This is a genomic window from Paenarthrobacter sp. NCHU4564, from assembly GCF_052156435.1.
In the GTDB taxonomy this organism is placed as follows: domain Bacteria; phylum Actinomycetota; class Actinomycetes; order Actinomycetales; family Micrococcaceae; genus Arthrobacter.
Genome location: NZ_JBQLIS010000007.1, coordinates 1 through 56,594, shown reverse-complemented (window position 1 = coordinate 56,594; position 56,594 = coordinate 1). Strand labels below are relative to the sequence as shown.

The 56,594-nt window shown below is 63.2% G+C and carries 52 protein-coding genes, 5 tRNA genes, 1 other RNA gene and 1 pseudogene (1 of these 59 running past the window's edge); 22 read left to right on the top strand and 37 right to left on the bottom strand.

The genetic code is table 11. The features are described 5' to 3' along the window. The 3 genes in view from ACSVIE_RS09360 to ileS are tightly spaced (at most 3 nt apart) and all read right to left on the bottom strand, a layout consistent with a single transcriptional unit that may run on beyond the window. Positions 1-325, bottom strand: the 5' portion of a protein-coding gene (locus ACSVIE_RS09360) for a DUF4233 domain-containing protein (RefSeq protein ID WP_442423641.1). The gene continues 128 nt to the left of window position 1, outside the view; only the first 325 of its 453 coding nucleotides appear in the window; its start codon is at positions 323-325; its stop codon lies beyond the left edge, outside the window. A 2-nt stretch (positions 326-327) separates the two neighbouring features. After that, a complete protein-coding gene (locus ACSVIE_RS09355) occupies positions 328-1,689 on the bottom strand; it encodes a bifunctional folylpolyglutamate synthase/dihydrofolate synthase (protein ID WP_442423640.1) in 1,362 nt (453 codons plus the stop codon). Between the two features lie 3 nt (positions 1,690-1,692). Beyond that, positions 1,693-4,980 (bottom strand): isoleucine--tRNA ligase, encoded by a 3,288-nt coding sequence (ileS, locus tag ACSVIE_RS09350; RefSeq protein WP_442423639.1) that lies wholly within the window; start codon positions 4,978-4,980, stop codon positions 1,693-1,695. 324 nt (positions 4,981-5,304) lie between these two features. Here ileS and ACSVIE_RS09345 point away from each other — a divergent pair, with 324 nt between their 5' ends. Beyond that, positions 5,305-6,351: an endonuclease/exonuclease/phosphatase family protein gene (locus tag ACSVIE_RS09345; protein WP_442423638.1), complete on the top strand. Its 1,047-nt coding sequence runs from the start codon at positions 5,305-5,307 to the stop codon at positions 6,349-6,351. Between the two features lie 25 nt (positions 6,352-6,376). On the opposite strand, the gene ACSVIE_RS09340 is transcribed toward ACSVIE_RS09345, so the two are convergent. After that, positions 6,377-7,144 carry an SDR family oxidoreductase gene (locus ACSVIE_RS09340; protein WP_426002943.1) on the bottom strand — a complete coding sequence of 256 codons (768 nt, stop codon included), beginning with the start codon at positions 7,142-7,144 and terminating at the stop codon, positions 6,377-6,379. 73 nt (positions 7,145-7,217) lie between these two features. Between ACSVIE_RS09340 and valS the strand changes: the two genes are divergently transcribed. Next, positions 7,218-9,839 carry a valine--tRNA ligase gene (gene valS, locus ACSVIE_RS09335; protein WP_426002945.1) on the top strand — a complete coding sequence of 874 codons (2,622 nt, stop codon included), beginning with the start codon at positions 7,218-7,220 and terminating at the stop codon, positions 9,837-9,839. 331 nt (positions 9,840-10,170) lie between these two features. Next, positions 10,171-11,046, top strand: a complete 876-nt coding sequence (locus ACSVIE_RS09330; protein WP_426002946.1) for an Fpg/Nei family DNA glycosylase — start codon at positions 10,171-10,173, stop codon at positions 11,044-11,046. A gap of 3 nt (positions 11,047-11,049) precedes the next feature. On the opposite strand, the gene ACSVIE_RS09325 is transcribed toward ACSVIE_RS09330, so the two are convergent. From ACSVIE_RS09325 to ACSVIE_RS09300, 6 genes are all read right to left on the bottom strand, one after another. After that, positions 11,050-11,679, bottom strand: a complete 630-nt coding sequence (locus tag ACSVIE_RS09325) for a mycothiol-dependent nitroreductase Rv2466c family protein (RefSeq protein WP_426002948.1) — start codon at positions 11,677-11,679, stop codon at positions 11,050-11,052. Between the two features lie 81 nt (positions 11,680-11,760). After that, entirely contained in the window at positions 11,761-13,050 is a 1,290-nt protein-coding gene (clpX, locus tag ACSVIE_RS09320; RefSeq protein WP_426002949.1) for an ATP-dependent Clp protease ATP-binding subunit ClpX, read from the bottom strand. A 182-nt stretch (positions 13,051-13,232) separates the two neighbouring features. Next, positions 13,233-13,892, bottom strand: coding sequence for an ATP-dependent Clp protease proteolytic subunit (locus ACSVIE_RS09315; protein ID WP_426002951.1), 660 nt, complete (start codon positions 13,890-13,892; stop codon positions 13,233-13,235). A gap of 38 nt (positions 13,893-13,930) precedes the next feature. Beyond that, complete coding sequence (locus tag ACSVIE_RS09310) at positions 13,931-14,545, bottom strand: ATP-dependent Clp protease proteolytic subunit (protein WP_426007548.1); 615 nt, start codon at positions 14,543-14,545, stop codon at positions 13,931-13,933. 246 nt (positions 14,546-14,791) lie between these two features. After that, positions 14,792-16,171, bottom strand: coding sequence for a trigger factor (gene tig / locus ACSVIE_RS09305; RefSeq protein ID WP_426002953.1), 1,380 nt, complete (start codon positions 16,169-16,171; stop codon positions 14,792-14,794). Positions 16,172-16,241: 70 nt separating this feature from the next. Next, a tRNA-Pro gene (locus ACSVIE_RS09300) sits at positions 16,242-16,316 on the bottom strand. Between the two features lie 127 nt (positions 16,317-16,443). Between ACSVIE_RS09300 and ACSVIE_RS09295 the strand changes: the two genes are divergently transcribed. Further along, positions 16,444-16,517 (top strand) — tRNA-Gly (locus ACSVIE_RS09295). Between the two features lie 66 nt (positions 16,518-16,583). Here the strand turns inward: ACSVIE_RS09295 and ACSVIE_RS09290 are convergent. From ACSVIE_RS09290 to ACSVIE_RS09280, 3 genes are all read right to left on the bottom strand, one after another. Further along, entirely contained in the window at positions 16,584-17,471 is an 888-nt protein-coding gene (locus tag ACSVIE_RS09290; RefSeq protein ID WP_442423637.1) for an Fpg/Nei family DNA glycosylase, read from the bottom strand. Further along, complete coding sequence (locus ACSVIE_RS09285) at positions 17,471-17,953, bottom strand: ribose-5-phosphate isomerase (protein ID WP_442423636.1); 483 nt, start codon at positions 17,951-17,953, stop codon at positions 17,471-17,473. The genes ACSVIE_RS09290 and ACSVIE_RS09285 overlap by 1 nt, the downstream gene beginning before the upstream one ends. Positions 17,954-18,028: 75 nt before the next feature. After that, positions 18,029-19,039 carry a hypothetical protein gene (locus tag ACSVIE_RS09280; RefSeq protein WP_442423635.1) on the bottom strand — a complete coding sequence of 337 codons (1,011 nt, stop codon included), beginning with the start codon at positions 19,037-19,039 and terminating at the stop codon, positions 18,029-18,031. Between the two features lie 130 nt (positions 19,040-19,169). Between ACSVIE_RS09280 and pepN the strand changes: the two genes are divergently transcribed. Together pepN and ACSVIE_RS09270 are read left to right on the top strand one after the other, a co-directional pair. Next, positions 19,170-21,731, top strand: coding sequence for an aminopeptidase N (gene pepN, locus ACSVIE_RS09275; RefSeq protein WP_442423634.1), 2,562 nt, complete (start codon positions 19,170-19,172; stop codon positions 21,729-21,731). 48 nt (positions 21,732-21,779) lie between these two features. Next, entirely contained in the window at positions 21,780-22,259 is a 480-nt protein-coding gene (locus ACSVIE_RS09270; RefSeq protein WP_442423633.1) for an OsmC family protein, read from the top strand. Positions 22,260-22,264: 5 nt separating this feature from the next. Here ACSVIE_RS09270 and ACSVIE_RS09265 read toward each other — a convergent pair whose 3' ends face one another. Further along, the gene (locus tag ACSVIE_RS09265; RefSeq protein ID WP_442423632.1) at positions 22,265-23,257 is read right to left on the bottom strand and encodes an epimerase; all 993 of its coding nucleotides are present in this window, start codon (positions 23,255-23,257) and stop codon (positions 22,265-22,267) included. 105 nt (positions 23,258-23,362) lie between these two features. Between ACSVIE_RS09265 and ACSVIE_RS09260 the strand changes: the two genes are divergently transcribed. After that, positions 23,363-24,049, top strand: a complete 687-nt coding sequence (locus ACSVIE_RS09260; RefSeq protein ID WP_442423710.1) for a mechanosensitive ion channel family protein — start codon at positions 23,363-23,365, stop codon at positions 24,047-24,049. A gap of 1 nt (position 24,050) precedes the next feature. After that, entirely contained in the window at positions 24,051-24,524 is a 474-nt protein-coding gene (locus ACSVIE_RS09255) for a globin (RefSeq protein WP_426007551.1), read from the top strand. Here the strand turns inward: ACSVIE_RS09255 and ACSVIE_RS09250 are convergent. After that, a complete protein-coding gene (locus ACSVIE_RS09250; RefSeq protein WP_442423631.1) occupies positions 24,513-25,199 on the bottom strand; it encodes a hypothetical protein in 687 nt (228 codons plus the stop codon). The two genes, ACSVIE_RS09255 and ACSVIE_RS09250, sit on opposite strands and share 12 nt — an antisense overlap. A gap of 63 nt (positions 25,200-25,262) precedes the next feature. Between ACSVIE_RS09250 and ACSVIE_RS09245 the strand changes: the two genes are divergently transcribed. After that, positions 25,263-26,168, top strand: coding sequence for an acyl-CoA thioesterase (locus tag ACSVIE_RS09245; protein WP_426002962.1), 906 nt, complete (start codon positions 25,263-25,265; stop codon positions 26,166-26,168). Positions 26,169-26,235: 67 nt separating this feature from the next. On the opposite strand, the gene ettA is transcribed toward ACSVIE_RS09245, so the two are convergent. The 3 genes from ettA to ACSVIE_RS09230 form a co-directional block, all read right to left on the bottom strand. Continuing rightward, a complete protein-coding gene (gene ettA, locus ACSVIE_RS09240; protein WP_426002964.1) occupies positions 26,236-27,918 on the bottom strand; it encodes an energy-dependent translational throttle protein EttA in 1,683 nt (560 codons plus the stop codon). An 86-nt stretch (positions 27,919-28,004) separates the two neighbouring features. Continuing rightward, positions 28,005-28,469: a DUF6993 domain-containing protein gene (locus ACSVIE_RS09235; RefSeq protein WP_426002966.1), complete on the bottom strand. Its 465-nt coding sequence runs from the start codon at positions 28,467-28,469 to the stop codon at positions 28,005-28,007. A 121-nt stretch (positions 28,470-28,590) separates the two neighbouring features. Then, positions 28,591-28,663: transfer RNA gene (locus tag ACSVIE_RS09230), tRNA-Arg, on the bottom strand. Between the two features lie 196 nt (positions 28,664-28,859). Between ACSVIE_RS09230 and ssb the strand changes: the two genes are divergently transcribed. After that, positions 28,860-29,459, top strand: a complete 600-nt coding sequence (ssb, locus tag ACSVIE_RS09225; protein ID WP_442423630.1) for a single-stranded DNA-binding protein — start codon at positions 28,860-28,862, stop codon at positions 29,457-29,459. 57 nt (positions 29,460-29,516) lie between these two features. Beyond that, positions 29,517-30,230: a DNA alkylation repair protein gene (locus ACSVIE_RS09220; RefSeq protein WP_442423629.1), complete on the top strand. Its 714-nt coding sequence runs from the start codon at positions 29,517-29,519 to the stop codon at positions 30,228-30,230. Here the strand turns inward: ACSVIE_RS09220 and mptB are convergent. Then, a complete protein-coding gene (mptB, locus tag ACSVIE_RS09215) occupies positions 30,223-31,779 on the bottom strand; it encodes a polyprenol phosphomannose-dependent alpha 1,6 mannosyltransferase MptB (RefSeq protein WP_426002970.1) in 1,557 nt (518 codons plus the stop codon). The two genes, ACSVIE_RS09220 and mptB, sit on opposite strands and share 8 nt — an antisense overlap. 148 nt (positions 31,780-31,927) lie before the next feature. On the opposite strand from mptB, the gene orn reads away from it, so the two are divergent. The 4 genes from orn (at position 31,928) to ACSVIE_RS09195 (ending at position 34,304) form a co-directional block, all read left to right on the top strand. Continuing rightward, positions 31,928-32,563 (top strand): oligoribonuclease, encoded by a 636-nt coding sequence (orn, locus tag ACSVIE_RS09210; RefSeq protein ID WP_442423628.1) that lies wholly within the window; start codon positions 31,928-31,930, stop codon positions 32,561-32,563. A gap of 132 nt (positions 32,564-32,695) precedes the next feature. After that, positions 32,696-32,771, top strand: a tRNA-His gene (locus ACSVIE_RS09205). Between the two features lie 103 nt (positions 32,772-32,874). Then, positions 32,875-33,447: a peptide deformylase gene (gene def, locus ACSVIE_RS09200; protein WP_426002972.1), complete on the top strand. Its 573-nt coding sequence runs from the start codon at positions 32,875-32,877 to the stop codon at positions 33,445-33,447. A gap of 35 nt (positions 33,448-33,482) precedes the next feature. After that, entirely contained in the window at positions 33,483-34,304 is an 822-nt protein-coding gene (locus ACSVIE_RS09195; RefSeq protein WP_442423627.1) for an acyltransferase domain-containing protein, read from the top strand. Here the strand turns inward: ACSVIE_RS09195 and ACSVIE_RS09190 are convergent. The 4 genes from ACSVIE_RS09190 to rnpB form a co-directional block, all read right to left on the bottom strand. Further along, positions 34,289-35,089, bottom strand: coding sequence for an HNH endonuclease family protein (locus tag ACSVIE_RS09190; RefSeq protein WP_426002975.1), 801 nt, complete (start codon positions 35,087-35,089; stop codon positions 34,289-34,291). The two genes, ACSVIE_RS09195 and ACSVIE_RS09190, sit on opposite strands and share 16 nt — an antisense overlap. A 119-nt stretch (positions 35,090-35,208) precedes the next feature. Beyond that, the gene (locus ACSVIE_RS09185) at positions 35,209-35,418 is read right to left on the bottom strand and encodes a hypothetical protein (RefSeq protein ID WP_426002977.1); all 210 of its coding nucleotides are present in this window, start codon (positions 35,416-35,418) and stop codon (positions 35,209-35,211) included. A gap of 72 nt (positions 35,419-35,490) precedes the next feature. Next, on the bottom strand, positions 35,491-36,978 hold the full coding sequence (locus ACSVIE_RS09180) for a glyceraldehyde-3-phosphate dehydrogenase (protein WP_442423626.1): 1,488 nt from the start codon (positions 36,976-36,978) through the stop codon (positions 35,491-35,493). Positions 36,979-37,680: 702 nt separating this feature from the next. After that, an RNA gene (gene rnpB / locus ACSVIE_RS09175) (RNase P RNA component class A) lies at positions 37,681-38,070 on the bottom strand. 57 nt (positions 38,071-38,127) lie between these two features. Between rnpB and ACSVIE_RS09170 the strand changes: the two genes are divergently transcribed. After that, a complete protein-coding gene (locus tag ACSVIE_RS09170; protein ID WP_442423625.1) occupies positions 38,128-38,892 on the top strand; it encodes a YaaA family protein in 765 nt (254 codons plus the stop codon). On the opposite strand, the gene ACSVIE_RS09165 is transcribed toward ACSVIE_RS09170, so the two are convergent. Beyond that, entirely contained in the window at positions 38,889-39,626 is a 738-nt protein-coding gene (locus ACSVIE_RS09165; protein WP_426002980.1) for a zinc ribbon domain-containing protein, read from the bottom strand. The genes ACSVIE_RS09170 and ACSVIE_RS09165 overlap by 4 nt on opposite strands. A 72-nt stretch (positions 39,627-39,698) precedes the next feature. Next, a complete protein-coding gene (locus ACSVIE_RS09160) occupies positions 39,699-40,610 on the bottom strand; it encodes a Nif3-like dinuclear metal center hexameric protein (protein WP_426002982.1) in 912 nt (303 codons plus the stop codon). A 135-nt stretch (positions 40,611-40,745) separates the two neighbouring features. On the opposite strand from ACSVIE_RS09160, the gene msrA reads away from it, so the two are divergent. From msrA to epsC, 3 genes are all read left to right on the top strand, one after another. Further along, positions 40,746-41,270 carry a peptide-methionine (S)-S-oxide reductase MsrA gene (gene msrA / locus ACSVIE_RS09155; protein ID WP_442423624.1) on the top strand — a complete coding sequence of 175 codons (525 nt, stop codon included), beginning with the start codon at positions 40,746-40,748 and terminating at the stop codon, positions 41,268-41,270. 65 nt (positions 41,271-41,335) lie between these two features. Further along, positions 41,336-42,271 (top strand): cysteine synthase A, encoded by a 936-nt coding sequence (gene cysK / locus ACSVIE_RS09150; protein ID WP_442423623.1) that lies wholly within the window; start codon positions 41,336-41,338, stop codon positions 42,269-42,271. 41 nt (positions 42,272-42,312) lie between these two features. Further along, a complete protein-coding gene (epsC, locus tag ACSVIE_RS09145) occupies positions 42,313-42,897 on the top strand; it encodes a serine O-acetyltransferase EpsC (protein WP_426002986.1) in 585 nt (194 codons plus the stop codon). On the opposite strand, the gene ACSVIE_RS09140 is transcribed toward epsC, so the two are convergent. Together ACSVIE_RS09140 and gndA are read right to left on the bottom strand one after the other, a co-directional pair. Continuing rightward, complete coding sequence (locus ACSVIE_RS09140; protein ID WP_442423622.1) at positions 42,894-43,727, bottom strand: oxidoreductase; 834 nt, start codon at positions 43,725-43,727, stop codon at positions 42,894-42,896. The two genes, epsC and ACSVIE_RS09140, sit on opposite strands and share 4 nt — an antisense overlap. Positions 43,728-43,803: 76 nt before the next feature. Further along, positions 43,804-45,240 (bottom strand): NADP-dependent phosphogluconate dehydrogenase, encoded by a 1,437-nt coding sequence (gene gndA, locus ACSVIE_RS09135; protein ID WP_442423621.1) that lies wholly within the window; start codon positions 45,238-45,240, stop codon positions 43,804-43,806. 228 nt (positions 45,241-45,468) lie between these two features. Between gndA and ACSVIE_RS09130 the strand changes: the two genes are divergently transcribed. Further along, on the top strand, positions 45,469-46,197 hold the full coding sequence (locus ACSVIE_RS09130) for a FadR/GntR family transcriptional regulator (protein ID WP_442423620.1): 729 nt from the start codon (positions 45,469-45,471) through the stop codon (positions 46,195-46,197). Here the strand turns inward: ACSVIE_RS09130 and ACSVIE_RS09125 are convergent. The 3 genes from ACSVIE_RS09125 to ACSVIE_RS09115 are packed head-to-tail and all read right to left on the bottom strand — an operon-like array spanning position 46,194 to position 48,958. Next, positions 46,194-47,243: an L-idonate 5-dehydrogenase gene (locus ACSVIE_RS09125; RefSeq protein ID WP_442423619.1), complete on the bottom strand. Its 1,050-nt coding sequence runs from the start codon at positions 47,241-47,243 to the stop codon at positions 46,194-46,196. The two genes, ACSVIE_RS09130 and ACSVIE_RS09125, sit on opposite strands and share 4 nt — an antisense overlap. After that, positions 47,243-48,013 carry an SDR family oxidoreductase gene (locus ACSVIE_RS09120; protein ID WP_426002993.1) on the bottom strand — a complete coding sequence of 257 codons (771 nt, stop codon included), beginning with the start codon at positions 48,011-48,013 and terminating at the stop codon, positions 47,243-47,245. The genes ACSVIE_RS09125 and ACSVIE_RS09120 overlap by 1 nt, the downstream gene beginning before the upstream one ends. A 39-nt stretch (positions 48,014-48,052) precedes the next feature. Beyond that, positions 48,053-48,958 carry an NAD(P)-dependent oxidoreductase gene (locus tag ACSVIE_RS09115; RefSeq protein ID WP_442423618.1) on the bottom strand — a complete coding sequence of 302 codons (906 nt, stop codon included), beginning with the start codon at positions 48,956-48,958 and terminating at the stop codon, positions 48,053-48,055. A 70-nt stretch (positions 48,959-49,028) separates the two neighbouring features. On the opposite strand from ACSVIE_RS09115, the gene ACSVIE_RS09110 reads away from it, so the two are divergent. After that, positions 49,029-50,096, top strand: coding sequence for a D-2-hydroxyacid dehydrogenase (locus ACSVIE_RS09110; protein WP_426002995.1), 1,068 nt, complete (start codon positions 49,029-49,031; stop codon positions 50,094-50,096). A gap of 71 nt (positions 50,097-50,167) precedes the next feature. Here the strand turns inward: ACSVIE_RS09110 and ACSVIE_RS09105 are convergent, their stop codons facing one another. From ACSVIE_RS09105 to ACSVIE_RS09075, 7 genes are all read right to left on the bottom strand, one after another. Beyond that, on the bottom strand, positions 50,168-51,526 hold the full coding sequence (locus ACSVIE_RS09105) for an MFS transporter (protein ID WP_426002997.1): 1,359 nt from the start codon (positions 51,524-51,526) through the stop codon (positions 50,168-50,170). 136 nt (positions 51,527-51,662) lie between these two features. Next, positions 51,663-52,457, bottom strand: coding sequence for an IclR family transcriptional regulator (locus ACSVIE_RS09100; protein WP_426002998.1), 795 nt, complete (start codon positions 52,455-52,457; stop codon positions 51,663-51,665). A gap of 245 nt (positions 52,458-52,702) precedes the next feature. Then, positions 52,703-52,993, bottom strand: coding sequence for a hypothetical protein (locus ACSVIE_RS09095; protein WP_426002999.1), 291 nt, complete (start codon positions 52,991-52,993; stop codon positions 52,703-52,705). Positions 52,994-53,106: 113 nt separating this feature from the next. After that, positions 53,107-53,182: transfer RNA gene (locus ACSVIE_RS09090), tRNA-Val, on the bottom strand. Between the two features lie 77 nt (positions 53,183-53,259). After that, entirely contained in the window at positions 53,260-54,222 is a 963-nt protein-coding gene (locus tag ACSVIE_RS09085; RefSeq protein WP_442423617.1) for an NAD-dependent protein deacetylase, read from the bottom strand. Beyond that, a complete protein-coding gene (locus ACSVIE_RS09080; protein WP_426003001.1) occupies positions 54,219-54,722 on the bottom strand; it encodes a peroxiredoxin in 504 nt (167 codons plus the stop codon). Before ACSVIE_RS09080 ends, ACSVIE_RS09085 begins: the two co-directional genes overlap by 4 nt. After that, complete coding sequence (locus tag ACSVIE_RS09075) at positions 54,719-55,138, bottom strand: DUF3052 domain-containing protein (protein WP_364157971.1); 420 nt, start codon at positions 55,136-55,138, stop codon at positions 54,719-54,721. The genes ACSVIE_RS09080 and ACSVIE_RS09075 overlap by 4 nt, the downstream gene beginning before the upstream one ends. A 380-nt stretch (positions 55,139-55,518) precedes the next feature. Between ACSVIE_RS09075 and ACSVIE_RS09070 the strand changes: the two are divergent. Continuing rightward, positions 55,519-56,594, top strand: a pseudogene (locus ACSVIE_RS09070) (pyruvate dehydrogenase (acetyl-transferring), homodimeric type); the annotation flags it as partial.

Genomic DNA, 56,594 nt, shown 5'->3' with positions numbered 1-56,594 from the left:
ACAGGATGCCGACAATGAACATGGTGGGCTCTGCCAGGCCGGTAAGGATCAGCACTACCTGGAGCGCCCAGCCAAGCCCGATGCCCCACGGTTTGGAGAGCACTGCGCAGGTCAGGACCAGCACAATGCTCAGGGCGATCCCAACACTAAGGATGATGGCTGGCGGAACCTCTCCCCGCTTCAGGCCGAAGACCACCAGCGTGCCGAAGAAGGCCACAAATGCCTCCAACAGGAGGACGGTGGATCCAAACATCACTTTGGTGGACCGACGCTTTTTTGGCATCCCTGGACGCCACTCGCGCTGGGCCTTGGTGAGTCTTGCCATGCTCAGGCACCGGCCTTTCCAAGGAGGATGCGGGCCTCTGCCACCAAGGTGATGGAACCCGTCACGAGGACGCCGCCAGCGAGGTCGTCATTGGATTCGGACCTCTCCACGGCCCATTCGAGGGCGTCGTCGAGCTTCTCGGCAATGTGGACGTTCTCCTCGCCAAAACCCAGATCGACCGCGAGTTCGGCCAGTTCCGCCGCAGGAATGGCACGGGGAGAGTTGGACTGGGTGAAGCAGAACTCCTCGGCAAGGTCCCCAAGCTGTTCCTTGAGGGTCTTGAGGATCTCTTCGGCGTCCTTCTCCTGCAGGACTCCAACCACCACCACCAGCTTGCTGAAGCTGAAGGCCTCGTGGATCGCTTCCGCGGAGACCCGGATACCGTCCGGGTTGTGCGCGGCGTCCACCACAATGGTGGGGGCTGTACGAACTACCTCCAAGCGGCCCGGGGAGGTGACGTTGCCGAATGCCTCCCGCAGCACGTCAACATCCAGCTCCTTCTCTCCCCCGCCGAAGAACGCTTCCAGCGCTGCAACGGCCACGGACGCGTTCTCGGCCTGGTGGGCACCATGCAAGGGCAGCAGGAGGTCTTCGTAGCGTCCGGCCAGTCCCTGGATGGTCACCACCTGTCCCCCCACGGCGACGCTTCGCGACTCAACGCCGAACTCCACGCCCTCGAAGCGGAACGGGACATCCACCTCGCGGGCTTTGTCCAACAGGACCTGTGCCGCATCCACGGGCTGGGCGGCGCTGACCAGGAATCCGCCGGGCTTGATGATGCCGGCTTTCTCGTAGGCGATGTCCTCGGTGGTGTCGCCCAGGAGGTCCGTGTGGTCCAAGGAGATCGGGGTGATCACCGATACTTGGCCATCGCCCACGTTGGTGGCGTCGGTAATGCCGCCAAGACCCACCTCGAATACTGCAACATCAACCGGCTCATCGGCGAAGATCGCGAAGCCGAGGATGGTGACGCACTCAAAGTAGGTCAGGCGCGGCTGGCCATCGGCGACGAGTTCGTTGTCCACGATCTCCAGGTAGGGCCGGATCTCGTCCCAAATCCGGACGAAGGTCTCATCCGATACGGGTTCGCCGTTGATGCTGATCCGTTCGGTGACCTTGGACAGGTGCGGGCTGGTGTAGCGGCCAGTGCTGAGTCCGTGGGCACGCAGCCCGGCCTCGATCATCCGGGCCGTGGATGTCTTGCCGTTGGTTCCAGTGATGTGGATGATCGGGAAGGCCTTGTTGGGCTCGCCAAGGACATCCATGGCACGGAACAGCGGAGCAAGGCGCGGTTCCATCTTGTTCTCCGGTGCCCTGCCGAGGAGTTCGGCATAAACGCTTTCGACCGAGAATTCATCAGTCATGGATCAGGCCCCTGCCTTCGCTACGGTGATCTGCGGTTCGTCGGCGCTGGACAGCAGCACCTCGAGTTCCAGGGTCAAGGTTTCGGTCTTGACGAGGTCCGCGTTGGCCTTGAGGGCGTCTGCAACGTCCTGCTGTGCCTCTACCGTGGTGGTGATCCGGTCGCTCACGTTCAATCCTGCGTCCTTGCGTGCCTGCTGGATGGCACGGACCATGTCACGGGCCAGGCCTTCGGCGGCAAGCTCAGGCGTGACTTCGGTGTTGAGGACCACGAATCCGCCACCTGGCAGTACGGCAGCCGCGGCAGCTCCGCCGTCGGGCGTTTCGGCCACGACCGTCTCCAGCGTGTACTCCTGCGGCTCAAGTTCCAGGCCGCCGGCCACCACCACACCGGCGTCATTGATGGACCAGTCGCCGGATTTGGAGCCCTTGATGGCTTGCTGGACGTTCTTGCCCAAGCGCGGCCCGGCGGCGCGGGCGTTGACCACCAGCTTCTGCTGGATGCCGAACTCTTCCGGAGAGGCTGAAGCAGCATCCAGCAACCGGACGGAACGCAGGTTGAGTTCATCCGCGACGACGGCGGCGAACCCTTCCAGCGCATCCGCGCCAGGAGCCACCACAGCCAGTTCCTGCAGGGGCAGGCGCACCCGCAGATTCGCTGCCTTGCGCAGGCTGGAACCGGTGGAACAGATTTGCTGGACGCGGTCCATGGCTTCCACGAGTTCCGGGTTGGCCGGGAACAGCGAGGCCTCCGGCCAATCGGCCAGATGTACCGAACGGCCGCCGGTCAAGCCACGCCAGATCTCCTCGCTAACCAGCGGCAGCAAGGATGCGGACACCCGGCACACGGCCTCCAATGCCGTGTACAGGGCATCGAAAGCGTCCACGTTCTCGTCGAAGAAGCGCTGGCGGCTGCGGCGGACGTACCAGTTGGTCAGCATGTCCAGGTAGCTGCGCAGCTCATCGCAGGCACCTGAGATGTCGTAGGTGTCCAGGCTCTCCGTGACCTTGCGGACCAGGTCGCCCGTGTTGGCCATGAGGTACTGGTCCATGGTGTCGACGTAGCCGTCATAGCGCAGCTTCGCGTCATAACCGGCACCACCGTTGGCAGCGTTCGTGTACAGCGTGAAGAAGCTGTACACGTTCCACAGAGGAAGGATGACCTGGCGGACGCCGTCCCGGATGCCCTGCTCGGTGACGATCAGGTTGCCACCGCGCAGGATGGGGCTGGACATGAGGAACCAGCGCATGGCGTCGGAGCCGTCGCGGTCCAGGACCTCGGAGACGTCCGGGTAGTTGCGCAGGCTCTTGGACATCTTCTGCCCGTCCGAACCCAGCACGATGCCGTGGCTGATCACATTGCGGAACGCGGGACGGTCGAACAGCGCCGTGGACAGGATGTGGAGCATGTAGAACCAGCCACGGGTCTGGCCGATGTACTCCACGATGAAGTCGGCGGGGTTGTGGGTGTCGAACCACTCCTCGTTCCGGAAGGGGTAGTGCACCTGGCCGTAGGGCATCGACCCGGAGTCGAACCAGACATCCAGGACATCTTCCACACGGCGCATGGTGGATTTGCCCGTGGGATCGTCCGGGTTGGGGCGGGTCAGTTCATCGATGAACGGGCGGTGCAGGTCGACTTGGCCTTCCTTGTTGACAGGAAGGCGGCCGAAATCGGCCTCAAGGTCGGCCAGGGACCCGTAGACGTCCGTCCGGGGGTACTCGGGATCGTCGGACTGCCACACGGGGATGGGCGAACCCCAGTAGCGGTTGCGGCTGATGGACCAGTCACGGGCGTTCTCGAGCCACTTGCCGAACTGGCCGTCCTTGACGTTGCCCGGGATCCAGTTGATCTCCTGGTTCAACTCGGACATACGGTCCTTGAACTTGGTGACCTCCACGTACCAGGAGGACACGGCGCGGTAGATCAGCGGGTTCCGGCAACGCCAGCAGTGCGGGTAGCTGTGCTCATAGCTGGCCTGGCGGACCAGTCGGCCATCGGCGCGCAGGACCTGGGTGATGGGCTTGTTGGCTTCAAAGACCTGGAGCCCAACAATGCCGGCGAGTTCTCCGTGTGCAAACAGGGGCAGGAACTTGGCGCCTTCGTCCACGGACAGAACCACCGGGATGCCGGCTTCTTCACAGACCTTCTGGTCATCCTCACCGTAGGCCGGGGCCTGGTGCACGATTCCCGTACCGTCTGTGGTGGTGACGTACTCCGCCACGAGGATGCGCCAGGCGTTCTGCGTGCCGTACTTCTCGGTGTCGGCGAAGTCGTTCCACAGCGGTTCGTATTCGAGGCCCTCCAACTGGGAGCCCGTGTACGTTGCGGTGACGGCGGCCGTTGCGGCAGCGGCGTCGTCGTAACCGAGATCCTTCGCGTAGGCACCAAGGAGGTCAGTTGCCAGGAGGAAGCTCCCCGTTACCGGAGCTTCAGGAGAGGCGGCCTTGACGCCGTTGGGTCCAGCCGGCAGGACGGCGTAACTGATGTCAGGCCCGACGGCGAGCGCCAGGTTGGTGGGAAGCGTCCAGGGGGTGGTGGTCCAGGCGAGCGCCTGGACACCTGCAAGCGCCTTGGAAACCTCGGACTCCCCTGCCTTGATGGGGAAAGTGACCGTGACGGTCTGGTCCTGGCGGTTCTTGTAGACGTCGTCGTCCATGCGCAGCTCGTGGTTGGAGAGCGGCGTCTCGTCCTTCCAGCAATACGGGAGGACCCGGTAACCGTTGTAGGTCAGGCCTTTTTCGTGCAGCTGCTTGAAGGCCCAGAGCACGGACTCCATATATTCGACGTTGAGCGTCTTGTAGTCGTTGTCGAAGTCCACCCAGCGGGCCTGGCGGGTGACGTAGGCCTTCCATTCGTTGGCGTACTTCATGACCGAGGCACGGCAGGCGTCGTTGAATTTGTCGATGCCCATGGCTTCGATCTGGGTTTTGTCCGTCATGCCCAGCTGCTTCATGGCTTCGAGCTCTGCGGGGAGGCCGTGCGTGTCCCAGCCGAAGCGGCGCTCCACTCGCTTGCCGCGCTGGGTCTGGTAGCGGCCCACCAGGTCCTTGGCGTAGCCGGTGAGGAGGTGACCGTAGTGCGGAAGGCCGTTGGCAAAGGGAGGACCGTCGTAGAAGACGAACTCATTGCTGCCGTCTTGTCCAGCCTCGCGCTGGTCGATGCTTGCCTGGAAGGTTCCGTCTTCATCCCAGTACTTGAGGATGCGCTCTTCGATTTCCGGGAACTTCACGGAAGCGGACACGCCCTGCGTGCCGGAAGGCGATGCTGAGGCCTTGGGGTAGTGGGTCATCTCGAATCCTGGTGATAGCTGGTTGACTGTCAGGATGCGAGGACGGCTCCCATGCTGCTTTTCAACAACGCAGGTACCGCGGTACCACCTCACTTACCGGAATTGATTTCCCGGCCGCTCATTACTGCTGTGACGGGCTTACCCGTCCGGTTCTACTTGGCTCTGATTACTGCTGGGCTCTCAGTGCCGTTCTTCCGGAAGCTCGCCGGTGATGGCCGGGTCAAAGCTGCTCTCCCCAGTCTAGCGGCTGATCAGCGCACCCTTCCACCCGGATCATCCCGCAGGTGGACAGGTCGGCCCGGCATGGCTGCATAGACTCGACGCATGAGTGAACCTGCCGCCACCCTCCCGGTTGTCCATCGTGGCCGGCGCCCGGCATCCCTCGCCTGGTCCGTGTTTGCCGCCGTTGTCGCTCTCCCTGTCGCCGGTGTGTCGTTGTTCCGCGCGGTACCGGCGGAATGGCCGCTGCCGGTAATCCAACTGTTGTCCTTTACGCCCTGGCTGGCGGTCCCGGCCGGCCTGGCATTGGTGCTGGCCCTTGCGGGCCGTCGTACCTGGGTAGTGATGACGACGGCGGTTTTGCTCGCCGCCCAGCTCTTCTGGCTCTTTCCGTTTGACATGGGCCGGCCCGTTCCCCCTCAGGCCGGTGCCCCGGCGCCGGTCAGTTTGACGGTGATGACCATCAATTCGGAATTCGGCCAAGCCGATGCCGGGGCGATCGCGCAGCTGGTTCGCGACAAGCATGTGGATGTCCTCACGGTGCAGGAACATACCCAGGCGTTGGAAGACCGCCTGGATGCGGCACGCCTGCGGGAAGTTCTTCCCCACCTCTTGAGCAGCCCGACCGATGATGCTTCCGGCAGTGCCGTGTATTCACGGTTCCCGCTGGAGGCCGTGGGCCAGCTTCCGGACACACCGTTCCAGATGCCGGTGGTGCGGGTCACGGCAGTGTCCGGGGAGGCCACGGCTGTGGTGACGATGACCAGCGTCCACACCCTGCCGCCTGTTGATGAACGCATCGGCCAGTGGCGGAGCGACCTCATGGCCCTGTCCCGGCAGGCATCACGCCCTGGGCGCCAGGTGCTCCTGGGCGACTTCAACGCCACGTACGACCACCTGGAATTCCGGCAGTTCCTGGACGGACCCCTGCAGGAGAAGGGCGCAGACGGCTCAAGGCTGGTGGATATCGGCATGGCATCCGGCGGTCGGTTCGCGCCCACGTGGCCGATGGAGAACCTGGCGCTGCCGGGCATCGTCATTGACCACGTGGTGACCTCATCCGACATCCGGCACAGCGGTTACTCGGTCCACCGGGTCCCGGGCACGGACCACGCAGCCGTGCTGGCCGCGCTGGAGGTTCCGGCGTCCTGACCTTTCCTCCAGGGCGGCCCCACCGTCACCCTTCCTTGCGGATGAGCTTATGGTTTGCTGCCTGAGCGACGGGCCGGACGGTGATGTGGTCCAGGTTGATGTGGTGTGGCAGGGAGACGGCGTAGCCCACGACGTCGGCGACGTCCGCGGCCGTCAACGGCTTTTCCACTCCGGCGTAGACCTTGGCAGCCGCTTCCTGGTCACCGAGCCGGTTGAGGGCGAATTCCTGTGTGTGGACCAGGCCGGGCGCTACCTCGATGACGCGCAGGTTGTTGCCGACTTCCTCCAACCGGAGGGCATTTGTCATGGCATGCTGGGCGAATTTCGCGGCGTTGTAGCCGGCTCCGCCTTCATACGCCGCCAGGCCTGCGGTCGACGTCAGGTTCAGGACGGTACCTTCCCCATGGGCCCGCAACATGGGCAGGAAGGCGCGGGTGATCTTCATGGTTCCCAGCACGTTGACCTGGTACATCCAGTCCCAGTCGTCCGTGTCGGCGTTGGCGATCGTATCGGCGCCGCGGGCGCCGCCGGCAATGTTGATGAGCGTATCGGCTCCCCCGGCCGCGGTGACGGCCCCCAGCAGGGCCGCGACGTCGTCGTCGTTGGTGATATCCGCCGGAAAAGCCGTGGCGCCGGTTTCCCCGGCGAGGGCTTCCAGCCGCTCCGCACGGCGGGCCACTGCGAAGACCTTCCAGCCACCCGCCGTCAAGGTCCGGACCGTTGCTTCGCCGATGCCGGTGCTTGCACCTGTCACGACCGCCGTTTTGTTCTGTGTTTGCGCTGCCAAAGTCATGGCACCAGCCTATCGACGGCCCGGGCTGCTGCCGAAGGCAGGCTGTAACGGCAGGCCATGAAACAATTGATCCATGGCTGAATCAACGCAGGGTACAGACACGCCCGCCACCGCCCCCATTAACGTTCCCGACAAGCCGGCCCTTGAAGGCCTTGAGGCTGCCCTGACGCAGCGCTGGCTGCAGGAAGGAACCTACAAGTTCAACCCGGACACCACCCGGGAGCAGGTCTACTCGATCGACACTCCCCCGCCGACTGCCTCCGGCTCGCTGCACGTGGGACACATGTTCTCCTTCACGCAGACCGACGTCCAGGCCCGTTACATGCGCATGACCGGCAAGAACGTCTTCTACCCCATGGGCTGGGACGATAACGGCCTGCCCACAGAGCGCCGGGTCCAGAACTACTACGGTGTGCGTTGCGATCCCGCCATCCCGTACAACGCCGACTACCGTCCGCCTGCACAGCCGGCCAAGAACCAGCGCGATTTCGACGTCGTTTCGCGCCAGAACTTCATCGAACTGTGCGAGGAACTCGCCGTTGAGGACGAAAAGGTCTTCGAGAACCTCTTCCAGACGCTCGGCCTGTCCGTGGACTGGAACCTGACGTACCGCACGATTGACGACACCTCCCGTGCGGTTTCCCAGCGTGCGTTCCTCGCCAACCTCGCTGCCGGCGACGCTTACATGGCAGAAGCCCCCACGCTCTGGGATGTCACGTTCCGCACCGCCGTGGCACAGGCTGAGCTTGAGGACCGCGAAGTTCCAGGCGCGTACTACCGCTACCCGTTCTTCACGGAAGACGGCCAGAAGCTCTTCATCGAAACCACCCGCCCCGAACTGCTGGCCGCTTGCGCCGCCCTGGTGGCAAACCCCGACGACGAGCGCTACCAGCCGTACTTCGGCAAGACCGTGAAATCGCCCCTGTTCGATGTCGAACTTGAGGTCAAGGCACACCCGTTGGCCAAGGCCGACAAGGGGTCCGGTATCGCCATGGTCTGTACCTTCGGCGACCTTACCGACGTCACCTGGTGGCGAGAACTGCAGTTGCCTACGCGTGCCATCATGGGCCGCGACGGCAGGATCATCGCCGAAACCCCGGAGTGGATCACCACCGAAGCCGGCAAGGAAGCCTACGCAGCCATCGCAGGCAAAACCGCCTTCTCCGCCAAGGAAGCCGTGGTGGAGTTGCTCACCGCGGCCGGCCTCTTGGATGGGGAGCCCAAGAAGATCACCCACCCGGTGAACTTCTTCGAAAAGGGTGACAAGCCCCTCGAGGTCGTGACATCGCGCCAGTGGTACATCCGCAACGGCGGCCGGGACGAAGACCGGCGTGAGCGGCTGATCGGACGTGGCCACGAAATCACCTTCCACCCGTCCTTCATGCGTTCCCGCTATGAGAACTGGATCGCTGGCCTGAACGGTGACTGGCTCGTCTCCCGCCAGCGCTTCTTCGGCGTCCCGATCCCTGTGTGGTATCCGTTGGATGCCCAGGGCAACCCGGACTACGACCACCCGATCCTGCCGTCCGACGAGATGCTTCCGGTGGACCCCGCCGCCGACGCCGCACCGGGCTTCGAGGAGTCACAGCGCGACCAGGCCAATGGCTTCACCGGTGATGCGGATGTCCTGGACACCTGGGCAACGTCCTCGCTGACCCCGCAGATTGTGGGCGGGTGGAGCCGCGACGAGGACCTGTTCGCCAAGGTCTTCCCGTTCGATCTCCGCCCCCAAGGCCACGACATCATCCGCACCTGGCTGTTCTCCTCCGCCGTCCGCGCCGACGCCCTGCAGAACAGTGCGCCCTGGAAGCACGCTGCCATCTCCGGTTGGATCCTCGACCCGGACCGTAAGAAGATGTCAAAGTCCAAGGGCAACGTGGTTGTCCCCACGGATGTCCTGAACGAGTACGGCTCGGACGCTGTACGGTACTGGGCAGCCTCGGCCAAGCTCGGAGCGGACACTGCCTACGAGATCGCGCAGATGAAGATCGGCCGGCGCCTGGCCATCAAGCTGCTCAATGCCTCCAAGTTCGTCCTGAACCTGGGTGCGACCGAGAACTCCGTGGTTTCACATGACCTCTCGGTGCTGACCAACCCGTTGGATCGTGCGCTCCTGGCCCAGCTCTCCGACGTCGTTGCCCAAGCCACCAAGGCGTTCGACAACTACGACTACGCCCGTGCGCTCCAGATCACCGAATCCTTCTTCTGGCAGTTCACGGACGACTACGTAGAGCTCATCAAGGACCGTGCCTACGGTGCCGCCGGAGAAGCCGAGCAGGCTTCGGTCCTTGCCGCCCTGGCCACGACCCTTGACTCCTTGCTGCGCTTGTTCGCACCGTTCCTGCCCTTCGCCACCGAAGAGGTCTGGAGCTGGTGGCGCGCCGGATCCGTCCACCGTGCAAAGTGGCCCTCCACTCTGGAAGTCGCAGACGGGGATACCACCATGCTGGGAACCGTGGGCATTGCCCTCAGCGGCATCCGCAAGGCCAAGTCCGAAGCGAAGGTGAAACAGCGCACCGAGGTCCTGTCAGCCACCATCACCGCCACGGAGGTCCTGGTTGCGCAGCTCAAGGCAGGTCTGTCCGACCTGAAGGCCGCCGCCAACGCCAAGGACATCACCCTGCTCTCCGGGGAAGGCGACCTGACCGTCAGCGATGTGGTCCTGGCTCCGGCAGAGGAGACACCCGCCTCCTAGCCGGCCCGGTTTTTGGGCAAAGGGGAAGCCCCATCAGCGTTTTGCCGTTGGTGGGGCTTCGACTTTTTCGGCTGTCCGGTGACGGCTTGACAGTCTGGCGGAATCCTTGGAATTTCAGGTCTTCCTACCTCGTCACTGGTAGCTTGCTGCCAACTTTGCCAAAGGCTGCGTTGACTGCATATCACTGAATCTTCGGTTTCCGTGTCCCTCTTCTTTCGAAGTGGGTAAGAACCATTGTTGTCCTGCCCGGAGCGTTCCACAAGGCCTCCGGGAAAACTACAATCCTGTAGTTTCCGGAGTCTTTTGGGCCAGCTTGTGGCAGAGTAATTCCATGCCGGAACTGCCCGAAGTGCACGGCCTGTGCACCTACTTGGACACGCAACTCAACGGAGCGGTGCTGACGAGTGTCCGTATTAACTCCATCGCCGCGCTCAAGACGGCAGATCCGCCCTACACCGCATTGGAGGGACGGACCATCAGTGGCGTGCGGCGCTACGGCAAATTCATCTGCGTCGATACTGACGGTGTGTTCTTCGTGTTCCATCTTGCCAAGGCAGGCTGGGTCCGGTACACCGAGCATCCGTCCTCTGCCGGCCTCCGCATGGGCAAAAGCAACATAGCAGCGCGTCTGCTGTTGCACCGCTCCAGTGACGACGCCCACCTGGGCCTGGACCTGACCGAAGCCGGAACCAAGAAGAGCCTGGCCATCTACGTGGTTCGGGATCCCCAGGACGTCCCCGGCATCGCGGGCCTGGGGCCGGAACCACTCAGCCCGGATTTCGACGTCGAGGCCCTCGCGGCGATCGTCGGGAACAGCCCGCAGCAGATCAAGGGGCTGCTGCGGAGCCAGGGCGTGATCGCCGGAATCGGCAACGCCTACAGCGACGAGATCCTGCATGCTGCCCGGATCTCACCCTTCGCCATCGCCAAATCACTGGACAGGGAAACCATTGAACATTTGTACGCCGCAATGCAGGAGATCCTGGTAGGCGCCGTGAATGCGGCTTCCGGTAAGCCTTCCAGCGAATTGAAGGACACCAAGCGGAGCAATTTCAGGGTTCACGCCAGGACGGGACAACCCTGCCCTGTGTGCGGTGACACTGTGAGGGAGGTGTCCTTTGCGGACACCTCCCTGCAATACTGTGCTACCTGCCAGACCGACGGAAAGATCCTGGCGGACAGACGGACGTCCCGTTTCCTGAAGTAGGGGTCAGTTGAATTCAGGGCTCTCGGTGCGGCTGCGCTTGAGTTCGAAGAAGTGCGGGTAGCCGGCCAACGCAACGCTGGCGTCCCAGATCCTGCCTGCATCCTCGCCGCGCGGGATACGGGTCAGCACGGGGCCAAAGAAGGCAGTGCCGTTGAATGCCACCACGGGCGTCCCCACATCCTGGCCGACCAGGGAAATGCCCGCCTCGTGGCTGGCACGCAACTGGGCATCATATTCTTCCGACTCGGCAAAGCGCGCCAGTTCCGCGGGAAGTCCCACCTCAGCCAGGGCCTTGCGGATGACCGACGGGCGGTCCTTGTTGCCCTCGTGGTGGATCTCCTCGCCCATGGCGTCATACAGCGGCTTGACGTACTGGCTGCCGTGCAACTCCTGGGCTGCGATGATGACGCGCACCGGCCCCCAGCTCTGGTCCATCAGGGCCCGGTACTCTTCCGGAAGGTCACGGCCCTCGTTAAGCACGGAGAGGCTCATCACGTGCCATTCCGTTTCGATGCCGCGCACTTGCTCCACCTCACCGATCCAGCGCGAGGTAATCCACGCGAACGGGCACGCGGGGTCGAACCAGAAATCGGCCTTGGTGACGGTCTGATCGGGCGTGTTCTGTTCAGGCACGGCAAAACTCCTCTGAAGGACGGAATAGGACGCTAGGGGCGTGGTAAAGCGGCAAGCCCCGCTCTTTGCTGCAACCGGGCGTCAGGCGGACTTATTCCGCCGCTTGGCGACGACGTCGTGGGCGATCATGGTCGGTTGGGCCTTCTTGGCCACGACATCGGCCGTAATCACAACCGTAGCAATATCGTCCCGGCTGGGAAGGTCGAACATGACGGGAAGCAGGACTTCCTCCATGATGGCGCGGAGTCCACGGGCTCCCGTTCCGCGCTCCAGGGCCTGGTCGGCGATGGCATTGAGCGCGTCGTCGTCGAACTGAAGCTCCACGCCGTCCAGCTGGAACATTTTTTGGTACTGCTTGACGAGCGCGTTCTTGGGCGTGGACAGGATCTGGATCAAGGCAGGCCGGTCCAGGTTGGATACCGTCGTAATGACCGGGAGGCGGCCGATGAATTCGGGAATAAGCCCGAACTTGAGCAGGTCCTCCGGCATGACTTCACCGTAAGTGTCCACGTTGTCCCGGACTTCGTTGAGCTGGGCACCGAAGCCGATCCCCTTGCGGCCCGAACGCGAACCAATGATGTCTTCGAGCCCTGCAAAAGCACCGGCAACGATGAACAGCACGTTGGTGGTATCAATCTGGATGAATTCCTGGTGCGGGTGCTTGCGTCCGCCTTGCGGCGGAACGGAGGCAACCGTCCCTTCGAGGATCTTGAGCAAGGCCTGCTGGACGCCCTCACCGGAAACATCCCTGGTGATGGACGGGTTCTCGCTCTTGCGGGAGATTTTGTCGATCTCGTCGATGTAGATAATGCCCTGTTCGGCCTTCTTGACGTCATAATCCGCGGCCTGGATCAGCTTGAGCAGGATGTTCTCCACGTCCTCACCGACGTAGCCTGCCTCCGTGAGGGCCGTGGCATCTGCCACGGCAAACGGAACATTGAGGCGCCGGGCCAGGGTCTGGGCCAAGTAGGTCTTTCCGCAGCCGGTAGGACCGATCAGCAGGATATTGGATTTGGCGATCTCCACGTCCTCGTGGTGGCCGCCCTCTCCGAGGCTTCCACTCTTGGGCGCGTGGCCGGCCTGGATGCGCTTGTAATGGTTGTAGACGGCAACGGCGAGGGATCGTTTGGCGGGCTCCTGCCCGATCACGTACTCCTGCAGGAAGTCGAAGATCTCCCGCGGTTTGGGCAACTCAAAACTGCCGAGATCGGAAACTTCGGCGAGCTCTTCCTCGATGATCTCGTTGCACAACTCGATGCACTCATCGCAGATGTACACACCGGGACCGGCTATTAGCTTGCGTACCTGCTTCTGGCTCTTTCCGCAAAAAGAACACTTCAACAGGTCCGTGCTCTCGCCAATCCGAGCCATGTGGGAATCCCTTCGTTGCATGCGGGTGATGCGGCTCCGCGCCGTACTCAAGTGTGCGGCTTCGCCGCGGTTGGCACCACCGTGACAACATCCACTCTAGGTCACAATGGGCTGCTTGGGTGGAAACAGAACGCCGGTGCGGTCCATGTTTCGCGAACCGCACCGGCGTGAATTTCCGAGTGCTACCGGGCGATTGCCTGGGGCTTGATCTTGCGGGAGTCCAGGACCTGGTCGATCAGACCGTAAGCCCGGGCCTCTTCCGCGGTGAGGATCTTGTCGCGCTCAATGTCGTTGTTGACTTGATCGGACGTCCGGCCGGAGTGCTGGGCCAGCGTGTCTTCTAGCCAGGTCCGCATGCGCATGACTTCAGCCGCCTGGATTTCCAGGTCCGAGGCTTGCCCGCCCTGGCCTCCGGACAGCGCGGGCTGATGGATCAGCACGCGGGCGTTCGGAAGGGCGAGGCGCTTGCCCGGCGTGCCTGCCGCCAGGAGTACTGCCGCAGCGCTGGCAGCCTGGCCCAGGCAAACCGTCTGGATCTCGGGCCGGATGTACTGCATGGTGTCGTAGATGGCTGTCATGGCCGTGAAGGATCCACCCGGCGAGTTGATGTACAGGGTGATGTCGCGGTCCGGGTCGGTGGATTCCAGGACCAGCAGCTGGGCCATGATGTCGTCCGCCGAGGCGTCGTCCACCTGCACACCGAGGAAGATGATGCGGTCCTCAAACAGCTTGGTGTACGGGTCCTGGCGCTTGAAGCCGTAGGGCGTGCGCTCTTCGAACTGGGGCAGGACGTAGCGGCTGGTGGGGAGGTTGCCGGCGGACCATCCGAAGTTGTAGTTCATGTCAATTGCTCCTGGTTTTCAGTGGTTCTCTATGCCGGCTAGTTGTTGTTGGCATCCGACTGGTTGGCCGTTCCGCCGCCACCGGCCACGGAGCCGGCATGCGCCGAGATCTTGTCGAAGAAGCCGTATTCCAGTGCCTCGGTGGCAGTGAACCACTTGTCGCGGTCGTTGTCCTTGAGGATGGTTTCGACGGTCTGGCCCGTCTGCTCCGCCGTCAGTTCGGCCATGACCTTCTTCATGTGGAGGATCAGTTCGGCCTGGATCTTGATGTCCGAGGCCGTGCCGCCGATGCCGCCGGACGGCTGGTGCATCAGGATACGGGCGTTCGGGGTGGCATAGCGCTTGCCCTTCGTGCCGGAGGACAACAGGAACTGGCCCATTGAAGCGGCAAGGCCGGTGGCGACGGTGACAACATCGTTCGGGATGAACTGCATGGTGTCGTAGATGGCCATGCCTGCCGTGACGGAACCGCCGGGCGAGTTGATGTAGAGGTAGATGTCTTTCTCGGGGTCCTCAGCCGAGAGCAGCAGCAGCTGTGAGCAGATCGCGTTCGCGTTCTCGTCACGGACTTCAGAGCCGAGCCAGATGATGCGCTCTTTCAGCAGGCGGTTGTAGATGTAGTTGTCCTGGGCTGCGGGATCGACAGTTGCCATCCGGGGAGCCGCTGATTGCTGTGACATAAGTGCTTACCTCTCGCTCTGTGCCAGTGACCTCACTGAACTTCACTACTTGGACACTAACCGTTTTGACAGGCGTTTTGTTCGCCGGAATCGCGCTGTTCGCTGACGGCGCACCATTGGCCGGCGGGTGACGTCTTCCGGCGCCGGGGCGATGGTGCGGAGGGGTTAAAACAGGACGGCCCTGGATTACTGGAATCCAGGGCCGTCCTTTACAGCTGGTTAGAACTTCACTGCTGCGGGGTCGTCGCTTGCAGCAACTTCGGCTTCTTCGGAGGCCTCGGCAGCGGCCTCGCCGGCCTCAACTTCCCCGGCGGGGCGCACGAAGTCGGTGAGGTCGACCTTGTTGCCCTCGGAGTCAACAACCTCGGCCTGGCCCAGCACGACAGCCAGGGCCTTGCGGCGGCGAACCTCGGAAACCATCATGGGAACCTGGCCGCTCTGATCAATGATCTGGGCGAACTGGTTCGGGTCCATGCCGTACTGGCTGGCCGTGGTGACGATGTAGTCGATCAGCTCGTTCTGGCTGACTTCGACTTCTTCCTTGTCCGCAATGGCGTCGAGGATGACCTCGTTCTGGAAGGCGCGCTCGGTGTTGGCCTTAACCTCGGCGCGGTGTTCTTCGGTGTCGTGGTCACCTTCGCCGTGCGAGTTCTCCGGGTTGAAGTGGGCCTCAACCTGCTCGTCAACAACTGAAGCGGGGACGGGAACCTCAACAAGTTCAACGAGCTTGTCGAGTACCTTGTCGCGGGCTTCGACGCCCTGTCCGACGACTTTGGAGTCGGCCGCCTGCTTGGCGAGGTCCTCGCGGAGCTCAGCAAGGGTGTCGAATTCGGAAGCGAGCTGGGCGAAATCGTCATTGGCCTCGGGAAGCTCGCGCTCCTTGACGGCCTTGACGACGACCTTCACCTGGGCGGCTTCGCCGGCGTGGTCACCGCCAACGAGGGTGGTGTCGAAGATTGCTTCCTCGTCAACGGAAAGACCGGTGACGGCCTCATCAAGGCCTTCGAGCATGGTCCCGGCGCCAACCTGGTAGGACAGACCGGCTGCGGAATCGATGTCTTCGCCGTCGATCGTGGCAGTGATGTCGATGGTGAGGAAGTCGTCGTTCTGCGCAGGACGGTCAACGGACCTCAGCGTGCCGAAACGGCCACGGAGCTCGTCCAGGGCCTTGTCGACGTCGGCTTCGGAGGACTCTGCGGCGGCAACCTCAACCTTGATGCCGGCGTAGTCGGGAAGTTCGATCTCCGGTCGGACATCGACCTCTACCTGGAACTTGAGCTCACCCTCGGTAGCGGACGGGTCCGGAACCTCGGTGATCTCGACCTCAGGACGGCTCAGCGGACGCACACCGGTTTCCTGGACTGCAGCCTGGTACCAGCCATTGAGGCCGTCGTTGATGGCCGTCTCCAGGACGTAACCGCGACCGACGCGCTGGTCAATGATCCGGGAGGGAACCTTGCCCTTGCGGAATCCCGGTACCTGGATCTGCGAAGCAACGGTCTTGTAAGCGGCATCGATGCTCGGCTTCAGTTCTTCAAACGGAACCTCAACATTGAGCTTGACCCGCGTGGCGGTGAGGTTCTCGACAGCGCTCTTCACAGTCTAAGTACTCCTGGTTTTGTGGGTATGGGGTTCTGCCGCGCCCCTCGGAGCGGGCACAAACACAGAGTCGGGGTGACAGGATTTGAACCTGCGACTTCCTGCTCCCAAAGCAGGCGCTCTAGCCAAGCTGAGCTACACCCCGAATGCACAGGACAGTCTACGGGCAAGCGGGCCGGGAATGCACATTTGACACCGCCGCCGTAATTAGGTTTAGTTGTACCCGGCTCGAACAGCCACCGGGAAGATGTCCGGAACGGAGATCTTTACCCGGGGACGTAGCTTAATGGTAAAGCCTCAGTCTTCCAAACTGATTACGCGGGTTCGATTCCCGTCGTCCCCTCCAGGACAAGAAGGAGCCCCGATCCACCAGGATCGGGGCTCCTTCGGCGTTAAAGACCACCCGTTGCGACTAAACCTGGCAGCCGGGACACCAATAGAGTTTCCGCGCACCAATCTCAGTCATGCCCACCAGCGTTCCGCATGCCCGGCAGGGCAGACCCTGCCGCTTGTAGACAAAGTGGGCATCGGCGTCGGGCGCGCTGCCGTGGCCCCCGGTCCAGAGCCTCGGAGGCGTGGTGACGATCCTGCCGTCACGGACACCGTCGGACATGGTGGAGACAGTGTCGTCCCACAGCCTCCCGGCCGTTTCGGCGTCGATCGCCGTGCCCGGGGTCCAGGGATCAACAGCCTGCCGGAACAGCACTTCCGCACGGTAGATGTTGCCGACGCCGGCCAGCACCGACTGGTCCATCATCAGCAGGCCGACCGCCGTTTTGCGCCGTCGGAGCCTGCGGACGAACTCCTCCCGGTCACCTGGCAGATTCCGCAGCGGATCCGGCCCCAGGCGGTCAAGGACAGACCGGACGTCGTCCGCCGTGATGGCAGCGCACGTGGTGGCTCCTCGAAGGTCCGCCCATCCATGGCCGGATACCAGCCGGACACGCACGGCCCCAACCGGTGGCGGCGGCCCCGTGTAGACAGGCTCGTCCCCCGCCGGACCGGTCTCGCGTTCTCCGATCCGGCGGGGCGCACCGATGCTTGAGGCGCCCGTGAACGAACTGTCGCCGCCGAAGCTCCATGCACCGTAAAGCCCCAGATGCACGTGCAGGGACAGGCCGTTTCCGAACTGCAGGAACAACTGCTTGCCGTGCGCCATGGCTTCCTCCAGGACGTGCCCGTCCAGGAGGGCAGCGCCTTCGGCAAACCGCCCCTGGGGGCTGCTGACCTGGAGGCGCTCTCCGGCGAACACGTCCTGGAACTGCCGGGCCAGCCGGTGGACGGAATGACCTTCGGGCACTACTGGACGATCTCGCCGGTGGTTTCGTAGACGGCAATCTTGCCGATGCGGCGGACGTGGCGCTCGTCATTGCTGAACGGCTCCTGGAGGAACGCCTCAATAAGCCCGGTGGCTTCCTCGACACTGTGCTGACGGCCGCCGACGGCGATAACGTTGGCGTCGTTGTGTTCGCGGGCCAGCTTTGCCGTGGAGAGGTTCCACGCCAAGGCAGCGCGTACGCCCTTGACCTTGTTGGCGGCGATCTGTTCGCCGTTGCCGGAGCCGCCCAGGACGATTCCGAGCGCGTGGATCCCCTGCTGCTGGTCCGCTACCACTGCCTCACCTGCATTGATGCAGAACGAGGGGTAGTCATCCAGCGCGTCGTATTCCTTGGGACCGTGGTCCACCACGTCGTAGCCCTGGGCGGTGAGGTGGCTGACCAGGTGGGCGCTGAGTTCCATGCCTGCGTGGTCCGTGGCGATGTGGACGCGGGGTTTAGTCACAGGAAGTCCGTTTCTTTCGAGTGCGCTGGTCCGGATCCTTGCCGGGGCGCGGTGGGGAGGGATGCGCTACCTAGGTTACCGCGACCCCGGCTGCCCGGGTTCTCCTCCGCGGTGGGCCCTCTCCGCGGCCCGGTTGAGTATTCCGGCGAGGTTGTCGGCCGCTGCCGCCGTGCCGGCACTGAGCGCGACCCGCCGCCCGTTCAGCTTCCGAACCACCACAGCGGGCCCGCTGCTGACCAGCATGGCAGTGGCATCGTCATGGTGGCGCCAGCCCCAACCGCCGTAGTCCGCAGCCTTCACGTCGGTAGGGGCGGCAGCAGCGATGTCGACGGCGGGAACGGTCAGGACGCGCACGATTCCCCCGGCGAAGACCTGCAGGCCTCCCCTGTCCGCCCGTACCCGGGCAAAGAGGAAACCGGCCCCGACCAGCGCGGCAACCACCAGGAGGGCACCCAGCCAGGGAAGGGCAACCGCAATGAGGACGGCAGGAAAGACCGCTGCAACGATGATCATGATGAAGACCGAACTCCGGGCATGGACCCACATCCTCAGGCTGTCCCGTGCAAGGTCCGGGTCGGCAGCCAGCAAGGCTGCAGTTTCCAGCGCCTGGTCGTCCTCCCTCGTCCATCGCGGGTCGGGCTTGAAGGCCATCATCATGACGACGCTGAGTGCCACGGCGGCACCACTGCCCATGGCAAGGATGACGGGGTCAACGTGCGTGGACCGGGCATCGACGGCACCCGACTGCCCCACCAGCCCGGCGGCAAGGACAGCTGTCACGAACAAGCTCACCAGCAGGCCCATCCCCATCAGGACCCGCCGCATGATGACCGGACGGGAAACGGGAACAGCCTGGAAAAACGCGATCCAGCCGACGAGGGTGATCAGGGCTGCGCCTCCTGAAACGTAGGCGCCGAAAGGCGCAAACGAGCTTCCGCCGTCGGAATTCCACATGACCGCAACGGGCTCCGGCAAGCTGTTCCGCAGCAGTTGGGCGCAGACAACAAAGCCGCCGGCCAGCAACAACGGAAAGACCACTGCAAACCGCAGGGCCCGGATATCCATTGAATCGCGGAACGTTCCCATGATCCAACGCTACTCCGAACCAGCGACACCGGGACGCCGCCTCCTTGCCATCACCGCGTGGAGTGAAAGAATGGCTTCACACTGAGGCCGGAACAGCCCGGCCTGCCACCCCGACCACTCTGGAGGCATCTTGCCAGGCCTGAATTTGACGCGCGAAGAAGCTGCGCAGCGCGCTGCGATACTCAACGTCGAGTCCTACAACGTCACTTTGGACCTCACCAAAGGTGCCACCGTCTTCGGATCGACAACCGTGGTGCGGTTCTCCGCCACCGCGGGATCCTCAACGTTTATTGATGCCATTACCGAAACTGTCCACAGCGTGACGCTCAACGGCCGGCAACTGGACCCTGCCGAGGTATCCGATGGCGTCCGGATCAGCCTGCCCGCCCTGGAGGCGGACAATGAACTGACGATTGTCAGCGATGCCCCGTATATGAACACCGGCGAAGGACTCCACCGGTTCGTCGACCCGGTGGACAACGAGGTATACCTCTACACGCAGTTCGAGGTTCCCGACTCCCGGCGCATGTTCGCCGTCTTCGAGCAGCCGGACCTGAAGGCCTCCTTCACCTTCACCATCACTGCACCGGCCCACTGGGATGTCATCTCAAATTCCCCGACACCTGCACCGGAACCCGCAGACGCGGGGGAAGACGGATCAGCCCGTTCCGTGTGGAAGTTCGCTCCGACACCGCGGCTGTCGTCCTATGTCACCGCGCTCATCGCCGGGCCCTACCAGTCCGTCCGCTCCGAAGTGACCAGCAGCGACGGCCGCACTGTCCCGTTGGGCGTCTTCGCACGCAAGTCCCTGATGCAGTACCTGGATGCCGACAACATTTTCGAACTGACGCGTCAGGGTTTCGAGTTCTTCGAAGCGCAGTTCGGGTGTCCGTACCCGTTCGAGAAGTACGACCAGCTCTTCGTCCCCGAATTCAACGCCGGAGCCATGGAGAACGCCGGCGCCGTCACCATCCTTGAGGGCTATGTCTTCCGCGGGAAAGTCACGGAGGCACAGGTTGAACGCCGCGCCATCACGGTCCTGCACGAACTGGCCCACATGTGGTTCGGTGACCTGGTGACCATGCGCTGGTGGAACGATCTCTGGTTGAACGAATCCTTCGCCGAGTACATGTCGCACCTGGCAGCCGTGGAGAACACCGAATTCGACCGGGCCTGGACGACGTTCGCCTCGGTGGAGAAGTCCTGGGCGTACCGGCAGGACCAGCTTCCCACCACCCACCCGATCTTTGCCGAGATCAACGACCTCCAGGACGTTGAGGTCAACTTCGACGGCATCACCTATGCCAAGGGAGCATCCGTCCTGCGCCAACTGGTGGCCTGGGTTGGTCCTGAACAGTTCATGTCCGGAGTGCGGGCCTACTTCGGCAAGCACGCGTGGAGCAACACCGAACTGGCAGACCTCATGGTGGAACTGGAAGCAGCCAGCGGCCGCGACCTTGACCAGTGGGGCAGGCTATGGCTGGAAACAGCGGGGGTGAACACGCTCTCTCCCGCCATCGATGCAGATGCTGAGGGCACCATTACCGGCTTCGCGATCAACCAGACCGCCATCGACGAGCACCCCACCCTGCGCCCCCACCGCCTCGCAGTGGGGTTCTACAACAGGACTCCTGAAGGAAAACTCGAACGCACCCACCGTGAAGAACTCGACGTTGACGGTCCCCGGACCGAGGTGCCGGAACTGGTGGGCCTCAAGCGTCCGGACCTGGTGCTGCTTAATGACGACGACCTCGCCTATGCCAAGGTGCGGCTGGACCCGGACTCGTGGGCCACGGCCAAGGAACACCTGAAGGACTTCGCCGCCAGCCTTCCCCGCACACTCGTATGGGGCTCGGCGTGGGACGCCGCGCGCGACGGCGAAACACCGGCCCGTGGGTACGTTGACCTGATCCTGGCCAACATTGCGCACGAAACGGACTCCTCCGTGATCCTGGTCCAGCTGCGCCAACTGGCCACGGCACTGACATACTTCGTCGCCGAAGAGCACAAGCTCCGCTCCACCACGGAGGCAGCCGGAAAGCTTTGGGACCTGGCGTCGCAGGTTGAACCGGGCTCGGATGCCCAGCTGCAGTTTGCCAAGTCCTTTGCCCAACTGGCCCGCAGCGGGGACCAGCTCGACCGGATCCAGGAACTCCTTGACGGCACCGATACCCTGGCCGGGCTGACCGTGGACCAGGACATGCGTTGGGAGCTCCTGACTGCCCTTGTTGCCGGCGGACGGCAAGGACAGGAGCGCATCGACGAGGAACTGGCCCGGGACAACACCTCCAACGGGCAGAACGCTGCAGCCCAGGCCAAGGCAGCCATCCCCACCCCGGAAGCCAAAGCCGCAGCCTGGGACTCGATCGTGGTCAAGGGCGAGCTGTCCAACGCGCTCCAGGCATCCGCCGTCGCAGGTTTCATGAGGGTTGCCGATACCGCGCTGCTGGAGCCGTATGCCGGGAAGTATTTCGACGCCGTGCCGGGAATCGTCAAGGAACGTACCCATGCGCTGGCACAGCAGATCGTGGTGGGGCTCTACCCGGCGCAGCTCACCACACAGGCCACCGTGGACCGTACCGACCGGTTCCTTGCCGGCCTGCCGGAGGAGAGTGCGGCACTGCGCCGCATGATGCTGGAGAACCGCGATGCGGTGGCACGCGCCCTCCGGGCCAGGGCTGCCGACGCCTGAGACGTTGAGGTCCTGCGGACAGTCTCCAATAAGTGGCAGACTGTCCGCATGGGCCTGAACGAACACCACTACGCGCTGACCGTCCGCTGGACCGGAAACCTCGGCGAGGGAACGTCCAGCTATCGCGGGTACTCACGCGACCACGACGTCGAAATCCCGGGATTGCCCACGTTGCAGGGTTCTTCGGACCCCACCTTCCATGGCGACCGGTCACGCTACAACCCGGAGCAACTCCTGTTGGCGGCGTTGTCGCAGTGCCACATGCTGTCCTTCCTTCATGTGGCGGTCAAGCACGGCGTTGTGGTCACGGCCTACGAGGACCACGCCGAAGGGCTCATGAAACTCAACCGCGACGGCAGCGGCCAGTTCGGAAGCGTCACCCTGAAGCCGCAGGTGGCAGTCGTGGACCCCGCCCATGCCGAGCTCATGGCGCAGCTGCACCACGAAGCCAACCAGGTCTGCTTCATAGCGCGCAGCGTCAACTTCCCGGTCCGCCACGAGCCCGTGACGACGGCGGCAGTTGCCTGACGCTGTCAGGCGGGCATCAGTGCCACGAGCCTTTTTTCCGTACCCGGTGACAGCCCGGCTTTCCTGTCCCGCCCGAGTCCCCGCAGCCGCTCATCGGCGAGGGTGTCCCGCAGGGTTTCCCGCCAGGGCCGCAACACCATGCCCTGTTCCCGCGCAGCGTCGTTGCTGCGGGCCTGGAATCCCTCATGCCCCGGCGGCAGCCACAGCGGCAACGAATCGTGACCCGACCAGTACCCGACACCCTGGTCAGCAAGCCATTCTTCCGGCGCCGTCACCACGTGGGGCCGGTCCTCGGCCAAACGCAGGCAAGCCTCCAGGTAGTCGCCAAAAGGCACCACGTCCCCCAGGGCGTTAAAGGAGCCCGCCAGCCCACGCACGGCAGCGTCAATGACCCAGAAGGCGAGGTCGCGCACATCGATGATCTGGGTGGGATCACCGGCAATGTCGGGCACCAGCACAGGACGTTCCGCACCCTGGGCGCACCGTGCAGGCCAGTAGCCGTAGCGGTCGGAAGCGTCACCCGGTCCCCCGATCAACCCTGACCGGACAATGTGGGCCTTCTCCCCCACCAGGTCCCGGGTCATTCGCTCAATCGCGGACTTTGATTCGCCATAGGTCTCCGGCGTCCCGGCCTGATCCTCCGGCAGGGGCTTGAGCAGCGCCGAGTCTTCGGCAGCGCCCGGAACCGAATGGTCAGCATAAACAGAGCAACTGGAGACGAAGGTCCAGTGGCCGGCATCCGCGCCCAGGGCCTGAAGGGCCACCCTTGCCTGAACAGGGTCCCGTGACACCTCCACCACTTCGTCCCAACGGCGGCCTGCGAGCCCGTCAAAGACGGCGGAACCCAAGGCACGGTCCGCGCGGACCCAGGCTACGCCGTCGGGCGCTTGTGCCGAAGTACCCCGGGCCAGGCAGGTGACCTCGTGCCCGGCGGCCACGGCCTGCCGGGCGATTTCGGCGGACAGGAAGGCGGTACCGCCCAGGACGAGGATGCGCATGCGGCTACGCTACGGCGATAGGGTTAATGGTGGACAGAGTGTTCCGCGCCAGGCGAACACGGGCCGACGACAAGGAGCTTGTACACCTTGACCTTCTTCCCTCCCATGGAAACCCTCACGATTGAACCGGAAAAGATCGATGTAGTCTCGATCCTCATCACAGTGGGCGTTGGCCTGCTGGTGTGGACCGTGGCACGCTTCATCATCCTGCGCATCACACGGAGGGTTGCCTCCGGCAGCTCGTTCTTCAAGAAACCGCATTTCAAATGGGTGCAGCCCGCCATCAGGGCACTGGACCATGAACGCCGGTCGCAGCGGGCGCAAACCATCGGTTCGCTGCTGACCAGCCTGGTCAGCGTGATCGTGGTGGTCATCGTGATCATCTACGTCCTCAAATTCATGAACGTGGACGTCGCTCCCCTGCTCACCAGCGTCGGCATCCTCGGTGTAGCCATCGGTTTCGGCGCGCAACAGCTGATCCGCGACTTCCTCGCCGGAATCTTCATCACCATCGAAGACCAATACGGAATCGGCGACGTGATCGTCACCAGCGAAGTCATTGGTACCGTTGAATCCGTAGGCCTGCGGATTACGCGTGTCCGGGCCGAGGACGGCGCCATCTGGTACCTCCGGAACGGCGAAATCCTCCGCGTCGGCAACAGGTCCCAAGGCGACTACGTTCCCCTGGAAACACCGGAATCCGGCGACGACGGCCACGCAACCGCTGTTCCCGCCGGAGCCAGGGCAGCCACCGGATCCGCCAAGAAGCCCGAGGAGAAGGCAAATGAGTGACATGACTGCGGGCCGGCAACCGGCAGCGGCAGGACCGGCGGCGGGACCCCGACGCCAGTTGATGCAGAACGACCCCTTCAGCCAACCGGCCTACACGGACAGTTTCTACGCAGCCGTCGGTGGCCACGACACGTTCGTGAAACTGATCGATGTCTTCTACGACGGCGTTGCGCAGGACCCGCTGCTGCGGCCCATGTACCCGGAAGAAGACCTCGAACCGGCCAAGCGGCGATTCCTCATGTTCCTGGAACAGTACTGGGGTGGCCCCACCACCTATGGCGAGGAACGCGGGCACCCGCGCCTGCGCATGCGGCACATGCCGTTCCGGGTCACCCCCGAGGCCAAAGACCGCTGGCTCTTCCACATGAGGACCGCCGTGGATTCCCTGGGGCTCTCGCCCCTGCACGAGGGCACCCTGTGGGATTACATGGAACGCGCAGCGCTGACCATGGTGAACAGTCCCTCAGCGGGGTGACTCCCGGCCCGTCAAGCCAAGGCCGGTGCCGGTGCGGACCAGGACGTGCCCGCGGGATCCGCTGAGGCGGAACCAGCGGCCGTTCCGGAACACCTGATGGCTGCCCCCGCCCAGGAAGCCCAATGCGAACGCCGCGAAAGCGGCGCCGGCCGGCAGCCCGGGCTGCCCCTCGAGTTCCCGCCCCCAAACCGCGGCACGGGCAGTATTCACGACGGCGGCCCCCGCCATGGCGGGCACCACGCCTGCCACTTCGGCCATCCCCGACTCGGCAGCGGTCCGAAGGAAATCGTCGGAGAGCGTGCCGAGTGCCTCCCAGCCGCTGCGCGGGGCACTGACGCCCGCCCACGATTCGGAGACCGTTGCAGGTGGAACCGGCAACTCAACGTCTCCCTCACCGGACCGGGCCAACCGGTCCATCACCGAGGCGAGCCTGACGGTGGCGTCGGCCTGCGCGGGCTCGGCCAAGGCCATGGTGCGCAGGCCGAGGATGGTGGGCGTGGACTCACCGAGAATCCGCGGCCGCAAAACGCAGACGTAGGCCGCCAGCACCTGTCCGGATGCCTGGAGCCGGATCGCGCCGTCATCGATGCTCTTGGCCCGCATGATATACGTCCGGAGATCGGTCAGGTCGCGTGGATCGGTAAAGCGGAAAGACTGGGTCAAAACGTCGGTCACATCATCGACTCTACCGGCATGTCCTCGGTTGAGAGGGCTCAGGGCGCCGTCTAGAGTCGAACCATGACTGACACAAACGCCGGCGTCGAGGTGGACACCTCCACCGGCGATCCCATGGAGATACTGATTGGATTGCTGGACCTGGGCGACTTCGATGGAGCCCGGACCAACGAGGACATCTTCCTTGGGCCCTCACAGAAACAACCCCGCCACAGGGTCTTCGGCGGGCAGGTCCTGGCACAGTCCATGATGGCCGGCATGCGTACCGTGGACAATGACCGCGTGGCGCATTCCATGCACGGCTACTTTCTCCGGCCGGGCGATGCCAACAAGCCCATCACCTTTGGCGTCGAAAGGCTCCGTGACGGCAGGTCGTTCTCTGCACGCCGCGTCCACGCGTACCAGGACGGGGTCCCGATCCTCTCCATGATTGCCTCGTTCCAGGTGGAGGACGAAGGCCTCGACCATCAGGCGGCCATGCCCCAAGGCATCCCGGACCCCGAGTCCCTGCCCAGCACCGCCGAGTTGCTGTCCCATTTTGACCATCCCATGGCCCGGCATATGTCCTCGGAGCGTCCGTTCGATGTCCGGCACGTGGACCCCGCCCTCTACGTCAACCCGCCGCGCGAACACGTTGCGACCAACGCAGTGTGGATGAAGACCATGGGACCCCTGCCGGATGACCCCAACCTTCACCGCGCAGCACTGGCCTTTGCCAGCGACTACACCCTGTTGGAACCCATCCTCCGCAAACACGGGCTGTCCTGGATGACCCCCGGAATGAGCGTGGCCAGCTTGGACCATGCCATGTGGTGGCACCGGCCCGTTCGGGTGGATGAATGGATGCTCTATGTCCAGGAGTCACCCAGCGCACAGGGCGCCCGGGGGCTGGCCACCGGCCGGATCTTCGACCGGGAGGGCCACCACGTGGCAACCGTGGCGCAGGAAGGCATGGTCAGGATTCCCTGACGCAGTTCGCTTGAAACCCGAAAATGGCCGCCCCTTGCGGGGCGGCCATTTTCATCGCTTTTGGTGCTTAGTCGCGGGTCAGGCGGCGGTGCGTGACGCGGTGCGGCTTGGCCGCATCCGGGCCGAGGCGCTCCACCTTGTTTTCCTCGTACGATTCGAAGTTGCCCTCGAACCAGTACCACTTGGAGGGGTTCTCGTCATCGCCCTCGTAAGCCAGGATGTGGGTTGCCACCCGGTCCAGGAACCACCGGTCGTGCGAGACCACAACTGCACAGCCGGGGAAGTCAAGAAGTGCGTTCTCGAGGCTGCTCAGGGTTTCGACATCGAGGTCGTTGGTTGGTTCGTCAAGGAGCAGGAGGTTTCCGCCCTGTTTAAGGGTCAGGGCCAGGTTGAGGCGGTTGCGTTCACCACCGGACAGCACTCCGGCCTTCTTCTGCTGGTCCGGGCCCTTGAACCCGAAGGCAGAGACGTAGGCGCGGGAGGGCATTTCCACCTGGCCGACCTGGATGTGGTCAAGTCCGTCGGACACGACCTCCCACAGCGTCTTGTTCGGGTCGATGCCGCCGCGGGACTGGTCGACGTAGGAGATCTTGACCGAGTCACCGATCTTGAGGTCGCCGCCGTCGAGCGGTTCCATCCCGACGATCGTCTTGAACAGCGTGGACTTGCCCACACCGTTGGGACCGATCACGCCAACGATGCCGTTGCGGGGCAAAGAGAAGGACAGATCCTCGATGAGGACACGGTCGTCAAAGCCCTTCTTGAGATCCTTTGCCTCGATGACCAGGTTGCCCAGGCGGGGTCCCGGCGGGATCTGGATCTCCTCGAAGTCCAGCTTGCGGGTCCGCTCTGCTTCTGCGGCCATTTCCTCGTACCGTGCCAGACGGGCCTTGGACTTGGTCTGGCGGCCCTTGGCGTTGGAACGCACCCACTCGAGTTCCTCGGTGAGGCGCTTGGCAAGCTTGGCGTCCTTCTTGCCCTGGACCTCCAGGCGGGCCTTCTTCTTCTCCAGGTACGTGGAGTAGTTGCCCTCGTACGGGTAGAGGTGGCCACGGTCGACCTCCGCGATCCACTCGGCAACGTGGTCCAGGAAGTAGCGGTCGTGGGTCACGGCAAGGACGGCACCCGGGTACTTGGAGAGGTGCTGCTCAAGCCAGAGCACGCTCTCGGCATCCAGGTGGTTGGTCGGCTCGTCCAGGAGGAGGAGATCCGGCTTCTGCAGGAGCAGCTTGCACAGTGCCACACGGCGGCGTTCACCACCGGAGAGCACAGTGACATCGGCGTCGGCCGGCGGGCAGCGCAGTGCGTCCATGGCCTGCTCGAGCTGGGAGTCGATGTCCCAGGCGTCGGCCGCGTCGATGGCTTCCTGCAACTTGCCCATTTCTTCGAGCAGGGTGTCGTAATCGGCATCCGGGTTGGCCATCTCCTCGGAGATTTCGTTAAACCGCTGGATCTTGCCGTAGATCTCGCCGACGCCCTCCTGGACGTTGCCGAGGACCGTCTTTTCCTCATTGAGCGGCGGTTCCTGCAAGAGGATGCCCACGGTGTAACCGGGGCTCAGGCGGGCCTCGCCGTTTGAAGGGGTGTCCAGTCCTGCCATGATCTTCAGGATGGTGGACTTGCCGGCACCGTTCGGGCCAACGACGCCGATCTTCGCGCCTGGATAGAACGACATGCTGACATCGTCCAGAATAAGTTTGTCGCCAACGGCCTTTCGGGCCTTGGTCATCGTGTAAATGAATTCCGCCATGCCCTTAAATCTAGTGGCTAGGCGGCTGGAACTCACATTCGGCCACTGCGGCGGGACGGTCGTCGTGCGCTCCGGGTTGCCAGCGGCTACCGCGAGTCGCCGATGAAGCACTTCCCTGTGGAAAGGACCGGCAGGACCGTGACGGTCACGGCTCCATCGCGGATCTGGCCAACGACGCACTCTTCACCGGACAAGGCGGCGGCTTCCATGGCGTCAACATCAAGCCCTGTAGGGGTCCGGCTTGCAGATACCTCGATGGCATCATTGGGCACGCCTGCGGCCGCCAACGCGGTGCGAACGGCCTGCCGGTCCGGTTTCGGGTTGGCGGACACCAGGTCCTTGAGGGTTCTTTCCATCGCCGTGGCGGTTGCTGCCACGTCCGTCGAGGTGCTTTCCAGGGAGCGTGCCGGGACCTCGGCGGTCACCGGGACCTCCGCGGAAGCCGGTGGCTGCACCGCAGGCACGCCGTCCGGGCCTGTGGACGCGCTGCTTTGCACCGTGCCGGAGCACGCTGCCAGCGTCACCGCACCGGCAAGAAGGATGGAAATCAAGGCCGGCTTCTTGGCCCTGCCGCCCATGCTGTGCTCATGCCACACGCGCTTCCCCCAATGTCACTCGGCAATGACTCCTGAAAAGTGATCCCCCGGATCCAGGTGGATCCGGGGGACTCGGCGCCCCAGGAGGGAATCGAACCCCCGACCGGCGGATTAGAAGGCCGCTGCTCTATCCCCTGAGCTACTGGGGCATCCGGTGCCGCAACAGTGTCGCGGCCGCTGGCGCCACAAAGAGTTTACAGTGCAATCGCTCCGTGCCGGGCCACCGCCACCCGTCCTCCACAATGCGCTTTTTACACATACGCCATCTGGCCCCTGCCCGGACTATCCGGCGTGCCGGAAGCTGAAATAGCCAGCCGGCACTTGCCTACAAAAGGAAGGACCATCATGAACGACACCATTACCCTCCGGGGATTTGTTGCCTCTGACGTCAGGAGCTCCACGACCACCCACGGAACATCCACTGCCTCCTTTCGGCTCGGAACAACTGAACGGAGGTATGACCGGGCGAGCAATTCCTGGGTGGACGGACACACCAACTGGTACACGATCCAGGCGTTCCGGTACCTGGCCGGACACGTGGGGTGCAGCATCAAGAAGGGACAACGCGTCATGGTCACAGGCAGGCTCCGGTTGCGGCAGTGGGAGCATGAGGGCCGCATCTACCACGTGGCGGAGGTAGACGCCGAATCCGTGGGCCATGACCTCATGTGGGGTTCGGCAAACTTCACGCGGATGAATGGCGCTGCAGGACCTGCACAAGGCACACCGTCGGAAACTCCCAATGGAGCGGCGTCTGACCAACCCAGGGAAGACGTGCCATGGGATGCGGAAAACCCGGACGGCGCAGCTCCGGACGATCAGCACACTGGAGGAAGCAGCCTCCCGCTTGAAGACGAATCCACCGGGAACACGGACCCCGACGACGTACCGGCCGGCCTCATGCTGGACACAACCACGGGTGAACTGATGGATGCCATGGGTTGAGGGGGATGCTGTGGCCACGTGGCAGGTCCCCTGCGGAACGGGTCCTAGAGTGTAGCCATGGACACCGGAAGATTGGTCGAGGACATCCGAACCACCTTGAAGGCGGCCGGGGATGCAGAGCGCGCAAGGGGTGCGCAAGCCTACATGAAGTCGGAAATGCCCTCTTGGGGCGTCCGCGTACCTGACGTTAGAAGAATCACCAAGGCAGCCCTCAAACACCATCCGGTGAAGACTCCTGACGACCTTCGCCAGGCAGTCCTCGAGTTGTGGCGCACAGCCGAAGCAAGGGAAGAACGCTATGCGGCCATCGACCTCACCGGAGCGCGGCTGGTCAGAGGGGATCCGGGCATGGTGCCGGTGTATGAGGAGATCATCAGGACCGGTGCATGGTGGGACTTGGTGGACGGTGTGGCACCCAGGATCTGTGCCCTGCTCCAGGCCAACAAGGAGACCATGACTCCCCTGTTGCTTCAGTGGTCCAAAGACCCGGACTTGTGGATCCGGAGGTCCTCCATCACGTCCCAGCTGGCTGCCAAATCTGCTACGGATACGCGCTTGCTGTCTGCAGTCATTGAGCCAAACCTGCAGGACAAGGAGTTCTTCATCCGCAAGGCCATTGGTTGGGCGCTGCGCGAATACAGTAAGACGGATCCCGGCTGGGTGCGGGCATTTGCCGACACCCACATGGCAGCCCTCAGCCCCCTGTCCCGCCGGGAAGCCCTCCGCCTGCTTTCCTCAGGGACCGCGGTTTCGGCCACCAGGCTCAGATAATGGGGCGCAGTCCGGGCTCGTCCCGTTTGCGGAACAGGCTCTTCGTCTTGGGATCCACAAAGATCAAGTAGACAGCGAAGAGGAGCGCGATGATGGCGGCTGCATTGCGCGCCAGCGTGAGGGCCAACCCAAGGTCTTCGCTTTGGAGGTACGGGAAGACGTCCAGCTGGTCCGAGATGGCATAGACCATAAAGAAGGAGACCACGAAGTACACCGCCTTGACCTGCCAGTCGTTTCGAATCCCCGTCACGGCGAACAGGGGTATCAGCCAGACCACATACCAGGACTGGATCATGGGTGCGAGCAGCACGATCGCGGCGAAAGCAAGTGTGAGGCGGCGCATCAGCCTGTCGTGGTCGCCCCTGAAGACCTGCCAGGCGATGGCCGCCACCATCAGCAGCTTGCCGGCATCGTAGACCCACTTGGCCATGCCCCAGCCGTCCAGGCCGAAGACATTGAAAATGGACGCCACAATCAGGCCGATCAACCCGACAGGCGCATACCAGATCCAAACGCTGCCCGGAGCCGAGAGGCCCTTGATCCAGCCAAAGCCGAAGCCGTTGACCAGGCTCATGGCGTAGAGGAGGCCGAATGTGAGGGCAGCAGTGAGGAACCAGTACAGGAACTTGCGGGGCCAGGATGCTCCTTTGCCTGCCCACAAGAGTCCGATGAAGGGCAGGAAGACCACAGTAATCGGCTTCACCGAGATGGAAAGTGTCACCAGGACAATGCCCAGGATGACCCTGCGGGTGGCGCAGTAGTACAGGCCGGCCAAGGCCAGCCCGATCATCAGGGCATCATTATGGACACTGGCGATGAAGTTCGTCAGGAAGAGCGGATTCGCTGCTGTGAGCCACAGCGCCCGGTGCGGGTTCACCCCGTGGAGCTCAGCCAGTTTGGGTACGTAGATGATGCACAGCACCACGCCCGCCAGGGCCACCAGACGAAACAGCATGATGGAAGCCTCGGGGTGCACATTGGTCACCCAGACCACGAATTGCTCGATCCACAGGAAGAACTGCCCGTAGGGAACCGGCGCTTCGGTCCACATCTTGTCTGCACCCAGTTGGAAGTAGTTGGGCAGGGCAGAAATCCCGTTCTCGTAGGGATTCATGCCTTCCACCATCAGCCGGCCCTGGCCGATGTAGGCGTAGACGTCACGACTGAACAGCGGAACCGTGAACATCATGGGCAGACCCCACGCGATCACGGCCTGGAGGGTCGCTTTGCGGGCTTCCAGGCCCCAGACCCGCACACGCTGGCCCAAGCGCAACCAGGCCCGGACCAACAGCATGCCGCCAACGGCTAGCAGGACGATGGAGAGGCCTACCCCGACGCCCTCTGTCCGCATCCAGATAAACAGCGGCAGGCGGCGCAGTTCCGACACCGGCGCAAGCCAGCCCACACCCAGCGACCCGAACACCAGGAACATGGAACCAACGAATCCGGCAATCAGCGGGGACCGGGCGTTGTCCACCTCGGCCGCTGCTGCTTCCGCGGGCGGCGCTTCCATCCCTGCCTTGTGGTCGGCGGGTACAGGCACCGTCATGTGGTTTTATCCAATCGTTGGCCCGAATGCTTCGGGACAGGAATCTGAAGGGCTGGGGGCTTTTTTACAGCAGGTAGAAACGACACTGCCGCGCTCAAAAATCGTACCATCGGAGCACTTGGAACCTGCCGAACGATAGGCTAGGCGCGTGCCTATTACTAATGAACGCATCGTGTGGATCGACTGCGAAATGACCGGCCTTGACCTTAAGAATGACGCCCTCATCGAGGTCGCAGCCCTCGTCACGGATTCAGAACTCAACATCCTCGGCGATGGTGTGGACGTGGTCATCAAGCCCGATGACGCAGCCCTTGAGCAGATGAACGACTTCGTCCGGGATATGCACACCCGGTCAAAGCTCCTCGATGAGCTTCCCCAGGGCAAGACCATGGCGGAGGCCGAGGCGCTCGTGCTGGAGTACATCGAGAAGTGGGTTCCGGATCCCCGCAAGGCACCCCTGGGCGGTAACTCCGTCGGCACGGACCGTATGTTCCTGGCCCGGGACATGCCGAACGTCGTGGAGCACCTGCACTACCGCGTCATTGATGTCAGCACCATCAAGGAACTGTCCCGCCGCTGGTTCCCCCGCGCCTACTTCCAATCACCGGCCAAACACGGCGGCCATCGCGCACTCGGGGACATCAAGGACTCGATCGATGAGCTCCGTTATTACCGGGAAGCCGTTTTTGTCCCGGCCCCCGGACCGGACACGGCTACCGCGCAGCGCATTTCGCAGGGCATCACTGCCACCGCGGCAACCCTCGGGGCTCCGAAACAGATGTGATCTGCACCATTTTCGAAGTTTTTTTCGTCGAAACGGGCAAAAGTGGACATTGCACCCCAAAACAGCAGGTAAGCTATTTGTCGTTGCCTTCACGGAGAGCCAGTCAAACGGACTAGCCGTCACAGGCACATGGTGGGCGTAGCTCAGTTGGCAGAGCGCCTGGTTGTGGTCCAGGAGGTCGCGGGTTCAACCCCCGTCGCTCACCCCACCGGAATTGGCTGATAAGCCGGTTTCCCCAAAGGCCGCACCGGTAATCCGGTGCGGCCTTTGTGTTGTTTGGGCTACTTTCGAACGAATGAGGATGTACTGACATGACAGTCCTGCCGGTCACCATTTGGGGAGAACCCGTACTGCACCGTCGGGCGAGCGAAGTCGAAGTCTTCGATGATGAGCTGCGCAGCTTCATCAATGACATGTTCGAAACCAACGACGCAGCCAACGGCGTCGGCTTGGCAGCGCCCCAGGTGGGCGTCGGCAAGCGCATCTTTGTTTACAAGTACGCCAACGACGACAACGCTCCCGAGCAGGGGGTGCTGGTCAATCCCGTGCTGACCCTGTCCAAAGTATCCGGCGCGATGCCCGACCCGGACGACCACGTGGAAGGCTGCCTGTCCTTTCCCGGCGAGCACTATCCAGTGCAACGCGCCGAGTGGGCCCGGGTACAGGGTTTTGACGGCCACGGCAATCCCGTGGACTTCGAAGCCACGGGCTGGTTCGCCCGTGTCATGCAGCATGAATACGACCACCTTGACGGCAAGCTCTACATCAACCGGCTAGTGGACCGCTACGCCAGGAAGGCGCTGAAGCAGGCCAAGAGAAACGGATGGGGCGTTCCGGGCCTGACATGGATGCCCGGGGTGGATCCGGATCCGTTCGGTCACTGATCCATGGCGACGAGGATGGGAAGGCCGGGGCAAGCATGACCGATTCGCAGAAAGAGCTCTTCGATCTCCTGAATATCGTCGGGCCTGATGCCACGGAGTGCAGCAAACTCCTGTCCGGGGAACCAAGCACCGGCGTTCTGTCCGCACTCACAACCCTGCGTGAACGCTTGGGAACCTTTCCCCAAGGCGATGCGCCCGGCAGCGGGGCGGACGAGACGGAGTGGATCGAAGCGCTCCTGCGGTTCGCCCCGGAGGTGCACGGGTATCACAGCAGCTTGGGAATCCCCCCTGACATCTCAGCTGCCACCCTGGCGGACCTGGGACTCCAGCTTCGTATCAACCGCAGGGTCCATGGCCGGTTTGGGCTGGATACGTGGGGCTGGATGACCCTTCACATGGCGGGCAACCTGTTCCGGCTTGGCCGGCTGCAGTTCCATCTGGTGCCCCTGCAACGTGACACGGCTGTCGGAGCCTCCGGCTGGGAGTTGGGCGTGCACATTCCCGAAGACGGCAGCCTCTCCCCCGCCTTGGTGGATGCCAGCTTTGCCGAGGCGCGGGCTTTCTTTCCCCGCTACTTTCCCGACAAGCCCGCTCCGGTTGCAACCTGTGATTCCTGGATGCTCGATCCCTATCTGGCCAGGCACCTGCCGGGAAGCAATATCGCCTCCTTCGCACGCCGCTTCACCGTGGATCGTTGCACTGATGCCCCGACGGATGCGGTGTACTTCACGTTCAGGCAACGGGGCCTCGACAACCTCGAACAACTCCCCCGGGACACATCCCTTCAGCGCGTAGTGCTGGAGCGGATCGACGACGGCGGCACCTGGCAACTGGGGCACGGTCACCTCTGCCTGTGAAGTGTCTGCTGCTCCGGGCAACTGGCCAGCACACGCTTCATGGCGTCTTTTTCGGCCTGCGTAACCCACAATTTGTAGGCCGCTTTTACAGATATCTGCCGGGCAACGTAGTGGCAACGGAAGTTCTTGTTGGGCGGCAGCCATGTGGCGGCATCGCCGGCACCCTTTTTCACATTCTCCGGGCCGTCGGCGGCCACAAGGTTAAGGGGGTCGTTGGCGAGCTGTTGCCGCTCTTGGACGCTCAGCCGCCGGGCGCCCTTCTGCCAGGCGTCAGCCAACGCCACAATGTGGTCAATCTGGACGGCAGCACTGGTGTTTTGACCGCGGCGAAACGTCACATGTTCTCCCGTATACGGCTCCTGGAACGCACCACCAGCTACCCGGCAGGAGGAATCAGCGGCGAACTCCACACCGGTCAGGTCCCTGCGCAGGATGTCATTCCTGGTATCGCAGCCATTCCGGTCGGCATCGAACCAGGCCTGCCCAAAAGCCGCGCGGTCATAATCATTGCCCTGTGCGCGACCCTTTACTTCAAGGCTGTCCAACGCGGCCATGGCACTGCCAGGAGGGACAGTTGCTGCACCCGACAACGGTTTCATCCATTCCGGGTTGAAGACCGGAGCCTCCCGGGGTCCGCTTACCCATGGGTCCGCAACAGTGAACTGGCCCGTTGTGAAGAACCAGCCAAGGCTCCCGACCATGCCGGCGGCGAACAGTACGAGGATGGTCCATGCCTGCCGCGAGCGGCGGCGTGCCCGGCGATAGGCAGACCAGGTGATACTCAAAGGGCTCCGTCCTGTCAGTGTGGCGATGTCCTTAGAGACTAGGACAAGGCACTGACAGCCGGAGCCGGTATCCACAGTGTGCAGGAGAAGTCACCCTGCAGATCGGGGCACACCTCGGGTTATTGCTCGCGCATGACCCGCTGGAGGTCTTCGTTGGCTACGGCAAGCAAGCCTCGAAGTTGTTCCACGCGTTCGTCCGTGACGTCCCCGCTGGCGTTAGCCTTGATGGCCTGGTCAAGAAGCTTCTGCGCTTGCTTCTGGTTGGCCTTGGCGACGTCGAGGGCGTGCTCCAGGGTGGTTTCGTGCTCGAGTGTTGATTCATTTTCCATGAACCAATTGTGATCAGGTTTCCCGGCTGAGGCCAGAGACCCAGCCGGGAAACCGATCATGGACTTGCGTGTCTAAGCGTTGACGCCTTCGAGCACCGCGATGGGTGCCACGACGTCGCGGGCCGGGAAGGACGGCGGGTTCACGCCAGCCATCTCTTCCATGACCCGGACAACCTGGCAGGAGTAACCGAACTCGTTGTCGTACCAAACGTAGAGAACCAGGTTCTTGTCGTTGGAAATGGTGGCCAGGCCGTCGACGATGCCCGCCCGACGGGAGCCCACAAAGTCGGTGGAGACGACATCCGGGGAGTCGATGTAATCGATCTGCTTGCGCAGCGATGAGTGCAACGACATCTCACGGAGGTAGTCATTGACTTCCTCGCGGGTGGTGCCGTTCTCAAGATTGAGGTTGAGGATAGCCATGGAAACGTCGGGCGTGGGGACGCGGATGGCATTGCCGGTCAGCTTGCCCTGGAGTTCCGGCAGCGCCTTGGCCACGGCCTTGGCAGCACCGGTCTCGGTGATCACCATGTTCAGCGCCGCGGAACGGCCCCGTCGGTCACCCTTGTGGAAGTTGTCGATCAGGTTTTGGTCGTTGGTGAAGGAGTGGACGGTCTCGACGTGGCCGTGGATGATGCCGAACTTGTCGTTGATCGCCTTCAGGACCGGAGTGATCGCATTGGTCGTGCACGAGGCAGCGGTCACGATCTTGTCGTCATTGGTGATGTCACCCTGGTTGATGCCGTGAACGATGTTCTTCAGCTCGCCCTTGCCCGGCGCTGTCAGGAGAACGCGGGCGACGCCCTTGCTCTGCAGGTGCTGGGACAGGCCGGCAGCGTCACGCCAACGTCCGGTGTTGTCCACCACCAGGGCGTCCTTGATGCCGTATGCAGTGTAATCGACCGTGGCGGGGTTGTCCGAGTAGATGACCTGGATCTGTACACCGTTGGCCGTGATCGTGTTGGCTTCTTCATCCACTCGGATGGTTCCTTCGAAGGATCCGTGTACCGAGTCGCGGCGCAGCAGGCTCGCACGCTTGACGAGGTCATTGTCCGCGCCCTTGCGGACCACGATTGCCCGAAGACGGAGACCATGGCCGCCACCGGCCTTTTCGATCAGCAGGCGGGCAAGGAGGCGGCCGATACGGCCGAAACCGTAGAGGACGACATCGGTGCTCGTGCGGTCGTCGGCGCCGCGTTTGCCGACGATTTCCGCGAGTTCGGCGCGAAGGAAGGCATCCAGGGAGGTGCCTTCGCCTTCTGCACGGAACTTCTCCGTGAGCCGTGCAATATCGATCGCTGCCGCGCCAAGGTCAAGCCCGGCAAGGGCATTGAGCAAGGGAGCCGTCTCCTCCAACTGAAGCTCGGTGTTGCTCATCCGGCGCGCAAAGCGGTGGGCCTTGAGGATGTTCATGGTCGACTTGTTGATCAGGCTCCGGCCGTGGATGCTGGTGACCACGTTGTTTTCCCGGTACAGCCGGCCGATAACCGGAATCATCGCCTCAGCGAGAGCCTCCCGGCCCATCCACTTATCAAGACAAGAATCTGACGTCTGGCTCACAGAACTACCTTCCTTGGGTCAACCACATACGTCCTCGTATGCAGATGGCGATGGCCGCCGGGAGTAATCCTGCGGCACAAGCATCACGGGCTTCGGTCTGCCCGGAACGCTGTGAACGATTGCAGAGAAAAACCGCCGGCTGCGAACGCAGGCCAGGCGGCAGAACATCTACGTTCAGTAACCATTCTAGGCTGGGCGGAAGGTAGATGGGCCGTCGCGAAGCGTGAAGTCACTCACACGGCCCTTCAGGCGGACACTCCCGGCACAAGAACGGCTACCCGGCGCCCGGATGGTTTTCCGCCAGATAAGCCGCCCACGCGCGCGGCTGGTGGTCCACGCACGGCTGTTCTGTGGTGTTCCTTCCGCACGTTACGCAGGACACGCGTCCCCGGATCAGGATGTTTTCCATGTCCGGTTCTTCAAAACCCGTGCATTCACACAGCCAGCGCATGGCGCCGCACACGGGGCACGTGGCAGGGAGTTCCTGCGCGCCGTCGTGGGTGGATTGAGATGTTTCGTCGCTGTCTGCAGCTGTACCAAATGGCCCCATGAGGTGCAGGCTATCTGCAACTCAATCGTTTCGATTAACTTGACTTGTAACGTGACAGCTTCTGTCGTATAGGGCCCGACGCCCGACAAAGGTTAACGCAGTATGACAAGTACTCAAACCCGCGGATTCATGGGAGAAACGACCCCTTGTAGTGGATGGGTTGACCGATACGCCGGGTTCTGTCATCCCGTGCCGTTACCGGCACGGGAGTGGCGGCCATCCATCTACGAACGCCGTTGCCGACGCCCTCCAGCGGCCTACCCGGACACTCGGGCGAGCAGCCCTCGAACGTGTCCTGTCTGGCCTTGCTCCGGGTGGGGTTTACCTAGCCTCCCCGGTCACCCGGGGAGCTGGTGGTCTCTTACACCGCCGTTTCACCCTTACCTGCTGCGCCGATGCTGGCATCGGACCGCGCAGGCGGTCTGTTTTCTGTGGCACTGGCCTGCGGGTTGCCCCGAGTGGGCGTTACCCACCACCCTGCTCTGCGGAGCCCGGACGTTCCTCGAGCCACTTGCGTGGCGCGCGACCGCCTGGTCAACCCATCCGCCCTACAGTCTACCGGCGTCAGCCGGCCGTCCTGTCACCGGTAATATCGACGGGTGCTGATTCTCCTCCCGCCTTCCGAAGGCAAGACGCCCGCCGCCCCAGGCCCCGCCGTCGAATGGGAAAGCCTGAGCTTTCCGGAATTGAACCCTTCCCGGGCCAAAGTCCTGGAGGCGCTGGGTACGGTCAGTGCGCATGAGGACGCACTCGCCCTCCTCGGCGTCGGCGCTTCGCTGCGTGAGGATGTCGAGCGCAATACACGGCTGCATGCGGAACCGGCCGCACCGGCGCACCAGGTCTACTCCGGCGTGCTCTATGACGCTCTGGGCTACGACTCAATGACTCCGACGCAGCGCGGCAAGGCGACCGAAACGATCCTGGTCGTCTCCGCCCTCTGGGGTGCCATCGGCTTTGGCGACCACGTGCCCGCCTATCGGCTGTCCATGGGAACGGCACTGCCCGACGTCGGACGCCTCGCCTCCTACTGGAAGCCCCAACTGGGTGCCGCCCTCGCCGGGAGGGCGGAAGGTGAGCTCGTGGTGGACTGCCGTTCGAGCACCTACGCGGCCGCGTGGACGCCGCCGGCTCAGCAGACGGTTGCCGTCAACGTCTTCAGCGAATCAAACGGCAAGCGCACGGTGGTGAGCCACTTCGCCAAGCACACGCGGGGCGAGCTCGCCCGTCACCTTCTGACGCGCAGGGGCAAGGCACCTGCGACGCCGGGTCAGCTCCTCAAAGCCGCCCGTGAAGTGTGGCCGTCAGAGCTTGTTGACGGTACGGCCAGGAAGCCGCATGCCCTCAACATCATTCTGAAGGGCTAGTTCCACTCCGCGGAACGGACCAGGATGCATCCTGAATCCGGGCAGAAGACGATGTCATCTTCGGCAGCAGCCTTCACTTCCGCGAGGTCGCCGGGACTGAGCGTCATCCCGGAACCCTCGGACTTGCCATGGAACAGCCGGGCCGCCCCAACTCCGCGCTTGGCAAGGGTTTTTTCGTAGACGGCCAGCATTGACTGGTCCAGCGATCCGGCGAAGGCCGCCCGTTGCCCGCGGACTGTGGTTTCCTCTGCCGCAATCTCCGCTATGGCCTGGTCGAGTTCGGCGCGGATGCTTCCAAACGAGTTCCGGATGTCGTCCACGATCGCCTGCTGGGCTGCTTCCCGTTCCCGCAGGGTGTCCAGGCGTTCCAGGATTTCGAGTTCAATATCCTCAAGATCCGACCGCCTTTTGGTCAGTGAAGCGATGTCGTTCTGCAGGGCCACCAGGTCCTTGGACAGGCCGGTCCCGCTGTTCAGCCTTGCCTCGTCGCGTTCAATGCGCGTGGCCACCTGCTCCACGTCCGCCTCGGACCGTCGAAGTTCCGCCTCGGCGTCGTGCACGGCAAGTTTTGCGGCACCCAGTTCGCCCTGGGCCACCCGCAGGGCATCTTCGAGGTCCACGATCCGGGGATCGTTTTCCAGCACCTTCCGCCGGCCGGCCAAGGATTTGAGCTTGGCGTCCAGTCCCTGCAGGTCAAGCAATTTCAGTTGTTCTGCCGGTGCTGCTTTCGCCACGCTTACCTCCGCCTGTAGTCGCCGGCACTGGGGATCAGGCCGGCGGGCCTTCCGGCCCCTGTCCTGTAGATGCTAGTCGCCGCCGGGAGTAAGGATGAAGTCCCAAGGGTCGCTGTTGGTGGTGCTGACGCGGATCTCGACGTCGTAGCCCTGGTCCGTGAGCACGTTGCCGAGCGCTTCGGCCGCCACGGGGAGCCACAGCCATTCGCTGGCAAAGTGCGAAACGTCAATCAGGTAGGGGCGGCCATTGACCGCCCCCTCCCGGGCCTCCGACGCCGGGTGGTGACGCATGTCCGCGGTCACGTAGACGTCCGCGTTATGGGTCCGCACAGCATCGAAGAGGCTGTCTCCGGCACCGCCGCAGACAGCCACCCTCCGCACCAGGGCGTCCTTGTCCCCGGCCACCCGGACTCCTCCTGCCACAGCGGGCAACATCTCGAAGACCCGGGCCGCGAAGTCACCGAGCGTCTGCAGTTCCGGGAGGTCGCCCACCCTGCCGATTCCTTCTTCCGGAAGTCCGTTCGCAGCGACCGTCAACGGGGTGACGTTTTCCAGCCCGAACGCGTCCGCCAACACATCCGAGACTCCACCCACGGCGGAGTCGCCGTTGGTGTGGACGGTGAGGAGGCCCGTTCCGCCCTCGATGAGCCGGTGAACCGCAAGGCCCTTGGCCGACGTGGCAGCCACGGAGTTCACACCCCTCAACAGCAGCGGGTGGTGGGTAATGAGCAGTTCTGCACCCCATTCCAACGCTTCATCGATCACGGCCAGCGTGGGGTCGACGGCGAACATGACCTTGGTGACGGGAGTGTTCGGACGCCCCACAACAAGGCCTACTTCGTCCCAGTCCTCTGCGAGGGATTCGGGCCAGAGTTCCTCCACTGCCAGCAGGACCTGGCCCAGGGTCGGTTCGGCATTCGCTTCGATCGTCCCGGCCTCATCGCCGGAGTCCCCGTTGGAAAGGGCGGTGTCTACTGCTTCCATACCTTTATTCTTACCTACAGGACCGATTCGGTCAGGGTCCGACCACGGGCAAAGCACGGCGCGGGCTGATGAGTCCGTCATGGTCCCGTAAGGTGTTACGGGAATCATCACCTCCTCCGAGCCATTGAAGAGATCATGAAAACTTTCGTACTTGGCGGCGGCTGCTTCTGGTGCCTCGATGCCGTTTACCAGAAGACCCGCGGCGTCAGCTCGGTTGTATCCGGCTACACAGGTGGCCATCTTCCAAATCCTGACTACTACGAGGTGTGCTCCGGCACCACCGGGCACGCCGAGGTGGTTGCCGTGACCTTCGACGAATCAGTGGTTCCGGAAGAAGTCATCCTCGACATGTTCTTCGCCCTGCACGATCCCACCACCTTGAATCGACAGGGCTATGACGTGGGCACCCAGTACCGCTCGTCCATGTTCTACTCGACCACGGAAGAGAAGATCCTGTTCGAGGACGCCATTGAGCGTGCCCAGTCCCTGTGGTCCGATCCGATCGTCACTGAGGTGACGCGGCTGCCCGACTTTTATGAAGCAGAGGAAGTCCACCAGAATTACTACGCAAAGTTCCCCTACCAGGGCTACTGCCAGGTGATTATTAACCCGAAGCTTGCCAAGGCCAGGAAATATTACTCTGCATGGCTTAGTGCTTAGCAGGGTTTCGCCGCCGCTGGTTAGGCTGACCTCAGCATTCCTCTTGAGAGATAGGCAAATATTTCATGGCAAGGATCTACGACGACGTCACACAGCTGATCGGCCGCACCCCGCTGGTCCGCTTGAACCGGCTCTCCGAGGGGCTTGAGGCCACAGTCGCGGTGAAGCTTGAGTTCTACAACCCGGCCAACAGCGTCAAGGACCGCATTGGCGTGGCAATCGTTGATGCTGCAGAAAAGTCCGGTGCCCTGAAGCCGGGCGGAACCATCGTTGAAGGTACGTCCGGCAACACCGGAATCGCCCTTGCCCTGGTGGGCGCTGCCCGCGGCTACAAGGTCATCCTGACCATGCCCGAGACCATGTCCACTGAACGCCGCGTCATGCTGCGTGCTTTCGGCGCGGAGATCGTCCTGACCCCCGGTTCCGAAGGCATGCGCGGTGCCGTGGAGAAGGCACAGGAAATCGTCGCCAACACGGAGAACTCGATCTGGGCACAGCAGTTCGCCAACGAGGCCAACCCGGCAATCCACCGTGCAACCACGGCAGAAGAAATCTGGGAAGACACCGACGGCGAAGTAGACATCTTCGTAGCCGGCGTCGGCACTGGCGGAACAGTCACCGGCGTGGGCCAGGTCCTCAAGGAACGCAAGCCCGGCGTCCAGATCGTGGCCGTCGAACCGAAGGACTCCCCGATCCTCAACGGCGGCGCCCCCGGCCCCCACAAGATCCAGGGCATCGGTGCCAACTTCGTGCCCGAAATCCTGGACACCAACGTCTACGACGAAGTCCTGGACGCAACCCTCGAGGACTCCGTCCGCGTGGCCCGCGACCTCGGTGCGCGCGAAGGCATCCTGGGCGGCATCTCCTCCGGTGCGATCGTCTGGGGCGCCCTGGAGCTGGCCAAGCGTCCCGAGAACAAGGGCAAGCTGATTGTGGCTGTGGTGTGTGACTTCGGTGAACGTTACATCTCCACTGTCCTCTTTGATGACATCCGCGGCTAACACTTGGCCCGCAGTCATCCGTTTCCTGTAGAAAGGTCTTTGTGAGCTTCTTCGCAAGGCTTAAGGAAGACCTCGATGCCGCCCGGTCCCACGACCCGGCGGCTCGAGGTTCTTTTGAGAACTTTTTCGCCTACTCGGGCCTTCATGCCATTTGGGCGCACCGCCTGACCCATAAGCTGTGGCAGAACCCGGCCCTCCGCTTTCCGGCACGGCTGATTTCCCAGCTGGCGCGTTTCATGACCGGCATCGAAATCCACCCGGGCGCAACCATCGGGCGCCGCTTCTTCATCGATCATGGAATGGGCGTCGTCATCGGCGAGACTTCCGAGATCGGCGACGACGTGATGATCTACCACGGGGTGACCCTGGGCGGACGGTCCCTGGCCAAGGTCAAACGGCACCCCACCATCGGGAACCGCGTGACCATCGGCGCCGGAGCCAAAGTCCTTGGCCCCATCACGATCGGTGACGACAGCGCGATCGGCGCCAACGCCGTCGTGGTCAAGAACGCACCGCCCGAATCGATCATCACGGGCATCCCGGCCACCTGGCGGCATCGCGACGCCAGGTTGGAAACAAAACCGGCGGTGGATCCGGCCGAGTACTACATCGAGTACCGGATTTAGCTGCCCAGCCTCTTGTAGAGATTCTGAAGGAAGATATCGAATACGCGGTCGGGCAGCGCCCGCCGCAACGCCAGGATGCTCCAGGCACCCCTGCCCACCGGGTAGCGGGTCCTGGGGCGTCGTGCTGTTGCCGCGCGGACAATGGAGCGCGACACCGCACCGGGTGGGGTGGCCAGCACGTGACCGGACGTCGATGCCAGAGCAGCAGCTACCGTATGGGCCTGGGCGCCGTAGGGGCCGTCCCCGGACCGTGAGAGCAATGACTCCCCCGCTATGGTCCCCCACTCGGTATCAGTTCCGGCGGGTTCGATGATCACAACGTCGATGCCGTGTGGCCCGAGCTCCAAGCGCAACGAATCGCTCATGCCTTCCACCGCGAACTTGGTTCCGTGATACCAGGCACCCAATGGCTCATACATTTTCCCGCCAATGGACGACACATTGATGATCCGGCCGGACCCCGCCCGCCGCATCCCGGTAATGACGAGCTGGCACATCCGCGCCAGGCCCATCACGTTGACCTCGAACTGCCTCCGGCCCTCCTCCAACGGAACGTCCTCCAGGGAACCGTAGGACCCGTAGCCTGCATTATTGATGAGGACATCCACGTGGCCATGGGCCGCCTCGACAGCAGCCACGACAGCCGTCATCGATTCATCAACCGTGACGTCCAGCGACATCACGTGGACCCCGATCCCTTTTAGGGGCTCCATCCGCTCCACGCGACGGGCACCTGCATAGACCACGAAGCCTTGCGCAGCTAGGTCACGTGCAGTTTCGAAGCCAATGCCGGAGGATGCCCCGGTTACCAAAGCGACGCGGTCAGGCATGGACATACTCCTTCGATGGACGGCAAAGGCCGGTCCCTCCCAGCCTACGGGAGGAACCGGCCTTGCATCCTGGCGCCTAGTGGGTGTCGACGGCGGAGATCTCCGACTTGTCTTCGCCCCAGAGGGTGTGGAAGGTGCCTTCGGCGTCAACGCGGCCGTAGGTGTGTGCACCGAAGAGGTCGCGCTGGCCCTGGATCAGGGCGGCGGCTACGCGCTTGCGGCGCAGGCCATCGTAGTAGGCCAGCGAAGAAGAGAACACCGGAACGGGGATGCCCAGCTGGACGGCGGTGGCCACCACGCGGCGCCAGGCCGGCAGTGCCTCGGCGATCGCCTTGGTGAAGGCCGGTGCGAACAGCAGGTTGGCAGGCTTTTCATCCGCGGCGTAAGCCTTGGTGATGTCCTTGAGCAGTTCCGCGCGGATGATGCAACCGGCGCGCCACAGGGATGCGATCTCGTCCAGCTTGAGGTCCCAGCCGTATTCCTTGGCGGCCGAGGTCAGCATGTCCAGGCCCTGGGCGTAGGAAACCAGCTTGGAGGCGTACAGCGCCTGGCGGACGTCCTCGACGAAGGTTTCGGAGATTTCGACGGCGGCTTCCTCACCGGCGAGCAGTTCCTGGCCCAGCTTGCGCTGCTCTGCCTGGGAAGACAGGGCGCGTGCGAAGACGGACTCGGCGATACCGGAGACCGGGGAACCGAGTTCCAGGGCGGAAATAACCGTCCAGCGGCCGGTACCCTTCTGGCCTGCAGCGTCAACCACGACGTCCACGAAAGGCTTGCCTGTCTTGGCGTCCACGTGGCCCAGGACCTCAGCAGAAATTTCGATCAGGAAGGAGGACAGGTCACCCTTGTTCCATTCAGCGAAGATCTTGGCCTGCTCGGCCGGCTCAATGCCTGCACCGGAGCGGAGCAGGTCGAAAGCTTCACCGATGACCTGCATGTCGGCGTATTCGATGCCGTTGTGGACCATCTTCACGAAATGGCCCGCACCGTCCGTGCCGATCCACGCGCAGCAGGGCTCGCCGTCGACCTTGGCGGAGATCTTTTCCAGCAGCGGGCCGAGGGCGTCGTAGGACTCACGGGAACCACCGGGCATGATGGACGGGCCGTTGAGGGCACCCTCTTCGCCGCCGGATACGCCGACACCCACGAAGTGGAGGTCCTTCTTGGCCAGGGCCGCTTCCCGGCGGCGGGTGTCTTCGTAGTGGGAGTTGCCGGCGTCGATGATGATGTCGCCGGCTTCAAGCAGCGGCTCGAGCTGCTCGATGACGTTGTCCACCGGAGCGCCGGCCTTCACCATGATCAGGACACGGCGGGGCTTCTCCAGGGAGTCCACCAGTTCCTGCAGGGTCTCGGTGCGGATGAAATCACCCTCGGAGCCGTGCTTTTCCAGCAGGGCGTCAGTCTTTTCCACGGAGCGGTTGTGGAGTGCCACCGTGAAGCCGTTGCGGGCAAGGTTGCGGGCCAGGTTGGCGCCCATCACCGCAAGGCCGGTGACACCGATGTGTGCTGACATCAAAACTCCAATTCGATCGTGTGAAAAAATCCTGCGGGCACGCAGGAAGCGATTTCATAACCAGGGACTGTAATAAACCATACGTATTTAAGCGGCGGGCGGGAAAGCCACGCCCACTTTGTGGAACGGTGCCGCGTCACAAACAGTCTATGATGCGGCCACGTTCTTCCTGCGGCCGTGATGCGGGCGTTGCGCACCTCCGGAGCCCGCGCCACTATGCTTACCACTATGTCGACCAGCCTCCACCACCGCGCCGTTGAGCACCTCGGAACCCGGATCGTGGGGGGTTCCCTTCCCACCGGACATGTCATGCTGGCCGAGCATCTGGAAGACGAACTCAAGGTCTCCCGGTCCGTAGTCCGCGAAGCCGTCCGTGTGTTGCAGTCGCTGGGACTCGTGGAGACCATCAAACGCGTCGGCATCCGCGTCCTTCCCGCACACCGCTGGAATCCCTTCGATCCCCTGGTCATACGGTGGAGGTTGGCGGGCGAAGGCCGGGGCGCCCAGTTGAGGTCGCTCGCCGAGCTGCGTTCCGCCGTCGAACCCGTGGCCGCTGAACTGGCGGCCGCAAACGCACCGGAAGAACTCCGCAAGGAACTGGCGGGGATCTCCCTGGCCATGAAGGAAGCCGGCGACGCCGGCGACATGTCCCGGTTCCTTGACCTGGACATCCGCTTCCATGCACTGGTCCTTTCCGGTTCGGGGAACGAGATGTTCGCCAACCTGATCGGCCAGGTCACCGAGACCCTGACCGGCCGTACCGTGCACGGCCTGATGCCCGAGCACCCGCAGCCGCAGGCCTTGCAGTGGCATATCGACGTAGCGGCGGCGATCAGTTCGGGCGACGGCCGGAAGGCGAGGGACGCGTCTGCGCAGATCATGCGCCAGACCATCGCGGAGCTGGCCCCCAGCTGGGACGACCAGCCCCGCGTTTTCGTGCCCGTCGCCAAGTCCTAGCCCTGGAAGTTCAGCAGGACCTTCCCGGATTCGGCTGAGTTCCTGGCCACTTCGAACGCTTCAAGGCCATGGGCGAGGTCGAACTCGTGCGTCACCACGGGATCCACCTGGAGTGAACCGTCAGCCAGCGCAGCGATGACCTCGTCGATTTCGTCATTGAAGCGGAACGACCCGAGCAGCTCCAGCTCCCTGGTGATGGCCAGCGAAATGAACACCGGCTGTGGTCCGGAGGGAAGCAGCCCCACCATCACCACTTTGCCACCCCGGGTGGCGCCCTTGATGGCTGAAGCGAGACCGAAATGGCTGCCCGAGGACTCAATGACGACGTCCGCGTCCACTGCCGCGATCGCCTCGGCATCGTCGCCCTTCAGGACCGCATCGGCACCCACGGCGCGGGCAATTTCCAGTGGCTTGTCATGCATGTCGACGGCGGTGATCCGGGACGCCCCGGCCCGTTTCAGGACGGCGACAGTCAAGGCGCCGATGGGTCCGCTGCCGATGACCAGTGCGCTCTTGCCCGCGACGTCGCCGGCACGGGCCACCGCGTGCCAGGCAACACTCGCAGGTTCCACAAGCGCTGCCGTCCGAAGTTCCAAGGACGCCGGGAGTTCGCGCAGCATCCTGGCCGGCAGGTTCGCGTAGCGGCTGAAAGCACCATCGGTGTGGGGGTACCGCGCGGCGCTGCCCAGGTACGTGCATCCCGGAGACAGGTTGGGGCGGTCTTCGGGATAACGGACGTCTCCAGGGGCGGGAGTGGCTGGATGCACGGCGACGGGTGTTCCGACGCCGGGACCGCTGCCGTCCGCGGCCTGCTGGACCACGACGCCCACGATCTCGTGGCCAAGGACCATGGGAGCCTTGAGGATTGATTCTCCGGCCGCCCCATGCAGCCAATAGTGGAGGTCCGAGCCGCAGATGCCGCCGTAGGCGATCTCCACCACCGACTCATCCGCTGCAGGTGGCTTCAGCGGGATGTCCTCAATGCGCAGATCGCCCTTGCCGTGGGCCACAACCGCGGATCCGGATGCAGGAAGCGTGATACCCATCAGACCACCACCGTCATTCCGCCATCGACAAAAATTGTCTGGCCGTTGACAAAGTTGGATGCCTGGGACGCCAGCCATACCGTGGGTCCTGCGAGGTCGGCCACGGTGCCCCAGCGGTTGGCCGGCGTGCGGCCAAGGATCCAGGAGTTGAAGTCCGGGTCATCCACCAGGTTCTGCGTCATCTCGGTGTGGATGTAGCCCGGAGCGACCCCGTTGATCTGCAGACCCGAGGACGCCCATTCCGCGGTCATGGCCCGCGTCAGGTTGCGCAGGCCACCCTTCGCAGCAACGTACGGAGCGATGGTGGGGCGGGCAAGGTCAGTCTGGACCGAACAGATGTTGATGATTTTGCCGTGCCCCCGGGGGATCATATGCCGCGCTGCTTCGCGTCCTACCAGGAACGCACTGGTGAGATCCGTGGTGATGACCCGCTCCCAGTCCTTGACGTCCAACTCCAGCATGGGGACGCGGTGCTGGATGCCGGCATTGTTGACCAGGATGTCCAGTGGACCGACGTTCTTTTCAATCCACTCCACCCCCGCTGCGGCTGAGGCGGCATCAGTCACGTCGAACGCACGGCTGTGGACGCGCCCTTCGGGATAGTCGGCGGCCATGGCATGCTGGGCGGCTTCCAGCCGCTCGGTGCTGATGCCGTTGAGCACCACCGTTGCCCCGGCATCGGCCAGGCCTCGGGCCAGGGCATTGCCGATCCCCCGGCTGGAGCCGGTGACCAGGGCAACGCGCCCGGACAGGTCGAAGAGTCCACTCATGTCGTTGTTTGCTTTCCTTGTGGTTGGTTGGTGATGTGGTCAGTTGCCGGAACCGGTGGCGCCGGCGGGAAGGTTGGCGATCGCCTGGCGGACCACGGCGAGGTCGAGGTCTCCCAGGCCTTGGCGTTTGAGTTCCGCGTACAGGTCGATGGCGGCCGCCGCCATGGGCGTTGCCGATCCCACCTCGCCGGCGGCGTCCAGCACGAAGCCCAGGTCTTTGTGCATGAACTTGGCCGGTCCCGTGGGAGCGTATTCCTTGGCTGCAAGGCGGGGTCCCACCACCTCGAGGACCCGGCTGGCGGCCAGCCCTCCGGCAAGGACTTCGTAGAGCGCCTGAACGTCCATGCCCGCGCGTTCGGCGACTTCGGCCGCCTCGGCGAGTGCCGCCGTCGTGGTTCCTACGATCAGTTGGTTGCACGCCTTGGCAAGCGAGCCTGACCCGAGCGGTCCCATCCGGCGCACCGTGGTACCCATGGTGGCCAACAGTGGCTGCAAGCGATCGAAGTCGGGCCCGGAGGCACCGACCATAATGGCGAGTGTGCCCTGCCGGGCTCCCACTGTGCCACCGCTGACAGGGGCGTCCACCACCACGGCATTGCCGTGGCTGGCTTGGCGCACCTTCTCGCCGAACGCCTTCACTCCCGCCGGGGAGACACTGCTCATGACGACGACGGCGGTACCCGGCTGTGGTGGCCGGTCCGCCCAGGATTCGAGCAGGCCGGCAGCGGCGTCCTCGATCACGGGAAGGTCCGGCAGCATGAAGATGATGACGGGTTCATCCCGCAGGGATGCCGGGTCCGGTACCCGCTGGACCGCGGGAAGGCTATGGAAGGCTGCGTCCGAACGGTTCCAGGCGCTGACATCCCATCCGGCGCGGGCGATGTTTGCGGCCATGGGAGCACCCATGAGGCCGAGCCCGGCGAAACCCACTCGCTTGTCGTTCATTGGGGGTGGCACCTCACTTCGTCGTGGTCACAGGAAGGAAATCTGTTCAATATCCTAGCCTCCATTCAGTATGATGAACACTATGACGACTAATGAACTTATCGTCGCGATCGCCGTCCCACTCGAAGCCGAGCATGTGGAGCGAATCCGCGCCGTAGACCCCGCCGTAACCGTCCTGTACGAACCGGACCTTTTGCCGCCGGAACGGTTCCCCGCGGACCACGCCGGCGATCCTGCGTTCAAACGCACCCCGGAACAGGAAGAGCGCTACTGGGCCATGCTCAACCGCGCCAGCATCCTCTACGGGTTCCCCAATGAAAGCCCGGCGGGTCTGGCGCGCATCGCCGGCAGCAACCCGCACCTCCAGTGGATCCACGCCATGGCCGCCGGTGCCGGCGGAGCGGTCAAGGCCTCCGGCCTGGATACCGAAACCCTCCAAAAGTTCCACGTCACTACGTCCGCTGGTGTGCACGCCCTGCCGCTGGCCGAATTCTCCGCGTTCGGCATCCTCAACGGTTTCAAGCGCAGCGCCGAGATGGCGCAGGACCAGGCCAACAAAGTGTGGCCCGAACTGCGCACGCCCACCAAGCTGGTCAACGGGTCCCGCCTGGTGATCGCCGGACTGGGCGAGATTGGACTCGAAACCGCCCGGATTGCCCGTGCCCTGGGAATGAAGGTCAGCGGAACCAAACGCAACGTCGGGGACATCGACGGAATTGAGCAGGTCACCACCAACGACGGGCTTGCGGATCTTGTGGCAACCGCCGACGCCGTGGTCAACACCCTCCCCGGGACGCCGTACACGGAAAAGCTGTTCAACGCGGATATCTTCTCCGCCATGAAGCCCGGCGCCGTCTTCGTCAACGTCGGACGCGGCACGGTGGTTGACGAGGAAGCCCTCCTGGACGCCCTGAACAGCGGTCAGGTCTCCTATGCCTGCCTGGACGTCTTCGCGGTGGAACCCCTTCCGCAGGACAGCCCGCTCTGGAGCCACCCCAAGGTGCTTGTTTCCCCGCACACTTCCGCGCTGAGCTCGGCGGAGAACCGGCTTATTGCGGAGCGGTTCTGTTCCAATCTCCGCACTTTCCTGGACGGCGGCGAACTTCCGCACCTGGTTGATCCGGTCCACTTCTACTGAGGTCTCCGGGCCACCGAAAAGGCTCCGACCCCCGCGGGGGTCGGAGCCTTTTCTGCTTGTTCCGTGCCCGGCTACTTGGCGTCTTCGGTACTGACAAGGTCGCGGCCCACGGTCTCCGGAGTGAAGAACGTGGTCACGAAGGAGATCAAGGCAAGCACCAGCGAGTAGATGGCCAGGACCCACCACGAGTGGTTGGTGGCAGCGAGCAGCACGGCACCCAGGAGCGGCGCCACGCCACCGGCAATGACGGCCGAGATTTCGCGGCTCATGGCAACACCGGTGAAACGGTACTGGGAGCCGAAGAGCTCCGGCAGGAGCGGGCACTGCGGGCCAAGCATTGACTGGACACCAATCGCGATGCCGACCGCCATGACAACCCACACGAGGGTCACGTTGCCCAGCGTCACCAGATAGAAAGCAGGAATGGCGATGAGCGCCTGGAACAAGGCACCGTAACGGTAGACGGGTACGCGGCCGAACTTGTCGGACAAGGCACCGAACGTGACCACCAGCACTGCGGCGAAGCCCGCAGCGATGAGCAGGCCTACCGGACCAATGGAGTTGTTGCCGGCAAAGACGCCCGCCGGCATGCTCATGAACGACACGAGCAGGGCGGAGTAGATGGAGGAGTTGCCGTTCTCGCCCATGCGCAGGCCGATGCCCACCAGCACGTTCTTCCTGGAGTGCTTCCAGAGAGCGCCGATCGGATTCTTGACCACGTTCTTGTGCTTCTCCAGCTCCTGGAAAGCCGGCGTTTCCTTCAGCTTGAGCCGGATGAACACTGCCACCACGATCAGGACGAAGCTGGCGAGGAACGGAACGCGCCACAGCCAGCCCTGGAGGACGGACTTGTCCGCCAAGGCGATGAGGGCGAAGGTACCGGCGCCCAGCAGCGTGCCCAGCTGAATGCCGACGAACGGCAGTGAAGCGAAGAAACCACGACGGCGGCGCGGGGCCACTTCCGAGATCAGGGTCGTAGCTCCTGCCTGCTCGGCTCCGGCACCGAGGCCCTGGACGATGCGCAAAGTGACCAACAGGATGGCGCCGAGCATTCCTGCCTGGTCAAACGTGGGCAAAAGCCCAATCGCGAAGCTTGCGGTTCCCATGAGCGCAATGGTCAGGATCAGGACCATCTTCCGCCCGAAGCGGTCCCCTATGTAGCCAAAGAGCAGGCCGCCGAAGGGCCTGGCCGCAAAGCCCACTCCGTACGTGGCGAACGAAGCGATCAAGGCACCGTCCGGACCCAATGGAGCGAAAAACAACGGCCCGAAGATCAGGGCCGAGGCCAGTCCGTAGATGTAGAAGTCGTAGTACTCCAAGGCGGAACCTACGGAACTGGCAAGGGTTGCCCTTCTCAGCTGGTCCGGCTCGACGACTGCGTCATCCGCCTCCGCTGCAGGCTTGGTATTGGTTCGAGTTGTCACTGGCACTCCCTCAAAATCACGACAGGCCCCCGTTGGCCCGGCGAGATAGCGACGGCATTACTGCATCAATCACTATGGTGAACAGCGTACAGTCTGATGAACGCACTGCCAAGGTTGTAATCAGATTTATTGCCTTCAGTACTTAGCCCATGGGGTTGCCGAGAGATCTGGCCAGCTCCTTGAGTTCCTTGACCATGAGCGCCCCTTGCTCCTCGGAGTACGTAGCCTTGAGCGCTGTGACCGACAGGCCAAGACTCGGACCGTGCGCACCGTGCGTAGGGACAGGCACCGCCAGGCAGACCACGCCCACCGTGGACTCTTCATCTTCGAAAGCGAAGCCCTGCTTGCGGATGGCAGTGATCTGGGCTTTCAGCTCTTCTGCGGTTCTCAGCGAGTTGGCTGTCATGACCGGCAGCTGCATGCCGTCCGGGAACATCGCCTCGATGTCGTGGTCATGAAGCTGCGCGACCAAGGCCTTGCCGACACTGCAGAGAGATACCGGCATTTTGTCGCCGATATTGGAGGTCAGGCGTACAGCCGGGTGACCCTCATAGCGGGCCAGATAAATGACGTGGTCGCCGTCGAGCATCGCGATCCGGACTGTTTCCCCGGAGAGGGTCGGAGCTTGTTCACAGTATTTATAGAACTCCTGGACCTCGTCCAGCCTGCTCAGGTAGGCCGCACCGAGTTCCACAAGCTTTCGGCCCAGGGCAAAGTCCGCGCCCTGCCGTGTGATCAGGCGCGCTTCCTCGAGGGCGAGCAAAAGATTGGAGGTGGACGACTTGGGAATTCCGAGCTCCCGCGACAAGTCGCTGAGCGTCAAGCGGCCTGTTGGCGACTCCGCCAATGCTTCGAGGACCGCGGCGGCCCGGGTCACAGCCGGAGCCGGCGATGATGTCCCAAGCCCTTCGGCCCGGGTTGTTCGGGAATCTGCCATGATTCTCCTTCGTCATTGAAACCGGCTGTTCATTCAGCTGAACACAAACCATCATAGTGGCATTTCGCCGGGCCAGTCAGCGCTGCTGCGTCTCCCGCACGACACACTGCAGCGCATCAGGCCCCGCGCTTTTCAAAATCCAAAAGTTCGCTGTATATTCATTTTCGAGCTCTCCACCGCGGCATCCCCCAATAGTCGTGGTGGAGAGCTCATCCAGTTTCCGACCGGCATCGAACCGGCGACGGTCAGGCGGCCACGGCTTCCTCTGCCCGCAGTTGCCAGCCGCCACCCATGCCATCCCCCACCAGCTCCCAGGTGGCCAGGGTGGAGCGCTGGTTATTTCCCAGCCGCACCTGCACTTGCAGAACCTCAACATCCACCCGGCCCTGGCCAGCCGGCATGCGCCTCGACTGTTCCCACCACGGAATCCGCTCGAACCAACGGACCGGAGTCACTGCAATCTGCCATTCCCTGCCGCCCCTGACAACAGCCTCCGGCACGTTCCCAGGTCCGTTGCGGAGAAATACGTGTTCCATGCATGGAACGGTAGGCGGTGGCACCGACATTGATGCCGGCGGCCGGCAGGGCCCGCTTCCCCACACAAAAAGCCCCGCCTTTCCGCAACAGGAGCGGAAGGGCGGGGCTTGGTTGGTGGGTCCTACCGGGATCGAACCGATGACATCCACGGTGTAAACGTGGCGCTCTACCAGCTGAGCTAAAGACCCAATTCCTGCAGTGCAGGGCGTTGGTGCTACCGGGGTTGTTTACCTTGGCGGCTCAACCAACGAACAATGACTTTACATCATCCGTCGGCTGAAACACCAATCGGGTTCACGGCACCTTGAAGATCGGGCAAATGCCGCGCCAGGTAATCGAGGGCGGCACTCACGCCCAGCTCGAGTTTCAAGTCGGCCAAACCGTCCCCGCGCGTTGTCCCTCTGTTGATGATGACCACCGGTTTGCGGGCCTTGGCTGCATGGCGGACGAACCGGAGACCACTCATGACGGTCAGGGATGAACCGGCCACCAGGAGTGCTCCGGCTTGGTCCACCATGGCATAGGACCGCTCCACCCGCGGCTTGGGTACGTTTTCCCCGAAGTACACGAAGTCCGGTTTAAGCGTGCCTCCGCAGGCAGGACATACCGCAACAACAAAGGACTTGATCAGAGCGGGATCCTCGACGGTCGCGTCAGCATCCGGAGCCATCTCCACAATGCCGGCCTCCAACGCGGCATCAACGAAGCCGGGGTTGAACTCCTCCAGGATTGCGGCCAGCAGCTTGCGCGACATGACGTGCCCGTTCTCCAGGCAGATCACCTGGTCGAAACGGCCATGGAGGTCCACGACGTTCCTGCTCCCGGCGTCCTCATGCAGGCGGTCCACATTCTGGGTGATAAGCCCCGTCAGGAGGCCCCGTTGCTCCATCGCGGCAATGGCCGCGTGACCGGCATTTGGATCCGCATGCCGCAAATGCGACCAACCCAGGTGGTTGCGGGCCCAGTACCGGCGACGGTTCGCCGCACTGCTGATGAACTCCTGGTATGTCATCGGATTCCTCGGTGCCGACCCGGGACCCCGGTAATCCGGAATCCCGGAATCCGTACTGAGGCCGGCACCCGTGAGGACGGCCAAGGGCTTGCCGCGGAGAATCTCCACTGCCTGGTCCATGGCCTTTTGCTCTGCAGGCCCCAAGGCGGGCAAAAGCCCGGCCGGTGCCATACTGGCGAAACCAGTCATACCGACGCCGGGCCGCTGGCCGCTCATGCCTGGATTCCCGCCAGATTGGAGAGGGCACGCAAGTAGTCTGTATGCTCCCGCGCCTGGCCACGGGGATTCACCACGGCAAACCGGACGATGCCGTGGGCATCGATGACGAAGGATCCCCGGCGGGCCATCCCAGTGGCCTCATCGAAAACGCCATACTCCCGGGCTACGGCTCCGTGCGGCCAGAAATCGGCCAAGAGATCGAAGTCGAAAATCTCCTGCGCGGCAAAAGCCCGCAGGGCGAACTTGCTGTCGACTGACAACGCCAGCACCACGGCGTCCAGTTCCTCGAATGCCGGGAGATGGTCCCTGACCGCCTGCAATTCGCTGGTGCAGATACCGGAGAACGCAAAGGGGTAAAAGATCATCACCACGTTGCGTCCGCGGAAAGCCGACAGCCGGACCGGCTCTCCGTACTGGTTGGACAGCTCAAAGTCGGGCGCCTGCTGCCCCGGACGGGGAACCTGCGGATCTTCCCGCGATTGGTCTCCGTCAGTCACTTGTTTTTCTTTGCCACCAGCCGCGTGGCACTCCAGTCTTTGGAGACACCGGCAGACGTCGTCAGGTGCAGGCCGGATGTCGGGGCTGCGTCCTGGATGTCAGCGGGGGAAACATAGTTGTCGCGGCCCGACTTGGGTGTCAGCACCCAGACCACTCCGCCTTCTTTCAGGGTAGTGAGCGAATCCATCAAGGCATCGACCAGGTCGCCGTCGCCGTCGCGCCACCAGAAAATCACCGCGTCGACAACATCGTGGTCGTCTTCATCAAGCAGCTCGGAGCCCGTGACATCTTCAATGTCGTCACGCAAGTCGAAATCGACGTCGTCGTCGTAGCCGCGTTCCTGAATCAGATCCCCATCCTTGAAACCCAATCTTTCCGCCACATTTACCGATGTGGCGGCGTCGGCCTCGCTCACGTTTCCTCCTTTTGAAGTGACTTCCATTACTAACAGCCAACACCCTTTGGGCTTGTGCTTCAAGCCATTGTCCCCGCGATCCGCCATAATCCGCATCACCTGCGTGGTTTCAAAGCTGTGACAATCCGGTGTCCGGCGTCATGCAGCCTGCCGGGGTGTGACATACAACGCCCTTGAGGCGCCGCGGCTACGCATCGCAGGGCCGTCAAAGCTAGAGTGGCCATGAGCGCAATGGCTGCAGGGCGATCGCCCCGAGGAATTCTACTGGGCAGCCATGCGCTCACATGACCCGCCCGGCGCATCCGACCGGGCTGTTGAACTGAGATGTCGCACACGACGCGTTCATGCCGGGCAGTTACCCTGCCGGACCTGAGGCGCCGATGGATGCGCCAAAAGGAAGGTTGGACGTGGCTGCAGGAGAAGAGACCTCACACATCCTTAGTGGGTTGACTGCCCAGTTGCCTGATCGTGATCCGGAAGAGACGGCGGAGTGGATTGAGTCCTTGGATGCGTTGATCGCGGAGCAGGGTACGGAGCGGGCGCAGTTCATTATGCGTTCGTTGTTGCAGCGTGCCGGTGCCCGGAGCGTGGGTGTTCCGATGGTGACGACCACTGATTATGTGAACACGATCCCGGTGGACCAGGAAGCTGAGTTCCCGGGGAACGAGGAGTTCGAGCGCCGGTACCGGGCGTATATGCGGTGGAACGCGGCGGTGATGGTTCATCGTGCGCAGCGGTCCGATATTGGGGTGGGCGGGCATATTTCCACCTACGCCGGCGCGGCGACGTTGTACGAGGTCGGGTTCAATCATTTCTTCCGTGGCAAGGACCATCCTTCGGGCGGGGACCAGGTGTTCTTCCAGGGCCACGCGTCTCCGGGCATGTACGCGCGGGCGTTCATGGAAGGGCGCCTGTCCGAGGAGGATTTGGACGGGTTCCGGCAGGAGAAGTCCCGGGAAGGCCATGCCCTCTCGTCCTATCCGCATCCGCGCCTGATGCCGGGGTTCTGGGAGTTCCCGACCGTGTCGATGGGTATCGGCCCGATGAACGCGATCTACCAGGCCCAGTCCAACCGGTACCTGCACCACCGCGGGATCAAGGACACCAGTGATCAGCAGGTCTGGGCGTTCCTCGGTGACGGGGAAATGGACGAGCCCGAGTCCCGTGGCCTGTTGCAGCTGGCCGCGAACGAGAACCTGGACAACCTGAACTTCGTGATCAACTGCAACCTCCAGCGCCTGGACGGGCCGGTGCGCGGCAACGGCAAGATCATGCAGGAACTCGAGGCGTTCTTCCGCGGCGCGGGCTGGAACGTGATCAAGGTCGTCTGGGGCCGGGAATGGGACTCGCTGCTCGAAGCGGACCAGGACGGGGCGTTGGTGAAAATCATGAACGAAACCCCCGATGGCGATTACCAGACCTACAAGGCCGAATCCGGCGGGTTCGTCCGGGAACA

Coding starts and splice junctions, on each gene's coding strand:
- ACSVIE_RS09355 (WP_442423640.1), bottom strand. CDS start 1,689: ATGACTGATGAATTCTCGGTCGAAAGCGTTTATGCCGAACTCCTCGGC.
- ileS (WP_442423639.1), bottom strand. CDS start 4,980: ATGACCCACTACCCCAAGGCCTCAGCATCGCCTTCCGGCACGCAGGGC.
- ACSVIE_RS09345 (WP_442423638.1), top strand. CDS start 5,305: ATGAGTGAACCTGCCGCCACCCTCCCGGTTGTCCATCGTGGCCGGCGC.
- ACSVIE_RS09340 (WP_426002943.1), bottom strand. CDS start 7,144: ATGACTTTGGCAGCGCAAACACAGAACAAAACGGCGGTCGTGACAGGT.
- valS (WP_426002945.1), top strand. CDS start 7,218: ATGGCTGAATCAACGCAGGGTACAGACACGCCCGCCACCGCCCCCATT.
- ACSVIE_RS09330 (WP_426002946.1), top strand. CDS start 10,171: ATGCCGGAACTGCCCGAAGTGCACGGCCTGTGCACCTACTTGGACACG.
- clpX (WP_426002949.1), bottom strand. CDS start 13,050: ATGGCTCGGATTGGCGAGAGCACGGACCTGTTGAAGTGTTCTTTTTGC.
- ACSVIE_RS09315 (WP_426002951.1), bottom strand. CDS start 13,892: ATGAACTACAACTTCGGATGGTCCGCCGGCAACCTCCCCACCAGCCGC.
- ACSVIE_RS09310 (WP_426007548.1), bottom strand. CDS start 14,545: ATGGCAACTGTCGATCCCGCAGCCCAGGACAACTACATCTACAACCGC.
- ACSVIE_RS09280 (WP_442423635.1), bottom strand. CDS start 19,039: ATGGGAACGTTCCGCGATTCAATGGATATCCGGGCCCTGCGGTTTGCA.
- ACSVIE_RS09270 (WP_442423633.1), top strand. CDS start 21,780: ATGGGCCTGAACGAACACCACTACGCGCTGACCGTCCGCTGGACCGGA.
- ACSVIE_RS09265 (WP_442423632.1), bottom strand. CDS start 23,257: ATGCGCATCCTCGTCCTGGGCGGTACCGCCTTCCTGTCCGCCGAAATC.
- ACSVIE_RS09260 (WP_442423710.1), top strand. CDS start 23,363: ATGGAAACCCTCACGATTGAACCGGAAAAGATCGATGTAGTCTCGATC.
- ACSVIE_RS09255 (WP_426007551.1), top strand. CDS start 24,051: ATGACTGCGGGCCGGCAACCGGCAGCGGCAGGACCGGCGGCGGGACCC.
- ACSVIE_RS09245 (WP_426002962.1), top strand. CDS start 25,263: ATGACTGACACAAACGCCGGCGTCGAGGTGGACACCTCCACCGGCGAT.
- ettA (WP_426002964.1), bottom strand. CDS start 27,918: ATGGCGGAATTCATTTACACGATGACCAAGGCCCGAAAGGCCGTTGGC.
- ssb (WP_442423630.1), top strand. CDS start 28,860: ATGAACGACACCATTACCCTCCGGGGATTTGTTGCCTCTGACGTCAGG.
- ACSVIE_RS09220 (WP_442423629.1), top strand. CDS start 29,517: ATGGACACCGGAAGATTGGTCGAGGACATCCGAACCACCTTGAAGGCG.
- mptB (WP_426002970.1), bottom strand. CDS start 31,779: ATGACGGTGCCTGTACCCGCCGACCACAAGGCAGGGATGGAAGCGCCG.
- def (WP_426002972.1), top strand. CDS start 32,875: ATGACAGTCCTGCCGGTCACCATTTGGGGAGAACCCGTACTGCACCGT.
- ACSVIE_RS09195 (WP_442423627.1), top strand. CDS start 33,483: ATGACCGATTCGCAGAAAGAGCTCTTCGATCTCCTGAATATCGTCGGG.
- ACSVIE_RS09185 (WP_426002977.1), bottom strand. CDS start 35,418: ATGGAAAATGAATCAACACTCGAGCACGAAACCACCCTGGAGCACGCC.
- ACSVIE_RS09160 (WP_426002982.1), bottom strand. CDS start 40,610: ATGGAAGCAGTAGACACCGCCCTTTCCAACGGGGACTCCGGCGATGAG.
- msrA (WP_442423624.1), top strand. CDS start 40,746: ATGAAAACTTTCGTACTTGGCGGCGGCTGCTTCTGGTGCCTCGATGCC.
- cysK (WP_442423623.1), top strand. CDS start 41,336: ATGGCAAGGATCTACGACGACGTCACACAGCTGATCGGCCGCACCCCG.
- ACSVIE_RS09140 (WP_442423622.1), bottom strand. CDS start 43,727: ATGCCTGACCGCGTCGCTTTGGTAACCGGGGCATCCTCCGGCATTGGC.
- gndA (WP_442423621.1), bottom strand. CDS start 45,240: ATGTCAGCACACATCGGTGTCACCGGCCTTGCGGTGATGGGCGCCAAC.
- ACSVIE_RS09130 (WP_442423620.1), top strand. CDS start 45,469: ATGTCGACCAGCCTCCACCACCGCGCCGTTGAGCACCTCGGAACCCGG.
- ACSVIE_RS09125 (WP_442423619.1), bottom strand. CDS start 47,243: ATGGGTATCACGCTTCCTGCATCCGGATCCGCGGTTGTGGCCCACGGC.
- ACSVIE_RS09120 (WP_426002993.1), bottom strand. CDS start 48,013: ATGAGTGGACTCTTCGACCTGTCCGGGCGCGTTGCCCTGGTCACCGGC.
- ACSVIE_RS09115 (WP_442423618.1), bottom strand. CDS start 48,958: ATGAACGACAAGCGAGTGGGTTTCGCCGGGCTCGGCCTCATGGGTGCT.
- ACSVIE_RS09110 (WP_426002995.1), top strand. CDS start 49,029: ATGATGAACACTATGACGACTAATGAACTTATCGTCGCGATCGCCGTC.
- ACSVIE_RS09100 (WP_426002998.1), bottom strand. CDS start 52,457: ATGGCAGATTCCCGAACAACCCGGGCCGAAGGGCTTGGGACATCATCG.
- ACSVIE_RS09095 (WP_426002999.1), bottom strand. CDS start 52,993: ATGGAACACGTATTTCTCCGCAACGGACCTGGGAACGTGCCGGAGGCT.
- ACSVIE_RS09085 (WP_442423617.1), bottom strand. CDS start 54,222: ATGAGCGGCCAGCGGCCCGGCGTCGGTATGACTGGTTTCGCCAGTATG.